Below are 41,113 nucleotides of genomic sequence, written 5' to 3'. Positions count from 1 at the left end.
TAAACAGCGCCCTCATGGCAGTATCGGAAATCTACCGCCGGTGTCTCGAATACCGAAGCTGCGTGAACAACGTGTTTAGTATTCACAGCTAGCGGGGCTTGAAGCGCTCATATTTGAAAAATGTGCCGGTCGCATACCGGCACATTTTTACTGCAGCAGATCTTCTCCGCTGAGACCGTTCTTCTCTACAATTTCACGCAGCTTGCGCAGAGCTTCAACCTGAATCTGACGTACTCGTTCACGCGTCAGGCCAATTTCCTGCCCGACCTGCTCCAACGTGCTCATTTCATAGCCGCGCAGACCGAAGCGACGCGACAGTACATCGGCATGCTTTTCAGGCAGCATCTCCATCCAGCGATTGAGATTGCCGCTGATGTTATTGTTCTGCAACAGCGTTTCGGGATCAAGCGCATCCAGATCGGGGATCGTATCCAGCAGAGGCTTGTCAGCTCCCTGCCCAGCCGGGATATCTACCGAGCTGACACGCTCGTTCAATCCCAACATCCGCTCTACATTCGCGACGGGCTTGTCAACGAGTGCTGCGATCTCTTCAGCTGTAGGCTCATGATCCAGCTTTTGTGCCAGCTCACGGGAAGCCCGCAAGTACACGTTCAGCTCTTTCACTACATGTATCGGCAGGCGAATCGTGCGTGTCTGGTTCATGATGGCGCGTTCGATAGTCTGTCGAATCCACCAGGTCGCATAGGTCGAAAAACGGAAGCCCCGCTCGGGATCGAATTTTTCCACCGCGCGAATCAGGCCGAGGTTACCCTCTTCGATCAGATCAAGCAGTGTCAGCCCACGGTTGATATAACGCCGTGCGATCTTGACCACCAGACGCAGGTTGCTCTCGATCATCCGTTTCCGGGAGGCCTCGTCTCCCTTGAGTGCACGCCGGGAAAAGTAAACCTCTTCTTCCGCTGTCAGCAATGGCGAAAAGCCGATCTCGTTGAGATAAAGCTGAGTTGCATCCAGCGACTTGGCGTTAACCAGGTCCTGATGCGCCATGGAACCTCTGCCGCGCCCGCTGTTCAGAAACTCTGGCGGTTCAGACTCGCTGCTGTCAGCGTCATCACTGTCTTCATCGGCAACATTGAGCGTTTCTTCTTCATCGTAGCGGTCTTCAGTGTCATCAAACTCAGCATCGTTGCTCTGGGCTGACACGCGGTATTCTGTACCTTTACCTACGGTTTCCATTTTTCACCCCCAGGTAGTCAAGATGATCAGATCATCTCTGCATGGCCATCATTATTGTTTTTATCATTGTTTGGGCAAATATCGTAATGGATCCACCGGATTCCCGTCACGGCGAATCTCGAAGTGAAGCATCGTACGCGTTGCCCCCGTATTGCCTATCTCGGCAATTTTCTCACCCGCTTTAACCTTATCACCCTCACGCACAAAAATGCGACTGTTATGCGCATATGCACTCAGATAGCGCTGGTTATGGTTAAGAATCACAAGATTGCCGTAACCCAACAAGCCATTTCCGGCATAGACCACTTCGCCACCGGCCGCGGCCTTGACGGGTTCACCGGCGTTACCGGCAATATCCAGGCCCTTGTTTGCAGGTTCTCCACCACCGAAACGACTGATGATTCTGCCCTTGTGCGGCCATTGCCAACTGACGGCACCGTTACCTCCGGAGCTGGCGGAAGAAGGCTTGGATGGTGCTGGACTGGAAGAAGGTGTGCGGGCAATCGCTTCTGAGCGGTTGGTGTTGGTTGCGGTTCGCGCCGTTGTTGTTGAGGCAGCAGGAGCTGGACTTGAGGGCTTGGGTGCAGCTGTCGAGCCGGATGCGGCCTTTGAGCCGCCGGGCGGCCTCAGCGTGAGCGACTGCCCCGGGTATATGAAGTAGCGACTGTCGATGCCGTTCCAGCGGGCAACTTCGCGGTAATCAAGCCCATAACGAAACGAAATGGAATACAGGGTATCACCGCGCTGGACCCGATAGCTGGCAGGCGCAGGGCCTCTGGCCTCGCTGCGTGCACCCAGAGAGCGCTCAGACACGGGAGCATAGCCGCTCGAACATCCCTGCAGCAGGAGCAATAGCGATATCAGCCAGAGCAGCAGAGGATTCGGCAACAGGGTCTCCCATCTTCAGGTTTTCTGTCGATCCAACAGTATACCCAGTGCAGCACCAACCAGCATCAGCAGCAGCGCGGGCCAGAACCAGTCATTGAGCCCGGTCAGAGCTTCGAAACTGCCCGGCAGAAGATTCTGCTGCAGCACCGGCACCTCTTCTCCCTTGCTGTTGATGGTGTAGGACAGCGTGTATTTCCAGGGCCATACTTTGTTGAGGGAGCCAAGCATAAAACCACCCAGCAGGGCCAGTGTCATCATTCGATGGTGGTGGAACGCCCAGCTCAATACACGGGAGAAACTCAGCAGCCCGACCACACAACCTGCCATAAACACCAGCAGAATAGCCCACTCCAGAGCCTTGATTGCACCCAGAATGGGCGCATACATTCCCATCAGCAACAGAATGAAACTACCTGAGATGCCCGGCAAAATCATGGCACAGATAGCAATCATACCCGCAAGGAATATAATCAGGCTTGAGGGTTCTACACTGCCCGGTGCCTGTTCGGTAATGATGTAGGCCAGCAACACCCCTGTGGCGAATGTGGCCATGAGGTTCATATTCCAGCCTCGAATATGCCGGGCGACACTCCAGGTAGACGCCAGTATTAAGCCGAAAAAGAATGACCAGAGCAGGATCGGGTACTCGTCCAACAGATAGAGCACAACCCGCGAGATGGTTAACAGGCTCAGCAAAATACCAGACACCAGCGCCAACAGAAAACTGCCGTTGATGTAGCGCCAGCAGGACATCAGTCCTTCGTTGAACAGAATACGCACCGCTTCAGGGTTAAACTGTTTAATACTGTCGATCAGCTCTTCGTATATACCGGTGATGAATGCAATGGTGCCGCCGGAAACACCAGGGACGACATCAGCAGCTCCCATCATCATCCCCTTGCCGGAGAGGACCAGATAATCCTTTTTGCTTCGCATCGAGCCTCCTTGCAACCCGTCAGCGCACAGTGCCGCTGAGCAGTGGCACAAAGCGCACGGCTTCCAGCGTTTCGGTTTCGTACTTGTCTTCGGTCACACGTGTAATCCGCTTCAGGATCTGTTCGTCATGACCGACGGGGATCACCAACCGCCCTCCAACTGCGAGCTGCTCCAGCAACTCGTGAGGTATTTCGCGTGGCGCGGCAGTCACCAGAATTCCGTCAAAGGGTGCCTTTTCAGGCCAGCCCATGCCACCGTCGGTATGGCGCAGCATCACATTGTGTAACTTCAGTCGCTGCAAACGCTTGCGCGCCTTTTCCTGCAATGGACGAATGCGCTCAACGCTGAACACCTGATCCACCAACTGTGCCAGTACGGCTGTCTGGTAGCCAGACCCAGTACCCACCTCAAGTACCTTATTGAGCGACTCACCCTCCAGCAACAACTCTGTCATGCGGGCTACGATATAAGGCTGTGAAATCGTCTGGTTATAACCGATGGGAAGGGCCGTATCTTCATAGGCCCGATGTGAAAGCGCCTCATCTATGAAGATATGGCGTGGCGTATCTCGAACCACATTCAGCACTTCTTCACTGATCACACCCTGATCACGCAAGCGCTGGGCAAGTCGGTCTCGGGTACGACGCGAGGTCATGCCTATACCCTGCAGATCCATGTCGATCACAGCAGCCCCTCCAGCCAGTCCCCCAGATTGTCCATGCCCGTATAGTGGGTCATGTCGATCTGCAGCGGTGTGACGGAGACAAAGCCGTTTTCAACGGCAAAAAAATCGGTTCCGGGCTCAGCATCCGCTGCCGCACCGGCACCGGCAATCCAATAGCGGATGCGACCACGCGGGTCTTCTACCTGCACCGGTGGCTCGGCACCGTGGCGATGCCCCAGCCTGGTTACATGAATACCGCGAATCTGGTCCAGCGGCAGGTCTGGTACATTCACATTCAGAACCGTACGTGGCGCAACCACCAGACTGTCCAGTCGCTGCACCAGAGAAGCAACGATTTCTGCCGCAGTTTCATAGTGTTTGGGGTGAAAGCTGTGCATGGAAACAGCAATCGGCGGCAAACGGCAGTGACGTCCCTCTGTTGCCGCAGCCACGGTACCGGAGTACAACACATCATCGCCCAGGTTGGCACCGGCATTAATACCCGACACAACAATGTCGGGACGACGCTGCTCAGTGAACAGCCCAGAGCCCCCCAGATGAACGCAGTCAGTCGGCGTGCCATTGATACCGATATAGCCACTATGGTGTTGATGGGCCTCCAGCGGACGGTCAAGGGTAAGAGAGTTACTGGCACCGCTGCGGTTGCGATCAGGGGCAACGACACAGGTTTCAGCATCCTGCTTCAGTCGCTCGGCCAGCGTCGCCAGTCCCGGGGCGTAGACCCCGTCATCATTTGAAATCAGAATCAACATTATCGGTATGTATCTCAGTTCACTTCCGCTGAGGCCGCTGCATTCTGCCACTGGCAGAGTTCGCGCAGCACACTGGTGGCAAAGGCGCCGGACGGCAGTTCAAATTCAAGTATCCATTGTCCTTCAGACGCCTCCCGTGCCGCAAGCGCCTTTGGTATCAAGCGCAGTGCACGCCGCTCCTGGTTGAGGCCGAGTGACTCCAGCCCTTGGCAGATCGCCTGTGCCGGAGCAAGTGCAGCCTGCTCAAAAACAGCTGCCTCATCCCGTGTCATCAACTGCCCACACCCCCACATGGGGCCGGTCAGATGCACGTCGCCACGCTGCAGCCGGGCCATCAGGTCAGGCGCATCATCGGCCATAAAGCAACTTTGACTGCCATCAAGCATCAGTACGTCACCAGGCAGAATACGATCCCAGATCTCCTGTCGCAGGCGGGCATTGATCACCTGATTGAACAGCCAGGAACGCAGGGCAGAGATATACAGCCCCTTCTTGTGGCGCTGGCGTTCACGCAACCTGCCTTCGAGCAGGGCCAGCCCCTTGTCGAGGTTGCCACCGGCATTACCGAAACGCTGCTCACCAAAGAAGTTGGGGACACCCTGGCGGATCTTCTCCACCCGCTCGACAAAGGCTTCCGGCTCAGTCAGGTCACGCAGACGGATTACGAACCGGTTGCCCGACAGAGCCCCCAGTCGCAGCTTGCGACTGTGGCGACAGCTGTGCAGCACGTCGATACTGTCGCCGCCAAACAGGGACCAGTTCAGGGTACGGCCGATGGGCAGGCGTACACTGAACCATTGCTCGGTAACGGCATGGCGATCCTTTTTACCGGCATACCCCACGTCACGCGGACTGATCTGACAGAAGTTGGCCAGCTGACGTGCTACCCAGTCGGTATTCTCGCCCCGTTTGCGAATATGGAGAAACAGGTGTTCTCCTTCGCCATCAGGCTCAAAAGGCAACTGCTCAAATACTTGAAAGTCTTCAGGACAACTGCGGATGATTGCAGTGGAAGGTGGCTCGCCCAACAGCCATTCGCAGGCGGAATCAAACATCACGGCCTTGGTTGCTCCGGCTCGGGTTCTATCAGTTGGAAAAAGGTTTCGCCCTTGCGCACCATGCCCATTTCACTGCGAGCACGTTCTTCCAAGGCGCCCAAGCCACGCTTGAGGTCCTGTACTTCAGCCTCAAGGCGCTGGTTGCGTTCGGCCAGTTGCTGGTTTTCGACCTGCTGTTGCAGTATCTGCTCTTCCAGTTGCCACACCTGACGCAGGTTGGCCTCGCCGAACCAGAGTCGGTACTGAAGCCCTGCCAGTAACAGCAGTAATATCAACAGTAGCCAGCGATACACTGTTCTTCCCCGGGGTCAAAAAAGGGGGCCGGAGCCCCCTCGGATCACACGTCAGTCTATCAGGCCTGACCCTTGATCTCTTTCAGTCCGTTGTAAACTGCCTTGTCGCCCAGCTCTTCGGCAATGCGCAACAGGCGGTTGTACTTGGCCACACGGTCGGAACGACACAGGGAACCGGTCTTGATCTGACCCGCAGCGGTACCCACGGCCAGATCAGCGATGGTGGTATCTTCAGTCTCACCGGAGCGGTGAGAGATTACCGCCGTGTAACCGGCATCCTTGGCCATCTTGATCGCATCCAGGGTTTCGGACAGGGAACCGATCTGGTTGAACTTGATCAGGATGGAGTTGGCGATGGCGTTGTCGATGCCACGCTTGAGGATTTTAGTGTTGGTCACGAACAGGTCGTCGCCCACCAGCTGTACCTTGTCACCGACCTTGCGGGTCAGGCTGGCCCAGCCGTCCCAGTCGGATTCATCCATTCCGTCTTCGATGGAGACGATCGGATAGTTTTCGCACAGCTGCGCCAGGTAGTCGCCGAAGCCTTCAGCATCGAACACCTTGCCTTCACCAGCCAGATCGTACTTGCCGTCCTTGTAGAATTCGGAAGAAGCGCAGTCCAGAGCCAGGGTCACGTCGGTGCCCAGCTTGTAACCGGCCTTGTCGATCGCTTCCTTGATCACCACGAGCGCTTCTTCGTTGGAACCCAGGTTCGGCGCAAAGCCGCCTTCGTCACCAACGGCTGTATTCAGGCCACGAGTTTTCAACACCGCTTTCAGGGCGTGGAAAATTTCGGCACCACAGCGCAGGGCATCACCGAAGTTGTCGAAGTTCACCGGCTGAACCATGAACTCCTGAATGTCGACGTTGTTGTCGGCATGCTCGCCACCGTTGAGAATGTTCATCATCGGCACCGGCATGGAGAACTGACCGGCGGTGCCGTTAATTTCGGCAATGTGCGCGTACAGCGGGATGCCCTTCTCGGTTGCAGCAGCCTTGGCCGCCGCCAGAGACACGGCCAGAATGGCGTTGGCGCCCAGATTGGCCTTGTTTTCGGTACCATCCAGCGCCAGCATTTTGTCATCCAGCGCACGCTGGTCGGTCACATCCATACCGATCAGTGCTTCACGGATAGTACCGTTAACGGCGGCTACCGCCTTTTGTACACCCTTGCCCAGATAGCGGGATTTATCGCCGTCACGCAGTTCCAGTGCTTCACGCGAACCGGTGGAAGCACCTGAAGGTGCACAGGCTGTTCCCATCACGCCGGAGGTCAGGATGACATCGGCTTCTACGGTCGGGTTACCACGGGAATCCAGTACTTCACGTGCCTTGATATTCGCAATCTGAGCCATTGTGCTTGTGTCTCCAGTTAACGCTTGAAAGATTACTGCTGCGCCTGACGTGTCAGCGCGGCCTTGATAAATCCGGTGAACAGGCCATGTCCATCACGCGGCGTCGAGGTAAACTCCGGGTGGAACTGACAGGCCACAAACCAGGGATGATCAGGTGCTTCAACCACTTCAACCAGCTCGCCATCCACTGAGCGACCGGTAATTTTAAGACCGGCCTCTTCCAGCAGAGGTACGTAATTGTTGTTCACTTCATAACGGTGGCGGTGACGCTCGCGGATCTCGGTGCTGCCGTAGGCCTCGGCTACGTTGGAGCCTGCGGCCAAATGACAGGTTTGAGCCCCCAGGCGCATGGTGCCGCCCAGGTCGGAGTTCTCGCCACGCACTTCGATTTCACCGGTATGGTCGGTCCACTCGGTGATCAGGGCAATCACCGGATGCGGTGACTGACGATCAAACTCGGTAGAGTTGGCACCGTCCAGCCCTGCCACATGGCGGGCGTATTCGATCACAGCCACCTGCATGCCAAGGCAGATTCCCAGGTAGGGCACTTTGTTCTCGCGTGCGAAGCGCACCGCTTCAATTTTGCCTTCTACACCACGCTCACCAAAGCCGCCCGGTACCAGGATGGCGCTGAAACCTTCCAGAATGCCGCAGCCTTCGCGCTCGACCCGTTCGGAGTCGATATACTCAATACGTACTTTTTGACGCAAGGCGATGCCGGCATGCGAGATCGCTTCGATCAGTGACTTGTAGGCATCCAGCAGCTCCATATACTTGCCAACCATGGCGATGGTCACTTCGCCATCCGGGCGCAGGAACGCATCCGCTACCCGGTTCCATTCAGCCAGATCCGCAGCCTTGCAGTTGATGCGGAAACGTTCGGTGACGATCTCGTCCAAATGCTGTTCCCACAGCATGGCCGGAATGTTGTAGATGGTGTTGGCGTCGGGCAGAGAAATAACGGCACGCTCTTCCACGTTGGTGAACATGGCCACCTTGCGACGGGAAGACTCGTCCAGCGGCTTCTCGGAACGACAGACCAGAATATCCGGCTGTATACCGATTGAGCGCAGCTCTTTAACAGAGTGCTGGGTTGGCTTGGTCTTGGTCTCGCCAGCCGTTGCGATGTACGGCACCAGTGTCAGGTGCATGAACAGTGCGCGGGAGGCGCCCACTTCAGCCTTGAGCTGACGTACTGCCTCCAGGAACGGCAGCGACTCGATATCGCCCACAGTGCCACCGATCTCGACCAATGCCACATCCGCATCGCCGGCCCCCTCGATCACCCGACGCTTGATCTCGTCGGTGATGTGCGGAATCACCTGTACGGTTCCGCCCAGGTAATCGCCACGACGCTCCTTGCGCAGCACATGTTGATACACACGGCCGGTGGTAAAGTTGTTGCGCTTGCTCATGGTGGTGCGAATAAAGCGCTCGTAGTGACCGAGGTCAAGGTCGGTCTCGGCGCCATCCTCGGTTACAAATACTTCACCATGCTGGAAGGGGCTCATTGTGCCCGGGTCCACGTTGATATATGGGTCCAGCTTGAGCATTGTAACTTTGAGGCCACGAGCCTCGAGAATAGCCGCCAGAGAAGCTGATGCGATGCCTTTGCCCAATGAGGACACAACACCGCCTGTGACGAAAATATAACGCGTCATGCGGAACCTGTCAGATCAAGATATTGAGGGGAGAAAACGTACTCAAGATGGGACTGCAGGATAGCAAAAGGTACGCCTCAGGACAAACCAAAACCGCTCCAGATCGGCAAGAGACCACCCTCACTGGTTACCGCCTCACACAGAGTGATACCCGGAACCGCAATAATTTCACCCTCACTCATCAGCAACGGCTGACAGTAGCGCAGCCAAGGTGGCTGTCCCGCCTCCTGCAGCAACTGTTTCAGGCTGACCGAACCGCCACGCCCCAGCGGGCGCAGACGTTCCCCGCCCCGGCGGAACTGCAGTGTCAGTTGCTGACCGACAGGCAGGCCCCGTTGGGCCGGTTGCCACTGCAAACACCCCAGCGGCAATTCAATTGATTCCCCCACCACCAGGTCGCGCTCACCCTCGTCTACCACCGGCAGCGGATCAGGCAACAGATAAAGCACTTCCTGATAACGCCTCAGCTGGTGACCATCCAGACGAAAAACGGGCTGGGCATCCGATCGAGCATGCAGGAAGTCCTTCTCCAGCTGCAGTAACTGTGTCCGACCCAACCGGTGCCCGCTCTGCTCACTGACCCAAACATGCAGCAGATTGCGCTGCCGTGCCTGACTCAGGAGATTCAAGCGTGCAAGACCGAGGCCGCCCCGCTCTTCACACCGGGAAATATCTTCCTGCGCGCGCTCGGTTAGCAACTCACTGGCCTCACGCATCACTGCAGCGGTTTCACAGCAGCGCGAGAGCAAAGCCGGCCAGCGTTGCTTGAGAGTCGGCAGTACCTTGAGCCGCAGGAAGTTGCGATCATAACGTGAACTGGCATTGCTGGGGTCTTCAATCGGCTCAAGCCCGAGCTCAAGCGCCCCCTGCTCCAAGCGGGCACGCGACTGCTGCAACAGGGGCCGCAGCAGCACGCCCTGCCCCAAAGGGCGTGAGCATGGCATGGCCGCAAGACCCGTCACCCCAGCACCACGTAACAACCGCAACAGCAGGGTTTCTGCCTGATCATCCGCATGCTGCGCCAGCAGCAGGCAATCGCCGGGCTGCAGAAAGGACTCGAAGGCATGATAACGCGCCGTGCGGGCGGATGCTTCCGAAGCGGAGCCCGGTGTCACGCGGATCAGATTAAACGGGATATTCAGCCGACTGCACAACTGGTGGCAGTGTTCGGCCCAAAGGGCGGAATCGCTCTGCAACTGATGATCGATATGCAGGGCAATAACCGGCTGCGACGGTTCAAGCCGTTGCAACAGAAACAGTAACAGGGAGGAGTCCAGCCCACCGCTAAGTGCAACCACCCAACGGCGGACTTTTGGGCAGGTATCAAGCTGCTGCCTGAGCCCAACAAGCAGGTCAGGCACAACGCCCGACTCGGTGCTATCAGTCTTCGAACACACCGTAGGACATCAGACGCTGATAGCGGCGCTCCAGCAGTTCTTCAGCGGGCAGGTCCGCCAGACGATCCAGAGTTTCCAGCAGGTGTTTTTTCAAATTTGCCGCCATCAACTCGGGGTTGCGATGCGCACCTCCCAGTGGCTCGCTGATGACTTGATCCACCAGACCCAGCTCGTGCAGGCGCCCGGAGGTGATGCCCATCGCCTTGGCGGCATCAGAGGCACGCTCTGCACTTTTCCAAAGGATGGACGCGCAGCCCTCCGGTGAAATCACGGAGTAGGTACCGTATTGCAGCATCAGCAGTTCGTCACAGACACCGATTGCCAGTGCACCGCCAGACCCCCCCTCACCGATTACGGTGGAGATGATCGGGGTGTTCAACTGTGACATCTTCGCCAGGTTGAATGCGATCGCTTCCGACTGACCACGTTCTTCGGCGTCGATCCCCGGGTAGGCGCCCGGTGTGTCGATGAAGGTCAGTACCGGCAGTTTGAAGCGCTCTGCCATCTCCATCATGCGCAACGCCTTGCGGTAACCTTCGGGACGCGGCATGCCGAAGTTGCGGCGTACCTTTTCCTTCACTTCGCGGCCTTTCTGATGACCAATCACCATCACCGGGCGACCATCAAGACGGGCCAAACCACCGACAATCGCCTGATCATCGGCAAAGTGACGATCGCCATGGATTTCGTCAAAGTCGTCGAAGACATGTTGGACGTAGTCCAGCGTATAGGGGCGCTGCGGGTGGCGCGCCAGCTGGGAGATCTGCCAGGCCGAGAGATCCTTGAAGATCGATTCGGTCAGACTGCGGCTCTTGTCCTGCAGTTTTTCCAGCTCATCACCCAGATTCAGACCGTCAGTACCTTCGTTGACGTGACGCAATTCACTGATCTTGGCTTCAAGTTCTGCGATCGGCTGTTCGAAATCCAGATAATTGGGGTTCATGCGGGTCTGCTTCTGTTCTGTAACATGGGGCCCGGGGGCACTGAATAATTGCACGATTTTAACGGTTGCGCGGGTGGATCACCACCCCATCAGTCATAACACAGGCGCACAGCCTTGTTGCCGAACTGTTCCTTCAACTGCAACAGCAGCTCATCAGTCGGCGAGACGGACCACTCACTGCCCAGCCAGACCCGTGCCTCAGCGTCTTCACGACGGTACCTCAGCGCCACGGACAGGCTGATTAGCGGGCTACGCCCCTTCGCCAGAGTATCAGCCAGCTGTCGTAACTGGCGCGGCCCAAGCTGGCGGGTATCGCACTGCACTTCAACACAGCGCGCCTGTGCCGCACGTATCTGAGCCATGCTTTGCACTCGATTACAGCGTACCTTGAGCCCACCATTGTAGTCATCCTGTACCACTTCGCCTTCTACTACCAGAACCGCGTCCTTGTTGATGACGGTGCGAGCTTCTTCATAGGTATCACCAAACAGAGTGACTTCAAGCCGCGCACTGCGATCGTCCAGGGTCAGGAAACAGAGGTTATCGCCCTTTTTGGTCTTTTTCAGCCGCATGTCGACGACAAGACCGGCCATCTTCTGGCTGCGACCACGATCTGGCTGAATCTCCACCAGCTTACGACTGACCAGATGTTTCAGCTCCGCTTCATACTCATCGATCGGATGACCAGTAACGTAGAGCCCCAGCGTATCCTTTTCGCCCTGCAGGCGCTCCTTGTCGGTCCAGTCACGCGCCTTGTGAAACTCGGCATAGGGGTCCGAGGGCGCTTCAGCCTCCACCGCGCCGAACAGGTCCATCATGCCGGCATCTTCGTTGCGCGCACTCTGATCGGCCGCCTTCAATGCGGCCGGAATCGCATCCCAAAGAACTGCACGCGAAGGGCCCACACTGTCCAGTGCGCCGCACCTCACCAGCGCCTCCAGCACTCGCTTGTTGAGTTTGCCTGCCCCCACCCGCTCACAGAAGTCAAACAGGTCACGGAAGGCCCCCCCTTCCTGACGGGCACGTACGATGGCTTCCACCGGGCCTTCACCCACCCCCTTAACGGCCCCGAGGCCATACACCACTTCATCGGCGTCGTTGACGGTGAACATGTATTCACTGTCATTCACGTCCGGCAGACGTACCGTCAGTTTCATCTGACGACACTCTTCGATGAAGATCACCACCTTGTCGGTGTTCTGCATATCGGACGAGAGCACGGCGGCCATGAAGGCAGCAGGGTAGTGCTGCTTCAGCCAGGCAGTCTGGTAGGACACCAGCGCATAGGCAGCCGAGTGGGACTTGTTGAAGCCGTAACCGGCGAATTTTTCCACCAGATCGAAGATATTGCCCGCCAGGTCCTTGTCGATTCCCTGATTGGCACACCCTTCCAGGAAGATGCTGCGCTGCTTGGCCATCTCTTCGGGCTTTTTCTTGCCCATGGCACGTCGCAGCATGTCGGCGCCGCCAAGGGTGTAACCCGCCATCACCTGGGCGATCTGCATCACCTGTTCCTGATACAGGATGATGCCGTAGGTAGGCTCCAGTACAGGCTGCAAGCTGTCGAGTTGGTAATCAGGGTGCGGCCAGGCCAGTGGAGCACGGCCGTGCTTTCGGTTGATGAAGTCGTCCACCATCCCTGATTGCAGCGGCCCCGGACGGAACAGGGCCACCAACGCGATGATATCCTCAAACCGGTTTGGCAAAAGACGGCGAATCAGATCCTTCATGCCGCTGGATTCCAGCTGGAACACCGCAGTGGTCTGGGCACTCTGCAGCAGCTTAAACGTATCAGGATCTTCCAGATCGATGGTTTCGATCTCAAGCGCGGCTTCACCGGTTTTCCTGCGCTTGCGATTGATGGTGTCTAACGCCCAGTCGATGATGGTCAGTGTACGCAGGCCCAGAAAGTCGAACTTCACCAGACCCGCTTCTTCCACATCGTTCTTGTCAAACTGGGTCACCAAACCCTGACCGTATTCGTCACAGTAGGTGGCGGAGAAGTCGGTCAGTTTGGTGGGCGCAATCACGACACCGCCGGCATGTTTGCCGACGTTGCGGGTGACGCCTTCCAGCTTGTAGGCCATCTCCATGATTTCCTGCGCTTCTTCGCTGCCATTCACGAAGTCGCGCAGAGTTTCCTCCTGCTCCCAGGCCTTGTTCAGAGTCATCCCCACTTCAAACGGGATCAGCTTGGAGAGGCGGTCAGCCAGACCGAAGGGTTTGCCCTGTACTCGTGCGACGTCACGTACCACCGCCTTGGCGGCCATGGTGCCATAGGTGATGATCTGCGATACCGCGTCGCGACCATAAGTGCGCGCCACGTAGTCAATCACCTTGTCACGGTTATCCATGCAGAAATCGATATCGAAGTCAGGCATGGACACACGTTCCGGGTTCAGGAAGCGTTCGAACAGCAGGTCATATTCCAGCGGGTCCAGATCGGTAATCTTCTGCACATAGGCCACCAGAGAACCGGCACCAGAGCCGCGCCCCGGCCCTACCGGAATGCCGTTTTCCTTGGCCCACTTGATGAAGTCCATCACTATGAGGAAGTAGCCGGGAAAACCCATCTGAATGATGATATCCAGCTCAAACTCCAACCGCTCTTCGTAGGGCCTGCGCCGCTCCTGATAGTCCGGCGCATCCTTGTCGAGCAGAAATGCCAGTCGTTCCTCCAAACCTTCCCAAGACACCTGACGGAAGTAGTCATCCATCAACATCCCTTCCGGCACGGGGTAGCGCGGCAGGTAGTACGTTCCCAGTTCCAGCTCGATGTTGCAGCGCCGAGCGATCTCGACCGTGTTTTCCAGTGCACTGGGAATGTCACTGAACAACTCGGCCATCTCATCAGCGGAACGGAAGTATTGTTGATCGGAGTAATTGTGCGGTCGTTGCGGATCATCCAAAGTGCGGCCCAGGTTGATACACACCCGAGCCTCATGCGCCTCAAAGTCATCCTGCTTGAGGAACATCACTTCATTGGTGGCCACCAGTGGGCAGCCCGTTCTTGCAGCCAGTTCAACACTGGCATGCACCAGCGCCTCATCACCTGAGCGTCCGGTACGCTGAACTTCAAGGTAAAAGCTGTCCGGAAAGACCTTACGCCAGCTGTCGAGGATTGCTTCGGCATTGCCGCTTTCGGATAGCAGCGCCCGGCCTATCTCGCCCTGACGCGCACCGGACAGGGCGATCAGACCTTCAGCCTTTTCCCGTATCCACTCCACCTTGACCAGCGCACGCTCAGGGTCAATATTCTGCCCTTCGGCATAGGCGCGGGATACCAGCTCCATCAAGTTGCGATAACCCTTGCCTGTACGTACCAGCAGGGTCAGCCGAAAGGGCTCACCCTCGGGCTCAATCGGGTTTTGTACCCATAGATCAACACCGCAGATCGGTTTGACGCCAGCGCCCAGTGCCGCCTTGTAGAATTTGATTAAGGCAAACAGGTTGGTCTGATCAGTGACAGCAACGGCCGGCATTTTCTGCGCCGCTGCGGCGGCCACTAACGGTTTGATTCTGACCAGACCGTCGAACAGTGAATATTCGGTATGTACCCGAAGATGGACAAAGCGTGGATCAGACATGGGGCTCTCGGTTCAGTTGTTCTCGCACCGGGCGAAAACTGCGTCGATGCTCAGGCAGCGCCCCCAGCCGGGACAGCGCTTCAAGGTGTTCGGGCGTCGGGTACCCCTTGTGTCGTGCAAAGCCGTATTCAGGGAATTGCAGATGCAGCTGTTGCATCTGACGATCCCGTTCAACCTTCGCCAGAATCGAGGCTGCGCTGATTTCGGCCACACGGGCATCACCCTTTACAACAGGCTCCGCCGGGCAAGACAGCACCGGGCAGCGGTTACCGTCAATCAATGCATAATCGGGAGCGACCTGGAGTCCGGCCACGGCGCGTTGCATCGCCAACAGGGTGGCATGCAGAATATTCAATTCATCGATTTCAGCTGGGCTGGCTTTGGCAACACACCAGGCCAGGGCACGCTCGCGGATCAATTCGTACAGATGCTCCCGACGTTTTTCGCTGAGTTTCTTGGAGTCGGCCAGCCCTTCAATGGGACGTTCCGGATCCAGGATTACGGCCGCCGCCACCACATCCCCCACCAGCGGGCCGCGACCGACCTCATCCACACCCGTGATCAAACCGCTGGGGCGAAATATAATCTCAGTGTTGTGCATGGCGGGTCTCCAAAAGTTCCAGCACGGCATCAGCGGCACGCTCACTGGCATTGCAGCGCAGCTCAGTACCAATAGCGGCAAAAGTTTGCTCGACTCGGTTACGATAGGCCTGATCTTCCAGCGCACGCAGCAGCAGCGGTCCAAGCACCTCAGGCGTCACCCTGTCCTGCAACACCTCCGGCACCACCTCCTCCTGTGCCAGCACATTGGGCAGCGAGATCCAGCGGCTCTTGATCATGCGCGAATAGATCGAGTAGGTCAGGCCAGCCATTTTGTACGCCACCACCATTGGCTTCTGCAGCAGACAGGCTTCAAGCGTGGCCGTACCTGAAGCGATCAGAATCGCATCGGCCAGCGCCATCACTTCACGAGAGCCTTGCAGTACCAGTTTCAGATTCAGCTCGGGATATTGCTGTACCTGCTGCGCCAACTGTTCATAGCGGCGCTGATTGGCCGCCGGCAGAATAAACTCCACCTCCGGACGCTGCTGTGCCAGCCAACGTGCCGTTTCCAGGAAAGGCTCGGCTAGATATTTCAGTTCAGAACCGCGACTGCCGGGCAAAATGGCAATCAGTGGCCCCTGATCAGAGCGGTCGCGTCCATAGTGCTGGCGCGCGCTTTCCAGGTCCAGGTCAGCCGGTATTTGATCAGCCAACGGATGGCCGACAAAGCGCAGATTCTGTCCGGTGGGTGCGTACACCTCTGCCTCAAACGGGAACAGGGTCAGCAACAGGTCCGTGCTCTGCTTGATCTTGAAGATCCGCTTACGCTTCCAGGCCCAGACTGACGGGCTGACATAATGCACCGTTGGAATCCCCGCCTGCTTCAATGACTTTTCCATACCAAAGGTGAAATCGGGTGCATCGATACCAATGAACAGATCGGGCGGGTTATCGATAAAATGACGAATCAGACGCTTGCGCGCACGCAAAAGCTCCGGCAGCCGACCCAATACCTCAACCAGACCCATCACCGAAAGGCGTTCAAGCGGAAACAGCTCGGCGCAGCCCTGCTGCTGCATCAATTCGCCGGGGATACCTTCAAACTGGATGTCGGGATTACGCTGATGCAGGGCCGAGATCAAGGCAGCACCCAGAATATCCCCGGATGCCTCACCTGCAACGATGCCGATCCGCAAGGGGTGCATCGATAACCTCAGCGGATAATGCCGCGACTGGACGTCTGCAGCGAATCGATCAGAGCACGTACTGAAGGTTCTTCAGATGCCATGGCTTCAAGCGTCTCAAGCGCCTGATCAACAGTCAGCCCCTGACGATAGATTGCCTTGTAGGCGCGCCGCAAAATGGCCAGCGCCTCGGTTGAGAAACCACGCCTGCGCAGTCCTTCAAGGTTGATTCCGTGGGGACGCGCACTGTTGCCACTGGCCATTACATAGGCCGGTATATCCTTAAGCACTACCGTCCCGGCACCGCACATTACATGCGGACCTATATGACAAAACTGATGCACAGCCGTGAAGCCGCCCAAAATGGCATGGTCACCCACGTGCACATGCCCGGCCAATGCCGCGTTATTGGCCAGAATCACGTGATCACCCACGATGCAATCATGGGCTACATGGGCATAGGCCATCAACAGGTTGTGGCTGCCGATGCGGGTAATACCCGCATCCTGAATTGTACCTCGGTGGATCGTGACACCTTCACGTATCACGTTGTGATCACCAATCTCCAGCCGAGTTGGCTCACCCCGGTATTTTTTGTCCTGGCAGTCCTCACCCACAGTCGAGAACTGGAAAATCCGGTTGCCTTCACCAATACGGGTTGGCCCCTTGATCACCACATGTGAGGCGATGCGCGTGCCGGCACCAATCTCCACATCCGGACCAATCAATGTCCAGGGGCCGACTTCAACATCACTGGCCAGACGGGCTGATGGGTCGACAATGGCTTGCGGGTGAATCAATGTCACACCTTTCTGTCTGCACAAAGAATGGTGGCACTGCTGACGGTTTCGCCATCGACGCTGGCGCGTACATCGAACTTCCAGATACCGCGACGCTCGGAAACCACCTTCGCTTCCAGCTGCAGCTGGTCCCCTGGCACCACCGGGCGCTTGAAGCGCAGATTATCGGCACCGACGAAGTAATAGATCGACCCGTCTTCCGGCCCCTTGTTCATGGTCTTGAAACCCAGAATACCGGCGGCCTGCGCCATGGCTTCCACAATCAGTACACCCGGCATCACCGGATGATCGGGAAAGTGGCCGTTAAAGAAGGGCTCGTTTACTGTTACATTCTTGATAGCGGTGATTGACTCACCTGGCTCAAGAGCCAAGACCCGGTCCACCAGCAGAAAGGGGTAACGGTGGGGCAGGTATTTCCGGATCTCTTTAACGTCCATCATTATTTTGACCTTCAGTAGAAATTTGTTCGACAGCCTGTTCGATTCTGCGCACACGTCGTGCCAGATCATCCAGCTGACGGAAACGGACCACATTGCGCTTCCATTGCTGATGCGGTTCAAGCCCTGTACCAGAGGAGTAGGCCCCCGGCCGGGTAATGGACTTGCTGACCAGTGACATGGCAGTCACATGGGTGTCATCAGCAATTTCAAGATGACCGGTGATACCGGTCATTCCGGCGATGGTACAGCGCTCGCCAATTTTAGTGCTTCCGGCTACGGCGGTACAGCCTGCAATGGCGCTGTCCCGACCAACAATCACGTTGTGGGCTATCTGGATCTGATTATCGAGCTTCACACCCGCTTCGATCCGAGTGTCATCCAACGCACCACGATCAATCGTGACACCTGCACCGATTTCAACCCTGTCACCAATCACCACTCCGCCAAGCTGGCAAATTTTCTCCCAGCCCTGCTGGTTGCGCGCAAAACCGAAACCATCACTGCCCAGAACGGCTCCACTGTGAATCAGAACCTGCTCACCCAGGGTCACGTTGGGATAAAGCGTGACATGCGCCTCAAGCCGACAACCCGTCCCAATCTGACAGTCGCGTCCGATCACTGTACCGGCACCCACACTGACGCCGGATGCAATCTCCACATTCTCGCCAATCACCACGTAGGGACCAATTTCCACACCGGAAGCTAGTCGGGCCGAGTCGGCAATAACGGCAGTACTGTCAACACCCGGGGATACTGGAGAGCGCCAGTCAAACAACTGACTGGCCTTGGCAAAGGTAAAATAGGGATCATCAACGATCAGCGCAGCTACCGGGCAGTGGCCGACCTGCTCGGGCCGCACCAGCACAGCCTCGGCGGAAGTGTGCTGTAATTGCCTCAGGTAGCGGGGATTGGCAAAGAACGACAGCTCACCTGGGCCAGCCGAATTCAGGGTTGCCAGAGTCACAATGCCCGCTTTGGGGTCCCCACCCTGCAGCGTTGCGCCCAATCGCTGCGCAAGATCTCCCAGAGTATAGCGGGCAGTCGATACCATAGGTGCGTATTACTTGTTCAGCAATTCGATAACTCTTGGCGTGAGATCTACACTATTGGCACTGTAAACAGTCGCCTGCTTGGAGATCACCACTTCAAAATTCTCGCCTTCTATCAGTTCTCGAATCGCTTTATCCAGGCGCGGGCGCATCTCGGCAATAAATGCCTGCTCGCGCTCTCCACGCTTCTGCTGCAATTCCTGGCCACGGCGCTGGTACTCGGCAAATGCCTTTTGGAACTGCATCCGCATCTGTTTGATATCGTCTTCAGAGGCAAGACCTGCGTTTTTCTGCAGTTTTTCTCTTAGTTCGCGGGCCTGTTTCTCGAGTGCGACAAGCTGCTTTTCGTCATCCGCGAATTCCTTTTTCAGCTCTTCGCGGAAGTTTTTTGCAGCATTGGAGTTGAGCAAGGCCTCTTCCACACCCAGTACAGCCACTTTCTCGGCCATGGCATGGCTGCTGAACGCCAATAAAACAGCAGTAAACAGTTGTGCAGCAAACTTCATGATATCTCCTTAGAAAGTCTGACCGAGTGCAAACTGGAACACTTCGGTATCGTCGTTTTCCTTGTCATTCAGTGGCACGCCCAGTGACACAGACAAAGGACCAATAGGCGTCAGCCAGCTGACGCCCACACCGACCGAATAACGCAGATCACCCAAGTCCACATCCGCACCACTGTCGGTAGAGTAGACGTTACCGGCATCCATGAATACCAGACTGCGCCAGGCACTCTTATCGTCCAGGAATGGCATCGGGAAAATAAACTCGGCGCTGCCGGCGAGCATCAGGTTGCCGCCAAAGGGATCTTCATTGGAATCCTGTGGACCCAGCGAGTTGTTTGAATAGCCCCGTACGCTTTTAAGGCCGCCGGCATAGAAATTTTTGAAGAACGGATACTGGTTATCTCCCCAACTGTCGCCATAACCTGCACGCCCACGCAGAGCGAAGATCCAGGTCTCATCCTCATCCAGCGGTTTGTAAAAGCGGTTGTTGTAGTTGGCACGAAAATAGGTCAGGTCACTGCCCGGCACGGCCACCTCGAAACTGGCACCCTGGGCATAGCCGCGGCTTGGGAAAAAGCCACGGTTAAGACGGTTATCACTCCAGCCGGCGGTCAGCTTCCAGTTAAAGAAGGAGTCACCCTCATCATCAATGAAGTCCTTAACCTCAGATGCGGTCTGGGGGTAAGTGTTGAGCTGGATAAATTCGAGATCACCACTGAAGCTCAAACGCTGAAAATCATCGATCGGATAGCCAAAGGTGATACCACCTCCCGCTTCATCCGCCGTATAGGAGCTGATATCGTCTTCTTCGTAATCGCGTTCACGGTAATAAACGTTAAAGCCACGGCTCACCCCATCCAACGTATAATAGGGATCCAGATAGTTGAAGCTGTACTCGGTACGAGTTGAGCTGTTGGAAACGTTGAAGCCGATTTTCTTGCCACTGCCCAGGAAATTGTCCTGCTGCACGCCGAGATCAATAATGATGCCGTCATTCTGAGAGAAGCCGATACTGGCCGAGAACTGACCCGACTGCTGCTCTTCGACACTGTACTCAATATCAACCTGGTCATCCGTACCAGGCACCGGACGCGTTTCAACATTGACGGTCTTGAAGTAACCGGTCTTGTCCAAACGGGTACGAGAGCGTTCGATATCCCGAGTAGAGGCGATACCGGCTTCCATCTGTTCCAGCTCCCGCCGGATAACCTCATCCGCCGTGCGGGTATTGCCCTTGATCGCGATACGACGAACATAAGTACGCTTGCCGGGCTCAATAAAGTAACGAATGGATACGGTGTTGTCTTCATGCAGCTCCGGCACGGGGCTTACATTGGCAAACATGTAGCCCTCATCACCAAGCAGGCGAACCAGACGCTCCTGGCTTTGAGTCATATCCTTGCGAGAAAAAACCTCTCCCGACTTAACACTCAGCTCACCCAGCATCACATCCTGAGGTACCACCATTTCGCCGGCCACACTCACATCACGCACTGAGTATTGCTCACCTTCGGTGATGGCAACACTGATATAGACGTGCTTCTTGTCCGGTGTAATGGAAACCTGTGCCGAATCGATCTCAAAGTTGATATAGCCGCGATCCAGATACCAGGAACGCAAACGCTCAAGGTCGCCGGTCAGTTTTTCCCGGGCATAGCGATCATCTTTTTTGTAGAAGGACCAGAAGTTGGGCAACTTTAATGAGAACAGGTCAGTCAGTTCTTCATCACTGAAAACTGTATTACCCACTATGTTGATATGCTGAATCGAGGCAACCTGGCCTTCGCGAATATTGATATTCAACTGTACCCGGTTGCCTGAAAGAGGCTCAACCTCGGTTTGAATATCGGCACCGTAGCGCCCCTGAGAAGTATACACACGCAACAGATCCTGGCTGATCTGATCCAGCGCAGCGCGACGGAACACGTCGCCTTCCTGCAGCCCTGATTGCTTAAGGCCGTTCAGGAGATCCTCTTTTTTAATGACCTTATTGCCATCAATATTAATCAGCGCAACAGATGGCCGCTCCTGCAGGCGTACAACCAGCACACCACCATCACGCTCGACCTGCACATCTGCAAAATAGCCCGACCGAAACAATGCCTTGACCGCATCCGACAACTGGGAGCGTGTCAGCTCATCACCGGCTGTAACAGGAAAATTACGGAATACGATGCCGGGCTCAACCCTTTGCAACCCTTCCAGACGAATATCGTTCACTTCGAAGGGGAATGCAGCCGCCTGCGCCTGCACCATCCATAGCATCGATACGAAAAACAGACCCAGTTTGCGTTTCATGCACTACTTCTTACGTTAGGTTATCGACTGATAGGAAAAACTGGCGCAGATCAGAACAGCCGTGCCAGGTCATTGAGTATCGCCAGTGCCATCAAACTGAACAGCAACACCATGCCGATTCTCAGACCCAGCATCTGAACCCGCTCACTGACCGGTCGCCCTCGAATCAGCTCGACCGCGTAATAGAGCAGGTGTCCACCATCAAGCATAGGTATCGGCAACAAATTGAGCACGCCGAGACTGATACTCAGATAGGCCAGAAAACTGACAAACGACTCCAGACCTGACGCAGCCGAAGTCCCCGCCACTTTAGCAATGGTTATCGGACCACTCAAGTTTTTTACCGAGATCACCCCAGCAATCATCTTGCCGATGGCATCCAGGGTCAGACCGATCATTTGGCCCGTTTTTTCGACACCCGCCACAAGTGCCTCAATTGGACCATAACTCAGGGTGCGCTGCATTGACCCGGGATATTCAACAGGAGACACGCCAGCACCGATATAGCCTTGCGATCGTCCATCAGGCAGCGCCCGGGTGGCAGGTACCACAGTCAACGTGACGATACGCCCTTCACGCTCAAGCATGAGTTCAAGCGGCTGCTCAGGCGCTGCCTGAACCTTGTGCACAAGCTCGATCCAGTCCGCCACCGGCTCACCGTCAACTTTCAGCACACGGTCCCCGACCTGAATGCCGGCAGCCCCGGCACGACCGTCTTCAGTCAGCAAGCCGATCACGGCCGGTATTTCCGGTTGCCACGGCATAAGCCCAAGAGCGGTGACCGGTGACTCGCGCTCAAGATCAACATCCCAACGCTCTATTGGCACCGAATAGCTTCGAGCATAGCCACGTGCAGGCTCGCCCAGCATCAATTCAACACGACCGGTTTCACCCACCCGCGCCGCCAGCCTGAGGTTCACCTCACTCCATGAGCGAACGCTATTGCCATCAACCTCCAGTACCTCATAACCGGACTCCACATTTGCGGAAGCGGCTGGTGAGTCTGGACGTACATCACCTACCACCGGTACGACCGATGAAACTCCGTAAATAAACAAAAACCAGTAGGCAAGGACCGCAAACAACAAATTAACCAGCGGCCCGGCTGCGACAATGGCGATGCGCTGTAGTACAGGTTTGTTATTGAAGGCCTGAGCACGCAATGACTCTGGAACATCCCCTTCGCGCTCATCCAGCATGCGGACATATCCGCCCAGAGGAATGGCTGCAATGGTGTACTCAGTGCCGTCACGCCCCACACGCATCCAGAGGGGCTTGCCGAAGCCGACCGAGAATCTCAGCACCTTGACACCACAGCGGCGCGCCACCCAGAAATGCCCCCATTCATGTATGGTGACCAACAACCCAAGTGTCACAAGAGTAGCCAGAATCGTCTGCAGCAAGCTCATGATGTCGTTTTCAGACCCCTGTCACAAAATAAAGACCCGCAAAAAATACGGGTGCCGCGGCCGTCAGGCTGTCGATACGATCAAGCACACCGCCATGCCCCGGCAGAAGCTGACCGCTGTCCTTGATGCCGCGCTCACGCTTGAGCATGCTTTCCAGTAGATCACCCAGCACTGACACCATACCCGTCAACAATGACAGCAACATCAGAGTGACCGATGCAATCAGGCTTAGTTCCAGCCAAACGGCAAAGCCAAAACCCGTCAGGACACAAGCCACAAGACCTCCAGCAGCTCCCTCAAGGGTTTTGCCTGGACTGACTGCGGGCAGCAATTTGCGACGCCCCCAGGTCTTGCCAGCCACGTAGGCTCCAATATCAGCCCCCCACACCAGAACAAGAAGCATCAGCAGCAGCGTCAGGCCGTTTTCACCCGCACGCAGAGCAGAAACGGCGTACCAGGCCGGCACCAGCACCAGCAATCCCATCATCAACCTGAACGGTACTCGACTGTAGCCTGCCGTTGCCGGATATCCTTTCACCAACAGCAGCGCTACCGACCAAAACAGCAGGGCAAGCACGATAGCCACCGACTGACTGCCCGGAACGAATGCCACAACAGTCAGTACCACGGCATGCAAGGCAAGATAAACAAACCGAGAAAACAGAGACAGCCGACACAGGTTGCCCCATTCCCAGCTGCCATACAAGAAAACCACAGCCAGCACGATTTCAAAGGCCGCCTGCGGTAACAGAAAAACAGCCGCCAATGCCAGAGGAGCCAGCACCAGCGCCGTCAAAACACGCTGTTTCAACACTGATTATCAGCCCCCACCTGCTCACTGGTTCTACCAAAACGACGCTCACGAGTGAGATAGGACTGCAGCGCCGCCAGCATCTCCCGCTTATCAAAGTCAGGCCAGAAGCAGTCGGTAAAATAGAGTTCAGTGTAGGCCAGCTGCCAGATCAGGAAATTACTGATGCGCTGCTCTCCACCGGTGCGTATGCACAGGTCCGGCGGCGGCAACTCTGCCAATGAAAGCTGACGAGTAAACAATTCCTCATCGATCTGCTCAGGTGACAACGCCCCCTCAAGACAGCGCTGTGCCAGAGAACGGGCGGCCGATACAATATCCCAGCGACCACCGTAATTGGCGGCAATATTGAGCGCAAGCCCAGTATTGGAAGCGGTTTCGGCTTCAGCCTTGCGAATCAGGGCCTGCAGTTCCGGACTGAAGCGCGAAAGATCACCGATAACCCGCAGTCGGATATTGTGACGGGCCAGCTTGCGCACCTCATTCTTGAGCGCAAGCATGAAGAGCTGCATCAACCCACTGACCTCAACGGCAGGCCGCTTCCAGTTCTCGCTACTGAACGCAAACAGCGTCAGCGCTTCCACACCCTGTTCGGCACAGCACTCAATGACAGCACGCACACTGTCCACACCAGCCTTGTGCCCTGCCAACCCCGGCAGTCGCCGCTCTTTGGCCCAACGGTTATTGCCATCCATAATGATGGCGATGTGACGGGGCAGTGAGCGCCCCGGAGGTATCGTCAATTGGTGCTCAACAGCCATGCAGATCCGCGGCGGGGCGTACCCCGCTCCGTTGGTTCAGATTTCCATCAGGTCCGATTCTTTTTGTGCCAGCAGGCTATCCACCTCGGCCACATACTTGTCGGTCAGCTTCTGCACCTGATCTTCGCCACGACGGCTGTCATCTTCAGTGATCTCTTTTTCTTTCAGCAGATCTTTCAGATCACCGTTGGCATCGCGACGGATATTACGGATGGCAACACGGGCATTTTCCGCTTCGGTGCGCGCCTGGCGAATATAGCCTTTGCGGGTCTCTTCGGTCAGTGCGGGCATGGGCACGCGAATCACATCTCCGTTGGTGCTCGGATTCAAGCCCAGATCAGACTTGTGAATCGCTCTTTCGATATCGCTGACGACCTTTTTTTCCCAGGGAATAATGGTCAGGGTACGGGCATCTTCTACCGAAACGTTGGCAACCTGCTGAATCGGCACATCCGAGCCGTAGTAGGACACCGTAATGCTGTCGAGAATGCTCGGATGGGCACGCCCGGTACGGATTTTCTTGAAGTTTTCAACCAGCGCCTCAGCGCTTTTTTTCATGCGCGCTTCAGCATCTTGAACAATTTCATTAATCATCGTTTTCTCCAGCAACAGAGCCGCTATCAATCAGGGTACCTTCATCGCCACCGAACACCAGATTCACCAGCGCACCGGGCTTGTTCATATTAAACACCCGCACCGGCATATCATGGTCCCGCGTCAGGCAGATGGCGGTCATATCCATCACCCCAAGCTGTTTTTCCAGCACTTCATCGAAACTCAAACGGGTGTACCTGCGCGCATCCGGATCTTTCATCGGATCTGCCGTGTATACACCATCAACCTTGGTCGCTTTCAGGACCACGTCCGCTTCAATTTCGATGCCGCGCAGGCAGGCAGCAGAATCGGTTGTAAAGAAGGGATTGCCGGTACCGGCTGCAAAGATTACCACATCGCCCTGATTCAGGTAGCGCATTGCGTTACGGCGATCATACTGATCAACCACACCGCTCATTGGAATGGCGGACATAACACGGGTCGCAATATTGCAGCGCTCAAGCGCATCACGCATGGCCAGCGCATTCATCACTGTTGCCAACATACCCATGTGATCACCGGTAACCCGATCCAGGCCTGCCGCACTCAGCGCAGCGCCACGGAACAGGTTGCCACCACCAATTACCATTCCAACCTGAACACCTATACCTACCAGCTGACCGATTTCCAGCGCCATGCGGTTGAGCACCTTGGGATCGATCCCGAAGTTCTCTTCTCCCATCAGCGCTTCGCCGCTGAGCTTCAGCAGCAGTCGTTTGTATCTGGATTGTTTATCTTTGGCAGGCATGATCTGTCTCCGCGCGGACGAAATGGCGTAAAGTGTAGCAGGAAAGCATGCGGCTGGGCATAAGAGCTACACCCAGCCGGAAAGCGCAGCAGCTGTTTACTTTTTCAGCTGTTCTGCAACCTCAGCAGCGAAGTCCTTGTGCTCGACCTCGATACCTTCGCCAACGGCAACGCGAACGAAGGATACAACTTCAGCACCCGCAGCCTTGGCTACCTGACCTACGGTCTGCTCAGGATTCTTGACGAACGGCTGCTCAACCAGGCTGTTTTCAGCCAGGAATTTCTTGATACGACCACCGGCCATCTTTTCCTTGATTTCCTGCGGCTTACCTTCCATATCCGGCTGTGCCATGATGATCTCTTTCTCACGAACCAGCTCTTCTTCCGGCATATCTTCCGGACGTGTAACACGCGGGTTGACCGCGGTTACGTGCATCGCAATATCACGTGCCACGTCAGCGTTACCGCCATTCAGTGCCACGATGGCAGCCAGACGGTTAGTGCTGTGCACGTAGGCATCAACCTTGTCGCCTTCAACCAGCATCAGGCGACGCACGCTGATGTTTTCACCGATTTTCTGCACCAGCGCTTCACGTGCAGACTCCAGCTCACCTGACATCAGCGCAGCCACGTCTGTTTCCTTGGCAGCAAAGGCCTTTTCCAGCACGGTGTTAACAAAGCCCAGGAAATTGTCGTCACGCGCAACGAAGTCGGTTTCAGAGTTGACTTCAACCGCAATCGCATAGCTGTTGTCATCAGCAACCTTGACCGCTACTACACCATCAGCGGCAGTACGACCGGCCTTTTTAGCCGCTTTCATACCGGAGGACTTGCGCAGATCGTCGATCGCCTTTTCGATGTCGCCTTCCGATTCAACCAGTGCCTTTTTGCATTCCATCATGCCCAGGCCGGTACGTTCGCGCAGTTCCTTGACCATCGCTGCAGAGATATTCGCCATGTCGCGTTCCTCTTTATTAATCGCTTCAATTCAAATTCAAAAAAGGGGAGCCAGGCCCCCCTTTGCACATCCAGACACGTTTACACGCGTCAGTTGTCAACTCTATTACTGAGCAGCTTCTTCAGCGTCGACTTCAACGAACTCGCCTTTGCCGGCATTGGCAGCAGCGCCTTCGATGCAGGCATCGGCAACTGACTTGACGTAAATCTGGATGGCACGCAGAGCATCGTCGTTACCCGGGATAACATGATCGATGCCATCCGGGTTGCTGTTGGTATCAACCACGCCAATAACCGGGATACCCAGCTTGTTAGCTTCGTTGATGGCAATACGCTCGTGGTCAACGTCGATCACGAACAGCGCGTCAGGCAGACCGCCCATTTCCTTGATACCACCGATGGAAAGCTCAAGCTTATCCATTTCACGGCTACGCATCAGCGCTTCTTTCTTGGTCAGCTTGTCAAAGGTACCGTCCTGAGACTGGGCTTCCAGCTCACGCAGGCGACGGATTGACTGACGGATGGTCTTATAGTTGGTCAGCATGCCACCGAGCCAGCGGTGGTTAACGTAAGGCATACCGGCACGCGCGGCTTCCTCTTTGATCACCTTAGCCGCTGCACGCTTGGTGCCGACAAACATGATCTTGTTCTTGTTGCTGGCCATATTCTGAACCACATCCAGGGCGTTGTTCAGCGCCGGCAGGGTGTGCTCCAGGTTAATGATATGGATCTTGTTACGCGCACCAAAGATGAACTTGGACATCTTCGGGTTCCAGTAACGGGTCTGGTGACCGAAGTGAACACCTGCCTTCAGCAGATCGCGCATTGAAACTTTAGCCATTGTGGTATTTCCTCTAACGGGTTATAACCTCCACATATCCCATCGCCCAACCGCTTGGCGGCACCCTGAACGCATGTGACGATATGTGTGTGTTTTCAGTTGATGTATTTAAAAGCCCCGATCGATGCCTGAGCATCCCTTCCGGGAGCGCGATTTATACCATAGCCGATACACTTTTTGAAGCGCCCTTTGGCTGAACGCGTCTTGTTCGCTACAATAGACGCCAGTTCACGCCCGGCTTCTCGCCCTACAGCCACGGGCATCCCTTCAAGCGCCAAGACCGAGTATTTATGACTATCAAAATCAAGACCCCGGAAGAGATTGAAAAGATGCGTACCGCCTGCCGACTGGCAGCGGAAGTTCTCGAAATGATTGAGCCATATATCAAGCCGGGCGTGACAACCGATGAACTGAACCAAATCTGCCACGAGCACATCGTTAACAAGCAGCAGGCCATTCCTGCCCCGCTCAACTACCACGGCTTCCCCAAGTCGATCTGCACCTCTGTAAATCAGGTGGTTTGTCACGGCATCCCCAATGATAAAAAACTCAAGAATGGCGACATCATCAATATTGATATCACCGTGATCAAGGATGGATACCATGGCGACACCAGCAAGATGTTCTACGTGGGCGATGTTGCCCCACATGCCCAACGTCTCTGTGAAATCACGCGCGAATGCATGCAGAAAGGCATCGAACTGGTTCGTCCTGGCGCACACCTGGGTGATATTGGCGAAGTGATCCAGAAGCACGCCGAGAGCAATCATTACTCAGTGGTCCGTGAGTACTGCGGCCACGGCATCGGCGCTGAGTTCCATGAAGACCCACAGGTACTTCACTACGGCAAAGCGGGCACCGGCGACGAACTCAAGGAAGGCATGATTTTCACCATCGAACCGATGATCAACGCCGGCAAGCGCCACGTAAAACTTAACAAGCGCGACGGCTGGACCGTTGAAACCACTGACCGACGCCTATCCGCACAATGGGAACATACAGTTCTGGTAACCGCTGACGGTTACGAGATTCTGACCCTGCGCAAGGAAGAGATGGTCGCCTGATTTCACTCTGAACGAGCCCTTTCCATGACCCGTACCGCTCAGCCACTAGAAGCCGCACCGGAGCTGCTGGACCCCAGCCAGCTCCACACCAGCCTGTCCAATCGTGACAGACCGGTCATGAAAGTGCTCAAGGAATCGTTGCGTGAAGCACAACAACGCATGGATGATGCGTTCCGGCAGGGTGAAGACATTCGCCGCCTGATCTATGGCCGCGCCTGGGTACTGGACCAGATCCTTGATGCTGCCTGGTCCCAGTTTGCCTGGCCATCGGCACATCAGGCCGCCCTCATAGCCGTGGGCGGTTATGGCCGCGGAGAACTACACCCCTTCTCTGATATCGACATCCTGCTACTGTTCGACCAGATCGATCCCAACGAGTGCCAGGACAGCATCAGTGGCTTCCTGACTCTACTGTGGGATATAGGCCTGGACCTGGGGTCCAGTGTGCGCACCATTGACCAGTGTTATGACGAAGCGCGCAACGACATCACCATCGCCACCAACCTGATCGAGTCGCGCACGCTCTGCGGCGATCCTGCCCTGCAGAACGAGATGTATGATCGAGTGACCTCTGAGGGCGCCTGGACCGACAAGGAGTTTTTCAAGGCCAAGCTGGCCGAACAGAAAGAGCGCCACGAAAAAACCAACAACACCGAATACAATCTTGAGCCCAACCTGAAAAACTCGCCCGGAGGCCTGCGAGACCTTCAGACCGTAGGCTGGGTAGCCAAGCGCCACTTTGGCGCCACCTACATCCGCGATCTAGTGGACCACGGCTTCCTGACCGAACCCGAGCTGGACACCCTGAACAAGGGCGAACTCTATCTTTGGACCGTCCGCTACGCCCTGCATATGCTATGCAAGCGCCGCGAGGATCGACTGCTGTTCGATCATCAGCGTGCACTCGCCACATACTTCGGCTACGAAGACCAGGAAGGCGCTCTGGCGGTTGAGCAGTTCATGAGCAAGTATTACCGCGTCGCCATGGCCATGTCGGAATTCAACGACATGCTGCTGCAACACTTCGACGAGGCGATCCTGCGCATTGACGACGAGCAGAGCATCCAGCCACTGAACAATCGCTTTCAGATTCGCAACAACTACCTGGAAGCAGTCTATGACAAGGTATTCGAGCATCACCCCTTTGCCATCATGGAGCTGTTCGTACTGATGGCCCAGCACCCTGACATTCAGGGGGTTCGCGCCTCAACCATTCGACTGGTGCGCAACCATCGCCATCTGATCGACAACGACTTTCGCAAGGATATTCGCAACACCTCCCTGTTTATGGAGCTGCTGCGCTCACCGGAACGCGTGTCGACTGAACTTAAGCGCATGAACCGCTACGGCATTCTGGGGCTTTACCTTCCCGAGTTCGGCAAAATCGTGGGCCAGATGCAGCATGACCTGTTCCATATCTACACCGTGGATGCGCATACCCTGAAAGTGATTCAGAAGATGCGTCAGTTCCGTCATCGCGAATACCGCGAACAGTTTTCCATTGCCCACCGTATCGTCAACCAGCTGCCCAAAATTGAGCTGCTGTACATTGCGGGCCTTTATCACGACATTGCCAAGGGCCGTGGCGGTGACCACTCGGAGCTGGGTTCTGACGATGTAATAGCCTTCTGTCGACGCCATCATCTTGGCAAATGGGACACCCACCTAGTGGCCTGGCTGGTACGCAACCACCTGAAGATGTCCATGACGGCGCAGCGACGCGACATTTCAGACCCGGAGGTGATTCACGCTTTCGCCATGGAGGTGCGCGATTTGGTACATCTGGACTACCTTTACGTCCTGACCGTCGCGGATATCAATGCCACCAATCACACCCTGTGGAACAGCTGGCGCGCCACTTTGCTGCGCCAGCTCTATATGGATACCAAACGCTCACTGCGCCGCGGACTGGAAAACCCCATCAACAAGGAAGACCGTATCGAGCAGGTACAGCATGAAGCGATGCTGCTGCTGGCCCGCCAGGGTATTCGAGAGCAGGACATATTCGACCACTGGGCATTGCTGGGGGATGACTACTTCCTGCGAGAAGATGCGCACAACATCGCCTGGCATACACAGGCGATTCTGGAACACGGTGACAGCCCGCTACCGCTGGTCCTGATTCGCAAGACTTCTTACCGCGTCTTTGAAGGTGCTACCGAGATCTTCATCTACAGTGAAGATCTGCCTACCCTGTTCCCGGCGACGGTTGCCGCCATGGACCAGCTACACCTTAACATTCAGGATGCCCGTATCATCCTCACCGACCATGGCCGCACTCTCAACACCTACACGGTACTGACGGATGACAACCAGCCACTGTCGGAAAACCCTGAATATCTGGCCAACATCCAGCGCCACCTGACCGAAGAGCTGGACGACCCGGAAGACTACCCCGAGATCATTCAGCGCCGAGTGCCGCGCCAGCTCAAGCTGTTTGCTACACCCACGCGCCTGACTCTGAGCAACGACCCCTCATCTCAGCAAACCATCCTGGAGGTGATCACTCCGGATCGCCCCGGCCTGTTGGCACGCATCGGCCGCATTTTTGTGGAGTTCGGCATTTCAGTGCGCAAGGCAAAGATTTCGAGCATTGGCGAGCGGGTTGAAGACTTTTTCTTCATCACCGACAGCAACAATCAGCCGATCAGTGATCCCGAGCTGTGCCGCCAGCTGCAGCAGGCGATCTGCCAGCAGCTGGATGAGCATGTGCAGAAACAGTAGCAGATCTCGACTCAGCGTGCCGCCTCATGCACCCAGGCGCGCTGAACCTGATTCAGGTCCACCTCCAGCACTGTTGCATAGGTATCGTCCTGTACCGGGTAGCTTTTGACCACCCGTGCGCCACGCACGATACCGGCAACGGCCGTTTTGAAGCTATCGTTCTGCACCACCATGTCCTCGACCCGTGTAGTGCCATACAGATACTGTCCATGTATGATACCGGCCAGCTCCTGATAGGCTCGCAGCTTGGACGCACGCATCGCCATCAACATCCTCTGCTGTTCGGTCTGCCCCGGCTGCAAACTGATCGGCGCATAGCCGGTCGCACTGACCCAGTTCGGCTCTACAGGCGCCTCAATTCGAGGACTCGCGTGCACGTCTGGCAACGCTTCCGCTACCGTCTTGGCCGAATGCACCACAGTTTCACAACCGGTCAGCACCAACGCCAGAATCATCAGAACCACTGATCTCATCACTGAGAACCTCCAGCCGGACCTTGCCGGTTTTCGATGATCATGCCACGCTCTCGTGCTTCCAGCAGATTGTAGCCGGGCCAGCGTTGCTCCAGGCGGGACAGCGGAATGTGACTCTGGCCAGAGGCCAGCACCTGACGTGTTGTGGTATCGAGCAATCGAGCGTTAATCACAACACCATCAGGGTGCAGCGCATAGGTACCGGTAAGCACAAAGTAGATTCGATGACGGGTACGCAGGGCCGACATGTTATAGGGCTCGATATCCGGCTTTACACTGGTCACCAGGCTCTGTGCGCGGTAATCAACCAGATTGTAACCCCGCTGCTCCAGCTGAAAAACAAAACTGTCACCCAGCCGTTCGCCCAGTTCGCCCACCTGGCCCGGTTGCAGCAGGTTGCGAAAAGCCAGCACAGCCAGCGGCAGCCGACTGATATTGCTTTTGTCCATGCCTGTTTCCAGCTGATGTGCCATCTGCACAACCGCCTCACTGACAGGGTCCAGTCCATTGCGATCACCCCCTGTCTGTTTCAGCTCGGTTCTGCCGTACGACCGCTCTGACCTGGCATCTTCTATTTGCGCAAGCACCTGAGGATGCATGCTGACTACATGAGCCTGGACCGGGCCGGGCCCCTGCTGGGCGCAGCCGGCCAACAGCATCAGCAGACTGCAGGCTGTAAGCACTGCCACTCTCATCAGTTTTGCTCTCTGTCGGGTGTGATTTTTCTGAATGTACCACAAAATGGAGCGATGACAGGAGAGTACCGCCGTCAGCGTTTGCATCGCACTCGCAAATTGCATACCTTTTGGCCAATACCTGAGGACACTGACCATCATGCTGACCCGACTTTGCCGTCTGCTACTGCTCTGCCTGACACTGGCCATCCCCCATGTTGCAGCCATCACCATCGAGGCCGAGGGCTCGGCGCCGATTATAAATAATGACCTTGATCGGGCCCGAGAGCTGGCGGTCAGTCGTGCCCGAGAACAGGCTTCCCTTCAGGGCAGCGCCTGGATTTCCACCACACAGGAAGTACGTGACGGCATACTTGAAATTGACAATATGCGCATTAACAGCCTGACCCAGCTCAACAACATCCGCATCATCGATGAATACATCCGTGGCAGCCAGCTGACTGTGCGTATCCTGGCCGAGGTGGAAGCTGAGGCCGGCTGCGCCAACGGCCAGCCTCCCCTGGCCTATCGCAAAACGATTGCCATCGGCGGATTCAGTCTCGCCCGTCCCGCTGACGCCAGCCATGGCAATCTGCAGGGCATTCAACAGGGACTGGCCACGATAATCAGTCAGTCTTTGCAACAGAGCACACTTAATGTCATTGACCGTGGCAATCTGCAGTTGATGGGCAACCAGGATCAGCCCCCCCAGCAACTGTCCGAGGGCGCTCTTTCCCGCCACTTGAATCACGCACAACAGCAACAAACCCAGTTCCTGGTAACCGGCATTATCCGGGACCTGAGCCTGCACAACCCGGCGGGCCCTCGTCCACCCAACATCCTGCTCGACACCTACCGCAGGCTGGACTTCGCCAGCTCAAAACATCTGCGCAACTTTGTATTGGACCTCTATATTTTTGACACTTTCACAGGACAGATGATGTGGCAACAACCCTTCGCCACAGCAGGTCGCTGGAACCGCCCGGTACATGAAAAAACAGGCTTCGGGAGCCCCCTGTTCTGGCAGCAGGACTTCGGCCAGAAGGTGGAGGCCACCCTGCAGGAGATCAGTCGCTATATTGATGAAACACTGATGTGTGAACCGTTCCGCAGCAGCATCACACGTACGGAAGGCAATGAGGCATGGATCGGCGCCGGCTCGCTGGCAGGCCTGAAACCGGGTGATCGGCTGAGCGTGTATAGACTCTACACCCATTATGATGCCAATCAGATGCCGGTGAGCGAGCTGCGCAACACTCGCCAGACACTGACTCTGGAAGACGTACAACCCACCATGTCACGGGGCCGACTGCCCGCTGACAGCAACACCCTCAACATCCAGCAGGATGATATTGTAATCGCCCATTGAGCAGCTTAGTCTTGCGCCCTTGAATCATCCACACCCATACAGGAGCACCACCAAAATGCAGAGCGGACTCTTTACCGAACTGGAAAAAAAGATTGAGGGATTAATCGAAGAGGTCGAACTGCTGCGACTGGAAGTCAGCGAGCTGCGTGAGAGCAAGACAACACTGGAAGCCGAACGCGAAAGTACTGAGCAGAGTCTGCAGCGACTGCTGGGCAAGTTTGACCGACTTCGGGAAAGCGAAAACCTTTGACAGAGATATTTGCAGCCGTGCGGAACCAGCGCCCGCACGGCCAGCAGACTCAGCGCTGAGTGCCGCGAATCTTGATCTCGACGCGACGGTTCATCGCCCGCCCCGCTTCAGTGTCATTATTGGCAATCGGGTAACGCTCACCTAGACCGCGCGCATCCAGTCTCAAGTGGCTGACCCCAACCGAATTCAGGTAGCGTGCAACACTGGTGGCGCGACGCTCCGACAACTGCTGATTGTATTCAAATGAACCGGTTGAATCGGTATAGCCTTCCACTGCAACCTGACTCTTCTCGAACTTGATCAACACACGAGCAACCGAGTCGAGCACCGAGTAAAAAGACGGATCAACCCGATCACTGTCGGTGGCAAAGGTAATATTGCCAGGCATAATCAGCCGGATGTCATCCCCGACACGCTCCACTCGAACACCGGTACCTTCAAGCTGCTGACGCAGCTGCATTTCCTGCTGATCCATGTAATAACCGATACCACCACCAACAGCACCGCCAATAACAGCCCCTGCCAGTGCGCCCTCATTTCGATCGCCCTTGCCAGCCACGGCTGCACCCAGTACGGCGCCACCCAAAGCACCCAGACCTGCGCCCTTGGTTGCCTGCGACGTTTTAGACTCCTGAGTGTAGGGGTCCAGCGTTGTACACCCACCCAGCAACAATACTGACGCAAGTGAGGTGATCATCAGCTTTTTCATGGTTTCCTCCTGAATACGGTCTCCCGCTCCTCCATATGAAAGAGCAGGCCTGATACCTTTTAGCTCAGAATAGCTTAATACGAAATGAAAACCAGTAGCGCTTTTACACGGGAGTGCATATGGATGCTGGCCAGCGCCAGGATCAGACGATAAAATGCGCTGTTATCCTTCTTTGTCATCCGCGTCACCACCCCGAGGAGTATCTTTTGTCTCAGCTGCCTGTCATTGTCGGTTTTGGTGGTATCAGCCCCGCTGGTCGCTCTTCCTTTCACCAGGGCTATCGTCGCCTGATACTGGATCAGCTGGATGCATCCAGTCGACAGGATACGCTGGTTGATCTGGCAACACTGACCGGGCTTGCGCAGTATGATGCCGGCAGCTACCAGCTGCAGGGTGACACCAGCCAGCACTTCACGGCTGCAGAGCTGGCCAGCCGCATTGAACAGCAGGTACGAGACAACACCCTGATTCGCCGCATCCACCCCGATTGGTTCGATGTTAATGCCGTCATGTTCAACCGCCCGGCCAGCATCAAAGGCAGCGACCAAGGCCTGAGTTTCCGCCTGCGCAGCCGCCAGCTGCCGCAGCAAATCCCGGCAAACTGGCAGGTAAAAGAGATAGGCGGCGGTCAGGTTGAGGTACGGATCGACGGCAGTTGCGAACTGATTTTCCCGGATTCCAAACCAGCCCTGGTACAAAGTGCCGGCATGCTGCCGACCGGGTTCGAGCCCGGCAAACTGTACCAGTCGCGCAACCATCCCCGCGGCCTGCAGATGGCGGTTTATGCTGCCTCCGATGCACTGCGCTCGATGGGGATCGAGTATCAGACTATTCTGGATCTGCTCTCTCCGGATCAGATCGCAGTGTTCGCCAGCAACTCAATTGGCCAGCTGGATGATCTTGGCTTCGGCGGCCTGACCAAGTTCCCGGCGCTGGGCAAACGCACCACCTCCAAACAGATGCCACTGGGTTATGCCCAGATGCCGGCTGACTTCATCAACGCCTACCTGCTCGGTAACGTCGGCACGACCGGCGGCGCGCTGGGCGCCTGCGCCACCTTTCTGTACAACCTGAAAAGCGGCGTCGAGGCGATACGTACCGGCCGCAGCAAGCTGGTACTGGTCGGTGGCAGTGATGCCCCGGTAACGCAGGAGATCATTGAAGGCTTCCGTGCCATGGGCGCCCTGGCCGAAGACAAACAGCTGATAGCGCTGGACGGTCTTGCCGAGATGGCTGAGGAGCACTACCGCAAAGCCTGTCGTCCATTCGGCAACAACTGTGGCTTTACCATGGGTGAATCCAGCCAGTTCTTGGTGCTGATGAGTGACGATCTCGCACTGGAGCTTGGCGCTGACATCCACGGTGCGGTGGCCGATGTTTTTGTCCATGCCGACGGGCACAAAAAGTCGATTTCGGCACCGGGCATCGGCAACTACATGACCCTTGGCAAGGCGGCATCACTGATCGGCACACTGTTGGGTGAAGAGTCACTCAAGCAGCGCAGCTTTGTACAGGCACACGGCACCAGCACCCCGCAAAACCGCGTAACCGAATCTCATGTCATCAACGAGACCGCCAAGGCGTTTGATATCCCTGACTGGACCGTCAGTGCCATAAAAGCCTATCTTGGGCACTCACAGGGCACTGCAGGAGGGGATCAGCTATTTGCGTCACTGGGCGTCTGGAAACACGGCATCGTGCCGGGTCTGACCACCACAACCGAAATTGCAGAAGATGTGCACAGCTCCAACCTGCATTTCCCGCTGACCCATAAGGAAACCGGCGCTACAGGGATGGACTCGGTATTGATTAACGCCAAGGGGTTTGGCGGCAACAACGCCAGCGCCGCAGTAATGGCACCCCATGTGGTCGAGCAGCTGCTGACAAGGCGTCACGGCGAAGCCGCCATGAATGCCTGGCGCAAGCGACGCGAGCAGGTACGCGAACAGGCCGAAAGCTATAACCAGTCTGCTATCATGGGTCAGGCAAAACCCATCTATCTGTACGACCACAACGTGCTGACGGGGGATGACCTGCAGATCAGTGCCGATGAAATTCGCCTGCCCGGTTATGCCAACCCGATCTCACTGCAGGTCGAAAACCCGTACAAAGACCTGTGCTGAAACGACCATAACAAGGAGGAATCGGGATGAAACAACTGCTGTTACCGGCCGCTGCAGCCCTGCTGCTCGGTGGCTGCGTCAACCTGTCAGGGGCTCTGAAGGAAGACCCTACCGCTGATCAGTTCTATGTCCTGGACACCCGTTACTTCCAGTTTTGCAAGGGTAAAACCCATCGTTGCCAGGAGCTGACGTCCATCGTATCGGTACGTTACAAACTGGGGCCGATTGAAGAAACCTATGGTGAACAGATCAAGGGCCCGAACTACCCCGCCAGCCTGGCAAAGCTGATCCTCACCCCGCCGGATGGCAGCTACAGCAGTGAAGCGGTTGATGCAGAGAGGCGTTACTATCGTGTTCCCGTGAACAGCAAGACCAACACTGTCTGGAACACGCTGGAAGCCGCCTACCGCAGCATTTATCAATAAGGCAGCCGCAACAGACCGGAAACCGTAGCAGTGGTTACGGCTGAAACTTCTGCATCGTCCATCCCTCGCAGTTGGGCAATGAACGCGGCCACTTCCGCCACACGGCAGGGCTCATTTCGCTTACCCCTGTGCCCCTGCAGTGGCATATCCGGCGCATCGGTTTCCAGCACCAGCCACTCCAGCGGCAGCTCAGCTGCCAGTCTTCTCAATTTACGCGCACGCTCGTAGGTAACAGCCCCACCAAAACCCAGTTTGAAGCCCAGTTTTGCATACTCCCGCGCCTGTTGTTCGCTGCCAGAGAACGCATGCACGATACCCGCCCGGGGCAGGTGCTGACGACGCAACAACTTCAAAACCCGGTCGTGTGCTTTCACCGCATGCAGCAATACCGGCAGGTCGTGAGTCTTTGCCAGTTTCAGCTGCGCTTCCAGCAGCTGCTCCTGCTGTGCTGCCCCCTCTTGTCCGGAACGCAACTGTGCAGGGCGAAAGTCCAGGCCGATCTCGCCCACCGCCACTACGGCTCCTGCCGCCAGCGAAAGCATCTCATCCAGCCGTGCCAGATCGTGCTCCATATCATGACTGAAACAGGGATGCAGACCCAAAGCAGGATACAGGCTTGGATCTGAAGCACACAGATCCAGAACCCGCTCAAAGTTATCCACCGTGATCGACGGCACCACAATCTGCTCAACACCCGCAACGTGAGCGCACTCAATCACCGCTGCTCGGTCAGGATCAAAATCAGCAAAATCAAGGTGGCAGATGGTGTCGATCAGCAATCAGTGCTCCCGCGTTGCGCGGAACTGGATATCCGGCCAGCGCTCTTCGGTCAGTGACAGATTCACCCGAGTTGGCGCCAGGTAGGTCAGCAGGCCGGAACCATCCACCGCCAGATTGTCGTAGCCCTTGCGGCGGAAATCTTCCAGCATCTTGTTATCACTGCACTCCACCCAGCGTGCAGTCTGTACGCTGATCGGTTCGTACACGCACTCGACCTTGTACTCGTCCTTGAGACGGAACACCACCACTTCAAACTGCAGCTGTCCGACAGCACCAAGGATCAGGTCGTTGTTCTTCAAAGGCTGGAATAGCTGAACCGCGCCTTCTTCCGACAGTTGCTGCAAACCCTTCTGCAGCTGTTTCATTTTCAGCGGATCGGTGGGCCGCACGCGACGGAACATCTCCGGTGCGAAGTGCGGAATACCGGTGAACTTGAGGCTCTCGCCAGCGGTAAAGGTATCACCGATCTGGATGGTGCCGTGGTTGTGCAGACCGATGATGTCACCAGACCAGGCTTCTTCCACGTTCTCACGATCGCCGGCGATAAAGGTTACGGCATCAGCAATGCGGATATCCTTGCCGATGCGCACGTGCTTCATCTTCATGCCCCGAGTATAGGAGCCGGAGCAGATGCGCATGAAAGCGATACGGTCACGGTGCTTCGGATCCATATTAGCCTGGATCTTGAAAACAAAACCGCTGAATGCTTCCTCACTGGCCGCTACTTCACGGCTTTCGGTCGGACGCGCCGGCGGTGCGGGTGACCACTGGACAAAATCATCCAGCATCTCTTTCACGCCGAAATTGCCCAATGCCGTACCGAAAAACACCGGCGTCATTTTACCTTCCAGATAGGCCTGTTGATCCCACTCATGACAGGCGCCCTTGACCAGTTCGAGCTCGTCAACCAGCTCGTCATAGTCATCTTCCAGCAGCGCGCGGGCCTCTTCCGAATCGAGCCCCTGAATGCGGTTGTCTTCCGGCAGCTTGTGGCCCTGACCCGGAGTGAACAGGTGGATGGTATCGGTGTAGAGGTTATACACACCCTTGAACCACTTGCCGGAGCCAATTGGCCAGTTGATCGGGGCCGCCTGAATCTTCAGCACCTCCTCAATCTCGTCAAGCAACTCGATCGGGTCACGAATATCACGGTCCATCTTGTTAACGAAGGAGAAGATTGGCGTATCGCGCAAGCGACACACATCCATCAGCTTGATGGTGCGCTCCTCAACGCCCTTGGCACCGTCCACCACCATCAGTGCCGAGTCCACAGCGGTAAGAGTACGGTAGGTATCCTCGGAAAAGTCTTCGTGCCCCGGTGTATCCAGCAGGTTGACGGTGCGGCCGTTGTACGGAAACTGCATCACGGAGGAGGTGATGGAAATACCGCGCTCCTGCTCCATACTCATCCAGTCAGATGTGGCATGCCGGTCGCTGCCACGCCCCTTGACGGTACCCGCCACCTGAATCAGCTGCCCAAGCAGCAGCAGTTTTTCGGTGATAGTGGTCTTACCGGCATCCGGATGCGAGATAATGGCAAAGGTGCGGCGTTTGGAAACTTCCTGAGCGATGGACATGAATTCGGGTCTTCTGTTCTGGACAGGGACAGGGCGTTGCGCCCCGTGTGTGCGGTTGATCGTCAATGGCGGGTATTTTCGCTGATCACACCGGGTTAAACAATGTCCGTTTTCACTCAGCCCAGGCAACAGCATCGTGTGGGTGAAGGCTCTCAAGATGCTTGACCTGAGTACGTGGCGCCCTGAAGTGGGATTGCAGGGCATCCTGTATACGCCGGGCCGCATCCTCCACAAACATCAAATTAGCGCCATTAAGCGCCGCAAACGCCTGCTCATCCGCCCGTTTCACTGCGGTTTGCACCGGTGTCGCAACGGCAGCCTCAATGGTATCAATCAATGCAAGCAGCGCCAGCGAAGGGTCGGTTGCCTCCAGGCCCACGCTGACACGCGCTTCACTGCGCTGGCTGTGTGGCGTTGCCAGTGTAGCGTTGCGACGAAGCCAACTGGCCATTTCCTCACGATTAAGGGGCTGATCTCCGGGAAAATCGTCAAGAAAGCGACGCTCCACAAGCTGTCGTGCCAGCGCCGCCGAACAGGGACAGGTTGAGGAGTACTCCACAACCACTTCGGCGCGCAGACTAAAGCGGCCCTGTACAAGTTGAGCATTCAGCCTGACAGGGTACGATTTCCAGCCCGCCAGAGCCTCAGATACCAGCGCCGCCCGGCGCACCAACAGATCAAACGAAAGACCGATACGCGCACTGCTGCTGTTGCAGTCCCGGTGACTGTCGATCATCGCCTGCAGTACCTGCTGTATGCGCTCAGGTGTCAGCGCATCCTCACCCAGACCATCCAGCAAACGGTAAAGACGCGACATGTGAATACCCTTGATATGCGCAGCTGGCAGATCCACCTGAGCATCGGCACACGCATGCAGACTACGCCGATAACCCGGCTCTTTCAGCGTAATAGGCAGATCAATGTCCTGCATCCCAACCCACTGCAAAGGGGTCATAAATGGGGCGTCGTCGGTCAAGGACACATCGGGCAGTACTGCATTCATAGGTATGTCGCTCTCAAAAAACTGCGGGTATTCAGCCGACCCACGGGGGTTTTGCCCACAGGCGACCATCGAATTAATGTTATGATATAACACATAATAAGACTTTGAATACCGTTACGCCCCCCACAGTGTATCAACCCTGATTGGACTCGCGCTTGAAACTGGCAAACATTCGCTCTCCCAGCACGAGCATGCAAGGGGTGAGCAATAAAGTCAGCAAGGTGGCAAAGGTCAACCCACCGGCAATGGC

At 56.2% G+C, this 41,113-nt stretch carries 39 protein-coding genes (1 of these 39 only partly in view); 6 read left to right on the top strand and 33 right to left on the bottom strand.

Annotation, left to right across the window (positions count from 1 at the left end; translation table 11 throughout):
* Positions 1-147: 147 nt before the first annotated feature.
* The 26 genes from rpoS to rpsB all read right to left on the bottom strand — a co-directional run bounded on the left by rpoS (position 148) and on the right by rpsB (position 27,692).
* Positions 148-1,197: an RNA polymerase sigma factor RpoS gene (gene rpoS / locus BLV48_RS11335; protein ID WP_091826898.1), complete on the bottom strand. Its 1,050-nt coding sequence runs from the start codon at positions 1,195-1,197 to the stop codon at positions 148-150.
* 63 nt (positions 1,198-1,260) lie between these two features.
* Positions 1,261-2,085: a peptidoglycan DD-metalloendopeptidase family protein gene (locus BLV48_RS11330; protein ID WP_254775024.1), complete on the bottom strand. Its 825-nt coding sequence runs from the start codon at positions 2,083-2,085 to the stop codon at positions 1,261-1,263.
* Between the two features lie 15 nt (positions 2,086-2,100).
* A complete protein-coding gene (locus BLV48_RS11325) occupies positions 2,101-3,021 on the bottom strand; it encodes a polyprenyl-phosphate transporter (protein WP_206836321.1) in 921 nt (306 codons plus the stop codon).
* A gap of 19 nt (positions 3,022-3,040) precedes the next feature.
* Complete coding sequence (locus tag BLV48_RS11320) at positions 3,041-3,706, bottom strand: protein-L-isoaspartate(D-aspartate) O-methyltransferase (RefSeq protein WP_242530025.1); 666 nt, start codon at positions 3,704-3,706, stop codon at positions 3,041-3,043.
* Positions 3,703-4,458, bottom strand: coding sequence for a 5'/3'-nucleotidase SurE (surE, locus tag BLV48_RS11315; protein ID WP_091826896.1), 756 nt, complete (start codon positions 4,456-4,458; stop codon positions 3,703-3,705). The genes BLV48_RS11320 and surE overlap by 4 nt, the downstream gene beginning before the upstream one ends.
* Positions 4,459-4,472: 14 nt before the next feature.
* The gene (gene truD, locus BLV48_RS11310) at positions 4,473-5,513 is read right to left on the bottom strand and encodes a tRNA pseudouridine(13) synthase TruD (RefSeq protein WP_175527650.1); all 1,041 of its coding nucleotides are present in this window, start codon (positions 5,511-5,513) and stop codon (positions 4,473-4,475) included.
* The gene (ftsB, locus tag BLV48_RS11305; protein ID WP_091826894.1) at positions 5,513-5,809 is read right to left on the bottom strand and encodes a cell division protein FtsB; all 297 of its coding nucleotides are present in this window, start codon (positions 5,807-5,809) and stop codon (positions 5,513-5,515) included. The genes truD and ftsB overlap by 1 nt, the downstream gene beginning before the upstream one ends.
* A 59-nt stretch (positions 5,810-5,868) precedes the next feature.
* Positions 5,869-7,164: a phosphopyruvate hydratase gene (gene eno, locus BLV48_RS11300; RefSeq protein ID WP_091826893.1), complete on the bottom strand. Its 1,296-nt coding sequence runs from the start codon at positions 7,162-7,164 to the stop codon at positions 5,869-5,871.
* Positions 7,165-7,196: 32 nt separating this feature from the next.
* A complete protein-coding gene (locus BLV48_RS11295) occupies positions 7,197-8,825 on the bottom strand; it encodes a CTP synthase (protein ID WP_091826892.1) in 1,629 nt (542 codons plus the stop codon).
* Positions 8,826-8,902: 77 nt separating this feature from the next.
* Positions 8,903-10,186, bottom strand: a complete 1,284-nt coding sequence (gene tilS / locus BLV48_RS11290) for a tRNA lysidine(34) synthetase TilS (protein ID WP_175527649.1) — start codon at positions 10,184-10,186, stop codon at positions 8,903-8,905.
* 19 nt (positions 10,187-10,205) lie between these two features.
* On the bottom strand, positions 10,206-11,165 hold the full coding sequence (gene accA, locus BLV48_RS11285; protein ID WP_091826890.1) for an acetyl-CoA carboxylase carboxyl transferase subunit alpha: 960 nt from the start codon (positions 11,163-11,165) through the stop codon (positions 10,206-10,208).
* Between the two features lie 89 nt (positions 11,166-11,254).
* Entirely contained in the window at positions 11,255-14,752 is a 3,498-nt protein-coding gene (dnaE, locus tag BLV48_RS11280; RefSeq protein WP_091826889.1) for a DNA polymerase III subunit alpha, read from the bottom strand.
* Positions 14,745-15,353 carry a ribonuclease HII gene (gene rnhB, locus BLV48_RS11275; protein WP_091826888.1) on the bottom strand — a complete coding sequence of 203 codons (609 nt, stop codon included), beginning with the start codon at positions 15,351-15,353 and terminating at the stop codon, positions 14,745-14,747. The genes dnaE and rnhB overlap by 8 nt, the downstream gene beginning before the upstream one ends.
* Positions 15,340-16,500 carry a lipid-A-disaccharide synthase gene (gene lpxB / locus BLV48_RS11270; protein ID WP_091826887.1) on the bottom strand — a complete coding sequence of 387 codons (1,161 nt, stop codon included), beginning with the start codon at positions 16,498-16,500 and terminating at the stop codon, positions 15,340-15,342. Before lpxB ends, rnhB begins: the two co-directional genes overlap by 14 nt.
* Before the next feature lie 8 nt (positions 16,501-16,508).
* The gene (gene lpxA / locus BLV48_RS11265) at positions 16,509-17,279 is read right to left on the bottom strand and encodes an acyl-ACP--UDP-N-acetylglucosamine O-acyltransferase (protein ID WP_175527647.1); all 771 of its coding nucleotides are present in this window, start codon (positions 17,277-17,279) and stop codon (positions 16,509-16,511) included.
* Positions 17,280-17,281: 2 nt separating this feature from the next.
* Positions 17,282-17,719, bottom strand: coding sequence for a 3-hydroxyacyl-ACP dehydratase FabZ (gene fabZ, locus BLV48_RS11260; protein WP_091826885.1), 438 nt, complete (start codon positions 17,717-17,719; stop codon positions 17,282-17,284).
* Positions 17,706-18,770 carry a UDP-3-O-(3-hydroxymyristoyl)glucosamine N-acyltransferase gene (gene lpxD / locus BLV48_RS11255; RefSeq protein ID WP_091826884.1) on the bottom strand — a complete coding sequence of 355 codons (1,065 nt, stop codon included), beginning with the start codon at positions 18,768-18,770 and terminating at the stop codon, positions 17,706-17,708. The genes fabZ and lpxD overlap by 14 nt, the downstream gene beginning before the upstream one ends.
* Before the next feature lie 9 nt (positions 18,771-18,779).
* On the bottom strand, positions 18,780-19,274 hold the full coding sequence (locus BLV48_RS11250; RefSeq protein ID WP_091826883.1) for an OmpH/Skp family outer membrane protein: 495 nt from the start codon (positions 19,272-19,274) through the stop codon (positions 18,780-18,782).
* Positions 19,275-19,283: 9 nt separating this feature from the next.
* The gene (bamA, locus tag BLV48_RS11245) at positions 19,284-21,572 is read right to left on the bottom strand and encodes an outer membrane protein assembly factor BamA (RefSeq protein WP_091826882.1); all 2,289 of its coding nucleotides are present in this window, start codon (positions 21,570-21,572) and stop codon (positions 19,284-19,286) included.
* Positions 21,573-21,622: 50 nt separating this feature from the next.
* Complete coding sequence (gene rseP / locus BLV48_RS11240) at positions 21,623-22,981, bottom strand: sigma E protease regulator RseP (RefSeq protein WP_091826881.1); 1,359 nt, start codon at positions 22,979-22,981, stop codon at positions 21,623-21,625.
* Positions 22,982-22,991: 10 nt separating this feature from the next.
* Positions 22,992-23,795 carry a phosphatidate cytidylyltransferase gene (locus BLV48_RS11235; RefSeq protein WP_091826880.1) on the bottom strand — a complete coding sequence of 268 codons (804 nt, stop codon included), beginning with the start codon at positions 23,793-23,795 and terminating at the stop codon, positions 22,992-22,994.
* On the bottom strand, positions 23,789-24,553 hold the full coding sequence (gene uppS, locus BLV48_RS11230; RefSeq protein WP_091826879.1) for a polyprenyl diphosphate synthase: 765 nt from the start codon (positions 24,551-24,553) through the stop codon (positions 23,789-23,791). The genes BLV48_RS11235 and uppS overlap by 7 nt, the downstream gene beginning before the upstream one ends.
* A gap of 36 nt (positions 24,554-24,589) precedes the next feature.
* Complete coding sequence (frr, locus tag BLV48_RS11225; protein ID WP_091826878.1) at positions 24,590-25,147, bottom strand: ribosome recycling factor; 558 nt, start codon at positions 25,145-25,147, stop codon at positions 24,590-24,592.
* Positions 25,140-25,895 (bottom strand): UMP kinase, encoded by a 756-nt coding sequence (pyrH, locus tag BLV48_RS11220; RefSeq protein ID WP_091826877.1) that lies wholly within the window; start codon positions 25,893-25,895, stop codon positions 25,140-25,142. Before pyrH ends, frr begins: the two co-directional genes overlap by 8 nt.
* Positions 25,896-25,991: 96 nt before the next feature.
* On the bottom strand, positions 25,992-26,852 hold the full coding sequence (gene tsf, locus BLV48_RS11215; RefSeq protein ID WP_091826876.1) for a translation elongation factor Ts: 861 nt from the start codon (positions 26,850-26,852) through the stop codon (positions 25,992-25,994).
* A 105-nt stretch (positions 26,853-26,957) separates the two neighbouring features.
* A complete protein-coding gene (gene rpsB / locus BLV48_RS11210) occupies positions 26,958-27,692 on the bottom strand; it encodes a 30S ribosomal protein S2 (protein WP_091826875.1) in 735 nt (244 codons plus the stop codon).
* 290 nt (positions 27,693-27,982) lie between these two features.
* On the opposite strand from rpsB, the gene map reads away from it, so the two are divergent.
* Together map and BLV48_RS11200 are read left to right on the top strand one after the other, a co-directional pair.
* On the top strand, positions 27,983-28,756 hold the full coding sequence (map, locus tag BLV48_RS11205) for a type I methionyl aminopeptidase (RefSeq protein ID WP_091826874.1): 774 nt from the start codon (positions 27,983-27,985) through the stop codon (positions 28,754-28,756).
* Between the two features lie 24 nt (positions 28,757-28,780).
* A complete protein-coding gene (locus BLV48_RS11200; protein ID WP_091826873.1) occupies positions 28,781-31,480 on the top strand; it encodes a [protein-PII] uridylyltransferase in 2,700 nt (899 codons plus the stop codon).
* A gap of 11 nt (positions 31,481-31,491) precedes the next feature.
* Here the strand turns inward: BLV48_RS11200 and BLV48_RS11195 are convergent, their stop codons facing one another.
* Positions 31,492-31,953 carry an LPP20 family lipoprotein gene (locus tag BLV48_RS11195; protein ID WP_091826872.1) on the bottom strand — a complete coding sequence of 154 codons (462 nt, stop codon included), beginning with the start codon at positions 31,951-31,953 and terminating at the stop codon, positions 31,492-31,494.
* Positions 31,953-32,648 carry a FlgO family outer membrane protein gene (locus tag BLV48_RS11190; RefSeq protein ID WP_091826871.1) on the bottom strand — a complete coding sequence of 232 codons (696 nt, stop codon included), beginning with the start codon at positions 32,646-32,648 and terminating at the stop codon, positions 31,953-31,955. The genes BLV48_RS11195 and BLV48_RS11190 overlap by 1 nt, the downstream gene beginning before the upstream one ends.
* Before the next feature lie 139 nt (positions 32,649-32,787).
* Here BLV48_RS11190 and BLV48_RS11185 point away from each other — a divergent pair, with 139 nt between their 5' ends.
* Complete coding sequence (locus BLV48_RS11185; protein ID WP_091826870.1) at positions 32,788-33,996, top strand: flagellar assembly protein T N-terminal domain-containing protein; 1,209 nt, start codon at positions 32,788-32,790, stop codon at positions 33,994-33,996.
* Positions 33,997-34,051: 55 nt separating this feature from the next.
* Positions 34,052-34,246 carry a cell division protein ZapB gene (gene zapB, locus BLV48_RS11180; protein WP_091826869.1) on the top strand — a complete coding sequence of 65 codons (195 nt, stop codon included), beginning with the start codon at positions 34,052-34,054 and terminating at the stop codon, positions 34,244-34,246.
* A gap of 49 nt (positions 34,247-34,295) precedes the next feature.
* On the opposite strand, the gene BLV48_RS11175 is transcribed toward zapB, so the two are convergent.
* Positions 34,296-34,955: a YiaD family glycine zipper/OmpA-like lipoprotein gene (locus BLV48_RS11175; protein WP_091826868.1), complete on the bottom strand. Its 660-nt coding sequence runs from the start codon at positions 34,953-34,955 to the stop codon at positions 34,296-34,298.
* A 206-nt stretch (positions 34,956-35,161) separates the two neighbouring features.
* On the opposite strand from BLV48_RS11175, the gene BLV48_RS11170 reads away from it, so the two are divergent.
* Positions 35,162-37,078 (top strand): beta-ketoacyl synthase, encoded by a 1,917-nt coding sequence (locus BLV48_RS11170; RefSeq protein WP_091826867.1) that lies wholly within the window; start codon positions 35,162-35,164, stop codon positions 37,076-37,078.
* 26 nt (positions 37,079-37,104) lie between these two features.
* The gene (locus BLV48_RS11165) at positions 37,105-37,503 is read left to right on the top strand and encodes a hypothetical protein (RefSeq protein ID WP_091826866.1); all 399 of its coding nucleotides are present in this window, start codon (positions 37,105-37,107) and stop codon (positions 37,501-37,503) included.
* Here BLV48_RS11165 and BLV48_RS11160 read toward each other — a convergent pair.
* From BLV48_RS11160 to BLV48_RS11145, 4 genes are all read right to left on the bottom strand, one after another.
* The gene (locus BLV48_RS11160) at positions 37,497-38,282 is read right to left on the bottom strand and encodes a TatD family hydrolase (RefSeq protein ID WP_091826865.1); all 786 of its coding nucleotides are present in this window, start codon (positions 38,280-38,282) and stop codon (positions 37,497-37,499) included. The two genes, BLV48_RS11165 and BLV48_RS11160, sit on opposite strands and share 7 nt — an antisense overlap.
* Positions 38,283-39,860, bottom strand: a complete 1,578-nt coding sequence (locus tag BLV48_RS11155; protein ID WP_091826864.1) for a peptide chain release factor 3 — start codon at positions 39,858-39,860, stop codon at positions 38,283-38,285. It lies immediately after the preceding gene.
* A gap of 112 nt (positions 39,861-39,972) precedes the next feature.
* The gene (gene folE2 / locus BLV48_RS11150) at positions 39,973-40,863 is read right to left on the bottom strand and encodes a GTP cyclohydrolase FolE2 (RefSeq protein WP_091826863.1); all 891 of its coding nucleotides are present in this window, start codon (positions 40,861-40,863) and stop codon (positions 39,973-39,975) included.
* Between the two features lie 133 nt (positions 40,864-40,996).
* Positions 40,997-41,113 carry the end of an efflux RND transporter permease subunit gene (locus tag BLV48_RS11145; protein ID WP_091826862.1) on the bottom strand. 2,964 nt of this gene lie beyond the right edge of the window, so only the last 117 of its 3,081 coding nucleotides appear in the window; its start codon lies off the right edge, out of view; its stop codon occupies positions 40,997-40,999.

The sequence above is a fragment of the Marinobacterium iners DSM 11526 genome (genome assembly GCF_900107855.1).
Lineage (GTDB): Bacteria > Pseudomonadota > Gammaproteobacteria > Pseudomonadales > Balneatricaceae > Marinobacterium > Marinobacterium iners.
Note: the sequence above shows the minus strand (reverse complement) of the source record. Positions and strands in the feature narration are given on the sequence as shown.

Bases quoted from the DNA above. Each gene is read 5' to 3' on its own strand.
- folE2 (WP_091826863.1), bottom strand. From the start codon at position 40,863: ATGAATGCAGTACTGCCCGATGTGTCCTTGACCGACGACGCCCCATTT.
- rpoS (WP_091826898.1), bottom strand. From the start codon at position 1,197: ATGGAAACCGTAGGTAAAGGTACAGAATACCGCGTGTCAGCCCAGAGC.
- BLV48_RS11175 (WP_091826868.1), bottom strand. From the start codon at position 34,955: ATGAAAAAGCTGATGATCACCTCACTTGCGTCAGTATTGTTGCTGGGT.
- BLV48_RS11250 (WP_091826883.1), bottom strand. From the start codon at position 19,274: ATGAAGTTTGCTGCACAACTGTTTACTGCTGTTTTATTGGCGTTCAGC.
- BLV48_RS11325 (WP_206836321.1), bottom strand. From the start codon at position 3,021: ATGCGAAGCAAAAAGGATTATCTGGTCCTCTCCGGCAAGGGGATGATG.
- truD (WP_175527650.1), bottom strand. From the start codon at position 5,513: ATGTTTGATTCCGCCTGCGAATGGCTGTTGGGCGAGCCACCTTCCACT.
- frr (WP_091826878.1), bottom strand. From the start codon at position 25,147: ATGATTAATGAAATTGTTCAAGATGCTGAAGCGCGCATGAAAAAAAGC.
- BLV48_RS11185 (WP_091826870.1), top strand. From the start codon at position 32,788: ATGCTGACCCGACTTTGCCGTCTGCTACTGCTCTGCCTGACACTGGCC.
- BLV48_RS11155 (WP_091826864.1), bottom strand. From the start codon at position 39,860: ATGTCCATCGCTCAGGAAGTTTCCAAACGCCGCACCTTTGCCATTATC.
- zapB (WP_091826869.1), top strand. From the start codon at position 34,052: ATGCAGAGCGGACTCTTTACCGAACTGGAAAAAAAGATTGAGGGATTA.
- eno (WP_091826893.1), bottom strand. From the start codon at position 7,164: ATGGCTCAGATTGCGAATATCAAGGCACGTGAAGTACTGGATTCCCGT.
- rnhB (WP_091826888.1), bottom strand. From the start codon at position 15,353: ATGCACAACACTGAGATTATATTTCGCCCCAGCGGTTTGATCACGGGT.
- BLV48_RS11165 (WP_091826866.1), top strand. From the start codon at position 37,105: ATGAAACAACTGCTGTTACCGGCCGCTGCAGCCCTGCTGCTCGGTGGC.
- BLV48_RS11195 (WP_091826872.1), bottom strand. From the start codon at position 31,953: ATGAGATCAGTGGTTCTGATGATTCTGGCGTTGGTGCTGACCGGTTGT.
- tsf (WP_091826876.1), bottom strand. From the start codon at position 26,852: ATGGCGAATATCTCTGCAGCGATGGTCAAGGAACTGCGCGAACGTACC.
- bamA (WP_091826882.1), bottom strand. From the start codon at position 21,572: ATGAAACGCAAACTGGGTCTGTTTTTCGTATCGATGCTATGGATGGTG.
- map (WP_091826874.1), top strand. From the start codon at position 27,983: ATGACTATCAAAATCAAGACCCCGGAAGAGATTGAAAAGATGCGTACC.
- uppS (WP_091826879.1), bottom strand. From the start codon at position 24,553: ATGGCTGTTGAGCACCAATTGACGATACCTCCGGGGCGCTCACTGCCC.
- BLV48_RS11295 (WP_091826892.1), bottom strand. From the start codon at position 8,825: ATGACGCGTTATATTTTCGTCACAGGCGGTGTTGTGTCCTCATTGGGC.
- BLV48_RS11190 (WP_091826871.1), bottom strand. From the start codon at position 32,648: ATGAGAGTGGCAGTGCTTACAGCCTGCAGTCTGCTGATGCTGTTGGCC.
- pyrH (WP_091826877.1), bottom strand. From the start codon at position 25,895: ATGCCTGCCAAAGATAAACAATCCAGATACAAACGACTGCTGCTGAAG.
- fabZ (WP_091826885.1), bottom strand. From the start codon at position 17,719: ATGATGGACGTTAAAGAGATCCGGAAATACCTGCCCCACCGTTACCCC.
- rseP (WP_091826881.1), bottom strand. From the start codon at position 22,981: ATGAGCTTGCTGCAGACGATTCTGGCTACTCTTGTGACACTTGGGTTG.
- lpxB (WP_091826887.1), bottom strand. From the start codon at position 16,500: ATGCACCCCTTGCGGATCGGCATCGTTGCAGGTGAGGCATCCGGGGAT.
- dnaE (WP_091826889.1), bottom strand. From the start codon at position 14,752: ATGTCTGATCCACGCTTTGTCCATCTTCGGGTACATACCGAATATTCA.
- rpsB (WP_091826875.1), bottom strand. From the start codon at position 27,692: ATGGCTAAAGTTTCAATGCGCGATCTGCTGAAGGCAGGTGTTCACTTC.
- accA (WP_091826890.1), bottom strand. From the start codon at position 11,165: ATGAACCCCAATTATCTGGATTTCGAACAGCCGATCGCAGAACTTGAA.
- BLV48_RS11200 (WP_091826873.1), top strand. From the start codon at position 28,781: ATGACCCGTACCGCTCAGCCACTAGAAGCCGCACCGGAGCTGCTGGAC.
- lpxD (WP_091826884.1), bottom strand. From the start codon at position 18,770: ATGGTATCGACTGCCCGCTATACTCTGGGAGATCTTGCGCAGCGATTG.
- surE (WP_091826896.1), bottom strand. From the start codon at position 4,458: ATGTTGATTCTGATTTCAAATGATGACGGGGTCTACGCCCCGGGACTG.